The organism is Stenotrophomonas sp. BR163 (genome assembly GCF_047520985.2).
Classification (GTDB): domain Bacteria; phylum Pseudomonadota; class Gammaproteobacteria; order Xanthomonadales; family Xanthomonadaceae; genus Stenotrophomonas; species Stenotrophomonas sepilia.
Map to the genome: position 1 here is coordinate 1 of NZ_JAXBRE020000027.1, position 54,832 is coordinate 54,832.

At 66.2% G+C, this 54,832-nt stretch carries 46 protein-coding genes and 1 pseudogene; 28 read left to right on the forward strand and 19 right to left on the reverse strand.

From position 1 onward, the window contains the following. Window positions 1-102 precede the first annotated feature (102 nt). From ACM0PY_RS17525 to rpmH, 6 genes are all read right to left on the reverse strand, one after another. Window positions 103-1,209, reverse strand: coding sequence for a glycerophosphodiester phosphodiesterase family protein (locus tag ACM0PY_RS17525; protein ID WP_180885167.1), 1,107 nt, complete (start codon window positions 1,207-1,209; stop codon window positions 103-105). A 137-nt stretch (window positions 1,210-1,346) separates the two neighbouring features. After that, window positions 1,347-2,696 (reverse strand): tRNA uridine-5-carboxymethylaminomethyl(34) synthesis GTPase MnmE, encoded by a 1,350-nt coding sequence (mnmE, locus tag ACM0PY_RS17530; protein ID WP_134971194.1) that lies wholly within the window; start codon window positions 2,694-2,696, stop codon window positions 1,347-1,349. 3 nt (window positions 2,697-2,699) lie between these two features. Further along, on the reverse strand, window positions 2,700-5,369 hold the full coding sequence (locus tag ACM0PY_RS17535; RefSeq protein ID WP_180885165.1) for a polysaccharide deacetylase family protein: 2,670 nt from the start codon (window positions 5,367-5,369) through the stop codon (window positions 2,700-2,702). Between the two features lie 115 nt (window positions 5,370-5,484). Then, a complete protein-coding gene (yidC, locus tag ACM0PY_RS17540) occupies window positions 5,485-7,200 on the reverse strand; it encodes a membrane protein insertase YidC (protein WP_095378862.1) in 1,716 nt (571 codons plus the stop codon). Continuing rightward, the gene (rnpA, locus tag ACM0PY_RS17545) at window positions 7,200-7,694 is read right to left on the reverse strand and encodes a ribonuclease P protein component (protein WP_072168770.1); all 495 of its coding nucleotides are present in this window, start codon (window positions 7,692-7,694) and stop codon (window positions 7,200-7,202) included. Before rnpA ends, yidC begins: the two co-directional genes overlap by 1 nt. 5 nt (window positions 7,695-7,699) lie before the next feature. Further along, on the reverse strand, window positions 7,700-7,840 hold the full coding sequence (gene rpmH / locus ACM0PY_RS17550; RefSeq protein WP_005411729.1) for a 50S ribosomal protein L34: 141 nt from the start codon (window positions 7,838-7,840) through the stop codon (window positions 7,700-7,702). Between the two features lie 255 nt (window positions 7,841-8,095). On the opposite strand from rpmH, the gene dnaA reads away from it, so the two are divergent. From dnaA to ACM0PY_RS17625, 15 genes are all read left to right on the forward strand, one after another. Further along, the gene (dnaA, locus tag ACM0PY_RS17555; protein ID WP_061480432.1) at window positions 8,096-9,427 is read left to right on the forward strand and encodes a chromosomal replication initiator protein DnaA; all 1,332 of its coding nucleotides are present in this window, start codon (window positions 8,096-8,098) and stop codon (window positions 9,425-9,427) included. A gap of 275 nt (window positions 9,428-9,702) precedes the next feature. Then, window positions 9,703-10,803, forward strand: coding sequence for a DNA polymerase III subunit beta (gene dnaN / locus ACM0PY_RS17560; protein ID WP_005411731.1), 1,101 nt, complete (start codon window positions 9,703-9,705; stop codon window positions 10,801-10,803). Between the two features lie 987 nt (window positions 10,804-11,790). Beyond that, the gene (recF, locus tag ACM0PY_RS17565) at window positions 11,791-12,885 is read left to right on the forward strand and encodes a DNA replication/repair protein RecF (RefSeq protein WP_005421208.1); all 1,095 of its coding nucleotides are present in this window, start codon (window positions 11,791-11,793) and stop codon (window positions 12,883-12,885) included. A 112-nt stretch (window positions 12,886-12,997) separates the two neighbouring features. Continuing rightward, on the forward strand, window positions 12,998-15,457 hold the full coding sequence (gyrB, locus tag ACM0PY_RS17570) for a DNA topoisomerase (ATP-hydrolyzing) subunit B (RefSeq protein WP_134971198.1): 2,460 nt from the start codon (window positions 12,998-13,000) through the stop codon (window positions 15,455-15,457). Window positions 15,458-15,524: 67 nt separating this feature from the next. Further along, entirely contained in the window at window positions 15,525-16,373 is an 849-nt protein-coding gene (locus ACM0PY_RS17575; protein ID WP_049417132.1) for a CPBP family intramembrane glutamic endopeptidase, read from the forward strand. 71 nt (window positions 16,374-16,444) lie between these two features. Continuing rightward, window positions 16,445-17,251, forward strand: a complete 807-nt coding sequence (locus tag ACM0PY_RS17580) for a M48 family metallopeptidase (protein WP_061480435.1) — start codon at window positions 16,445-16,447, stop codon at window positions 17,249-17,251. A gap of 132 nt (window positions 17,252-17,383) precedes the next feature. After that, entirely contained in the window at window positions 17,384-18,577 is a 1,194-nt protein-coding gene (locus tag ACM0PY_RS17585) for a tetratricopeptide repeat protein (RefSeq protein ID WP_061480436.1), read from the forward strand. A gap of 143 nt (window positions 18,578-18,720) precedes the next feature. Continuing rightward, window positions 18,721-19,386: an energy transducer TonB gene (locus ACM0PY_RS17590; RefSeq protein WP_414609407.1), complete on the forward strand. Its 666-nt coding sequence runs from the start codon at window positions 18,721-18,723 to the stop codon at window positions 19,384-19,386. 94 nt (window positions 19,387-19,480) lie between these two features. After that, complete coding sequence (exbB, locus tag ACM0PY_RS17595) at window positions 19,481-20,242, forward strand: TonB-system energizer ExbB (protein ID WP_005411738.1); 762 nt, start codon at window positions 19,481-19,483, stop codon at window positions 20,240-20,242. Window positions 20,243-20,303: 61 nt separating this feature from the next. Then, on the forward strand, window positions 20,304-20,729 hold the full coding sequence (locus ACM0PY_RS17600; RefSeq protein ID WP_005421196.1) for an ExbD/TolR family protein: 426 nt from the start codon (window positions 20,304-20,306) through the stop codon (window positions 20,727-20,729). Window positions 20,730-20,732: 3 nt separating this feature from the next. Beyond that, window positions 20,733-21,146: an ExbD/TolR family protein gene (locus ACM0PY_RS17605; RefSeq protein WP_005411740.1), complete on the forward strand. Its 414-nt coding sequence runs from the start codon at window positions 20,733-20,735 to the stop codon at window positions 21,144-21,146. Window positions 21,147-21,310: 164 nt separating this feature from the next. Next, window positions 21,311-22,771: a cardiolipin synthase gene (gene cls, locus ACM0PY_RS17610; protein WP_134972778.1), complete on the forward strand. Its 1,461-nt coding sequence runs from the start codon at window positions 21,311-21,313 to the stop codon at window positions 22,769-22,771. 40 nt (window positions 22,772-22,811) lie between these two features. Then, the gene (locus tag ACM0PY_RS17615; protein ID WP_005421192.1) at window positions 22,812-23,081 is read left to right on the forward strand and encodes a hypothetical protein; all 270 of its coding nucleotides are present in this window, start codon (window positions 22,812-22,814) and stop codon (window positions 23,079-23,081) included. 9 nt (window positions 23,082-23,090) lie between these two features. After that, window positions 23,091-23,834 carry a pyridoxine 5'-phosphate synthase gene (locus tag ACM0PY_RS17620; RefSeq protein ID WP_180885162.1) on the forward strand — a complete coding sequence of 248 codons (744 nt, stop codon included), beginning with the start codon at window positions 23,091-23,093 and terminating at the stop codon, window positions 23,832-23,834. Window positions 23,835-23,959: 125 nt separating this feature from the next. Continuing rightward, complete coding sequence (locus ACM0PY_RS17625; protein ID WP_134972765.1) at window positions 23,960-25,051, forward strand: PA0069 family radical SAM protein; 1,092 nt, start codon at window positions 23,960-23,962, stop codon at window positions 25,049-25,051. 55 nt (window positions 25,052-25,106) lie between these two features. Here ACM0PY_RS17625 and ACM0PY_RS17630 read toward each other — a convergent pair whose 3' ends face one another. The 3 genes from ACM0PY_RS17630 to ACM0PY_RS17640 all read right to left on the reverse strand — a co-directional run bounded on the left by ACM0PY_RS17630 (window position 25,107) and on the right by ACM0PY_RS17640 (window position 28,405). After that, the gene (locus ACM0PY_RS17630) at window positions 25,107-25,814 is read right to left on the reverse strand and encodes a 2OG-Fe(II) oxygenase (RefSeq protein WP_032957940.1); all 708 of its coding nucleotides are present in this window, start codon (window positions 25,812-25,814) and stop codon (window positions 25,107-25,109) included. A gap of 108 nt (window positions 25,815-25,922) precedes the next feature. Then, window positions 25,923-26,939 carry a class 1 fructose-bisphosphatase gene (locus tag ACM0PY_RS17635; protein WP_061480468.1) on the reverse strand — a complete coding sequence of 339 codons (1,017 nt, stop codon included), beginning with the start codon at window positions 26,937-26,939 and terminating at the stop codon, window positions 25,923-25,925. 263 nt (window positions 26,940-27,202) lie between these two features. Then, window positions 27,203-28,405 carry an amino acid aminotransferase gene (locus tag ACM0PY_RS17640; RefSeq protein WP_134972764.1) on the reverse strand — a complete coding sequence of 401 codons (1,203 nt, stop codon included), beginning with the start codon at window positions 28,403-28,405 and terminating at the stop codon, window positions 27,203-27,205. Between the two features lie 171 nt (window positions 28,406-28,576). On the opposite strand from ACM0PY_RS17640, the gene ACM0PY_RS17645 reads away from it, so the two are divergent. Continuing rightward, window positions 28,577-30,670, forward strand: coding sequence for a TonB-dependent receptor family protein (locus ACM0PY_RS17645; RefSeq protein ID WP_180885160.1), 2,094 nt, complete (start codon window positions 28,577-28,579; stop codon window positions 30,668-30,670). Window positions 30,671-30,749: 79 nt separating this feature from the next. Here ACM0PY_RS17645 and ACM0PY_RS17650 read toward each other — a convergent pair whose 3' ends face one another. After that, window positions 30,750-31,094, reverse strand: coding sequence for a hypothetical protein (locus ACM0PY_RS17650; protein ID WP_053496719.1), 345 nt, complete (start codon window positions 31,092-31,094; stop codon window positions 30,750-30,752). Window positions 31,095-31,239: 145 nt separating this feature from the next. On the opposite strand from ACM0PY_RS17650, the gene ACM0PY_RS17655 reads away from it, so the two are divergent. From ACM0PY_RS17655 to ligD, 3 genes and pseudogenes are all read left to right on the forward strand, one after another. Beyond that, window positions 31,240-31,638, forward strand: a complete 399-nt coding sequence (locus tag ACM0PY_RS17655) for a hypothetical protein (protein ID WP_049413394.1) — start codon at window positions 31,240-31,242, stop codon at window positions 31,636-31,638. Window positions 31,639-31,801: 163 nt separating this feature from the next. Beyond that, window positions 31,802-32,722: a non-homologous end joining protein Ku gene (gene ku / locus ACM0PY_RS17660; RefSeq protein WP_134972040.1), complete on the forward strand. Its 921-nt coding sequence runs from the start codon at window positions 31,802-31,804 to the stop codon at window positions 32,720-32,722. Window positions 32,723-32,725: 3 nt separating this feature from the next. Beyond that, window positions 32,726-35,203, forward strand: a pseudogene (ligD, locus tag ACM0PY_RS17665) (DNA ligase D); the annotation flags it as partial. An 11-nt stretch (window positions 35,204-35,214) separates the two neighbouring features. On the opposite strand, the gene ACM0PY_RS17670 reads toward ligD, so the two are convergent. From ACM0PY_RS17670 to ACM0PY_RS17685, 4 genes are all read right to left on the reverse strand, one after another. Beyond that, entirely contained in the window at window positions 35,215-35,607 is a 393-nt protein-coding gene (locus ACM0PY_RS17670; protein WP_065179065.1) for a hypothetical protein, read from the reverse strand. A 150-nt stretch (window positions 35,608-35,757) separates the two neighbouring features. Then, window positions 35,758-36,786: an alcohol dehydrogenase AdhP gene (gene adhP / locus ACM0PY_RS17675; protein WP_061480462.1), complete on the reverse strand. Its 1,029-nt coding sequence runs from the start codon at window positions 36,784-36,786 to the stop codon at window positions 35,758-35,760. A gap of 96 nt (window positions 36,787-36,882) precedes the next feature. Continuing rightward, window positions 36,883-37,521, reverse strand: a complete 639-nt coding sequence (gene eda, locus ACM0PY_RS17680; protein ID WP_414609406.1) for a bifunctional 4-hydroxy-2-oxoglutarate aldolase/2-dehydro-3-deoxy-phosphogluconate aldolase — start codon at window positions 37,519-37,521, stop codon at window positions 36,883-36,885. Window positions 37,522-37,632: 111 nt separating this feature from the next. Continuing rightward, entirely contained in the window at window positions 37,633-38,223 is a 591-nt protein-coding gene (locus ACM0PY_RS17685; protein WP_111201593.1) for a cysteine dioxygenase family protein, read from the reverse strand. A gap of 239 nt (window positions 38,224-38,462) precedes the next feature. On the opposite strand from ACM0PY_RS17685, the gene ACM0PY_RS17690 reads away from it, so the two are divergent. Beyond that, window positions 38,463-39,518 (forward strand): LacI family DNA-binding transcriptional regulator, encoded by a 1,056-nt coding sequence (locus tag ACM0PY_RS17690; protein ID WP_111201592.1) that lies wholly within the window; start codon window positions 38,463-38,465, stop codon window positions 39,516-39,518. A 105-nt stretch (window positions 39,519-39,623) separates the two neighbouring features. Here the strand turns inward: ACM0PY_RS17690 and phhA are convergent, their stop codons facing one another. Then, a complete protein-coding gene (phhA, locus tag ACM0PY_RS17695; RefSeq protein WP_111201591.1) occupies window positions 39,624-40,517 on the reverse strand; it encodes a phenylalanine 4-monooxygenase in 894 nt (297 codons plus the stop codon). Between the two features lie 125 nt (window positions 40,518-40,642). On the opposite strand from phhA, the gene ACM0PY_RS17700 reads away from it, so the two are divergent. Beyond that, window positions 40,643-41,128: an Lrp/AsnC family transcriptional regulator gene (locus tag ACM0PY_RS17700; protein ID WP_049468471.1), complete on the forward strand. Its 486-nt coding sequence runs from the start codon at window positions 40,643-40,645 to the stop codon at window positions 41,126-41,128. A gap of 39 nt (window positions 41,129-41,167) precedes the next feature. On the opposite strand, the gene ACM0PY_RS17705 is transcribed toward ACM0PY_RS17700, so the two are convergent. Beyond that, a complete protein-coding gene (locus ACM0PY_RS17705) occupies window positions 41,168-42,160 on the reverse strand; it encodes a patatin-like phospholipase family protein (protein WP_164093443.1) in 993 nt (330 codons plus the stop codon). A 284-nt stretch (window positions 42,161-42,444) separates the two neighbouring features. Continuing rightward, window positions 42,445-43,461, reverse strand: a complete 1,017-nt coding sequence (locus tag ACM0PY_RS17710) for a TIGR00266 family protein (protein WP_134972062.1) — start codon at window positions 43,459-43,461, stop codon at window positions 42,445-42,447. Window positions 43,462-43,621: 160 nt separating this feature from the next. On the opposite strand from ACM0PY_RS17710, the gene ACM0PY_RS17715 reads away from it, so the two are divergent. Then, window positions 43,622-45,892: a TonB-dependent receptor gene (locus tag ACM0PY_RS17715; protein ID WP_164263821.1), complete on the forward strand. Its 2,271-nt coding sequence runs from the start codon at window positions 43,622-43,624 to the stop codon at window positions 45,890-45,892. Between the two features lie 129 nt (window positions 45,893-46,021). Here the strand turns inward: ACM0PY_RS17715 and ACM0PY_RS17720 are convergent, their stop codons facing one another. After that, window positions 46,022-46,861 carry an acid phosphatase gene (locus ACM0PY_RS17720; protein WP_134969335.1) on the reverse strand — a complete coding sequence of 280 codons (840 nt, stop codon included), beginning with the start codon at window positions 46,859-46,861 and terminating at the stop codon, window positions 46,022-46,024. Between the two features lie 261 nt (window positions 46,862-47,122). On the opposite strand from ACM0PY_RS17720, the gene ACM0PY_RS17725 reads away from it, so the two are divergent. Together ACM0PY_RS17725 and ACM0PY_RS17730 are read left to right on the forward strand one after the other, a co-directional pair. Then, the gene (locus tag ACM0PY_RS17725) at window positions 47,123-48,001 is read left to right on the forward strand and encodes a hypothetical protein (RefSeq protein ID WP_134972061.1); all 879 of its coding nucleotides are present in this window, start codon (window positions 47,123-47,125) and stop codon (window positions 47,999-48,001) included. 11 nt (window positions 48,002-48,012) lie between these two features. Next, complete coding sequence (locus ACM0PY_RS17730; protein ID WP_134972060.1) at window positions 48,013-49,215, forward strand: DUF4785 domain-containing protein; 1,203 nt, start codon at window positions 48,013-48,015, stop codon at window positions 49,213-49,215. Window positions 49,216-49,345: 130 nt separating this feature from the next. Here the strand turns inward: ACM0PY_RS17730 and ACM0PY_RS17735 are convergent, their stop codons facing one another. Beyond that, window positions 49,346-50,167, reverse strand: coding sequence for an ABC transporter ATP-binding protein (locus ACM0PY_RS17735; RefSeq protein ID WP_053496707.1), 822 nt, complete (start codon window positions 50,165-50,167; stop codon window positions 49,346-49,348). Between the two features lie 151 nt (window positions 50,168-50,318). Here ACM0PY_RS17735 and ACM0PY_RS17740 point away from each other — a divergent pair, with 151 nt between their 5' ends. The 4 genes from ACM0PY_RS17740 to ACM0PY_RS17755 all read left to right on the forward strand — a co-directional run bounded on the left by ACM0PY_RS17740 (window position 50,319) and on the right by ACM0PY_RS17755 (window position 54,391). Further along, complete coding sequence (locus tag ACM0PY_RS17740; protein ID WP_065179775.1) at window positions 50,319-51,521, forward strand: DesA family fatty acid desaturase; 1,203 nt, start codon at window positions 50,319-50,321, stop codon at window positions 51,519-51,521. Then, entirely contained in the window at window positions 51,518-51,850 is a 333-nt protein-coding gene (locus tag ACM0PY_RS17745; protein WP_061480454.1) for an EF-hand domain-containing protein, read from the forward strand. Before ACM0PY_RS17740 ends, ACM0PY_RS17745 begins: the two co-directional genes overlap by 4 nt. Window positions 51,851-51,869: 19 nt before the next feature. Then, complete coding sequence (mutM, locus tag ACM0PY_RS17750; protein WP_061480453.1) at window positions 51,870-52,682, forward strand: bifunctional DNA-formamidopyrimidine glycosylase/DNA-(apurinic or apyrimidinic site) lyase; 813 nt, start codon at window positions 51,870-51,872, stop codon at window positions 52,680-52,682. A gap of 104 nt (window positions 52,683-52,786) precedes the next feature. Further along, the gene (locus tag ACM0PY_RS17755; RefSeq protein WP_138953376.1) at window positions 52,787-54,391 is read left to right on the forward strand and encodes an OpgD/OpgG family glucan biosynthesis protein; all 1,605 of its coding nucleotides are present in this window, start codon (window positions 52,787-52,789) and stop codon (window positions 54,389-54,391) included. The last annotated feature ends 441 nt before the right edge of the window (window positions 54,392-54,832 follow it).

The following is a 54,832-nucleotide window of genomic DNA, read 5'->3' on the forward strand; positions in this document are numbered from 1 at the left end:
GAGGGATCGATTGCCGAGATGCGGGCTTACCTGGCGACGGGCATCGATGCGTTCTTCACCGATGACCCGGCGCTCGGCCAGCGGCCGGCACTACCAAGAGAATCAGTTCCCCGCCGCGCCCATCCCATCCACCGCCTGCCGGCCGAGCGCCGGGTCATCGGTGAAGAACGCATCGATGCCCGTCGCCAGGTAAGCCCGCATCTCGGCAATCGATCCCTCGGCATTGCGCGCGCTGTCGGCACCCTTGCGCAGGTTGCTGGGCTGGAAGTGGTTTTCCGGGCGGAAGGTGTACGGAATCACCATCAGGCCAGCGGCGTGCGCATCAAGTACCAGCGAGGTCGGCGTGCCCAGCGCACCCTTGGCATCCAGTGGAATGATCGAACGCAGCTCGGGGCCGATACCATCGGCGTAGCCGGCAATGTCCTTCAGGCCGGCCGGGGTCATCATCTGCGCATAGGTCAGCGCGCCGCCGGCCTTGACGATGTCGGCCGGCTGGGTATCGCCCTTCCACAGCAGCTGCAGCAGCCGGATGTTGCTGCCCCGGCCGATCCTGCCGCGCAGGTAGCGCAGGTTGGCGGTCTCGAACGACTGGATCGTGACCGGCCCGACATTGGTGTACGCGTTGCCACGCAGTGCGGCCAGCAGCTTGTCTTCCATCGGCAGGCCGATGGACTGGAAGTAGGTCGGGTGCTTGATCTCCGGCACCAGGCCGATGCCGCGGTTGGCACGCCCGGCCTGCTGCACCAGGAAGGCCAGGATCTCGTCCAGGCTGGCGATGCGGAACTGGCCGTCGTAGGCAGTACTGCGCAGCTCCGGCAGGCGCTCACGCGCGTACAGGGTCTTCAGCTCGGCCAGGGTGAAGTCTTCGGTGAACCAGCCGTCGACCTTCTGACCGTCGATCACCTTGCTCGTGCGGCGGCTGGCGAACTCCGGATGCGAGGCGACGTCGGTGGTGCCGCCGATCTCGTTCTCGTGGCGGGCCACCATCACCCCGTCCCTGGTCATCACCAGGTCCGGTTCGATGTAGTCGGCGCCATCGGCGATCGCCTGCGCGTACGACGCCAGGGTGTGCTCGGGCAGCAGTGCGCTTGCGCCGCGATGACCATAGACCGACACCTTGGGTGCGGCCGGGGTGGAGGATTCAGCACTCATGGCCACCGATGGTGCCACGGCCAGCGACAACAGCAACGCACAACCCCACGACTTCACTGCGACTTCCCCAAGCGGTATGTGATGGCCGTCAGTATGCGGCGGCAATATGACAGGTGGGGGAAGCCTGCACCTGTAGAGCCGAGCCCATGCTCGGCTGACCGGTAGAACAGCCGAGCACGGGCTCGGCTCTACAGTTACTTGCCGATGCAGAAACTGGAGAAGATCCTTCCCAGCAGATCATCGGCACTCATCTGCCCGGTGATCTCACCCAGCGCATCATGCGCCAGCCGCAATTCCTCGGCGGCCAGCTCCAGGTGCTCGTGCGCCAGCTCGCCATCGGCGCGCTGCGCGTGTTCCTGCGCTCGCTCGATGGCATGCACATGGCGCGTGCGCGCGGAGAACTCGCCATCCACCTGCTCCCCTGCCCCGGCCGAGGCAATCGAACGCAGGCGCGCATGCAGGTCGTCCAGCCCGGCGCCGGTGGCGGCCGAAACGAACACGCGGTCCGGGTCGTCCAGCGCCGGCAGCACACCGAGCAGGTCCGACTTGTTGTGGATGTAGATCTTGTGCGGCACCGCTGCCACGGCATCACCCAGCGCCGCCTGCCCGGCCGCCGGATCGCGCGCATCCAGCACGATCAGCGCCAGGTCGGTGCGCTCGATTTCCACGTGGGCGCGGCGCATGCCTTCGCGTTCGATGGCGTCGCCGCCGTCGCGCAGGCCCGCGGTGTCGACCAAGGTCAGCTCCAGGCCATCCAGGCGGATGGTCTCGCGCAACGTGTCGCGGGTGGTGCCGGCGATGTCGGTAACGATGGCGCGTTCGCTGCCGGCCAGTGCGTTCAGCAGTGAGCTCTTGCCGGCATTCGGCGGACCGATCAGCACGGCATGCAGGCCATCGCGCAGGCGGCGGCCACGTTCGGCGTCTCGGCGCAGCAGGGCCAGATCACTGCGCGCCTGTTCCAGGCCACGCCGCACCTGCGCGCCACCGAGGGTATCCAGCGGTTCGTCGGCGAAGTCGATGGCCGCTTCCACGTGGATGCGCAGCAGCACCAGTTGCTCGACCACGGCGTCGATGCGCCGCGAGAACACACCATCCAGCGAACGTCGCGCGGCGCGCGCGGCGCGATTGTCGCCGGCCGCGATCAGGTCGGCGATGGCTTCGGCCTGGGCCAGGTCGAGCTTGCCGTTGAGGAACGCGCGTTCGCTGAACTCGCCCGGCCGCGCCTGGCGCGCACCGAGCGCGATGCAGCGCGCGACCAGTTGCTGCAGCAGGACCGGACTGCCGTGGCCCTGCAGTTCCACCACCTCTTCGCCGGTGAAGCTGTTCGGTGCCGGGAACCACAGCACGATGCCATCGTCGATGACCTCGCCATCGGCGTCGCGCAGGCGTGCGTAGTGCGCATGGCGCGGGCGCAATGCAGGCGCACCCAACGCGTTGGCGATGGCCGCAGCGCGCGGACCGGACAGGCGCAGCAGGCCGACACCGCCAGCGCCCGGAGCGCTGGCGATGGCCACGATGGTGTCGGTGCGGATCGCGTCGTTCATGGTTCAGAGTTTCTCCAGCTGCGCGCGTGCCTGCGCTGCACCACTGCCCTGCGGCTGCAGCGCCAGGTAGGTCGTGTAAGCCTGCTTCGCCTTGGCCTTGTCGCCGGCGTTGAAGTAGGCATCGCCCAGGTTGAGATAGGCCACCGCACGCGACGGATCGATCTTCAGCGTGTTCTCCAGCCAGCGTGCGGCTTCGGCGTAGCGCTGCTGACGGTAGTAGACGAAGCCGAGGTTGTTGGCGGCCTGGGCGAAGTCCGGACGCAGCTTCAGTGCTTCGGTGAACTGCGCGGCTGCCTCGTCGTATTGCTTCTCGCGGTACAGCTGCAGGCCACGGTCGTTGGCCTGCTGCGCGCGCTGGCGGTCGGACGCCGGGCCGGCGGAGGGCACTACCAGCTTGGCCTTGCCGCCCTGCAGGTCAGCCACCGTCACCGGTGCCTGGCTGCCCTTGGCCTCGCTGGCGGCCTCCACCTTGTTGTTCAGCGCGATCGCATCGGCGGTCAGCTGGCGCGTATCGGCATTGAGGAATTCCTGGCTGTCCGGCACCTGGAACACGAACTCGCCGCCCTGCGAACCGGGCAGGCTGCCGAAGGCCGGGGTCTGGTGCGAGACCGCCGATACGGCCGGCGCCACGTAGGCGGCCAGCTCGGTACCGGTGATCAGGCCGTCGCCGTTGAGGTCACCCTTGCCGGCCAGCGCCTGCAGCAGCACCCAGGTGAACACCGAGTGGCCGTTGGGGCCGGCATCGGCCACCTGCTGGTCGGCACCACCGGCGGTCAGCATCTGCCGCGCGCTGCGACGCGCGTTCTCGCGCAGGAACGACGACGACGACGGGCCGCCACGGGTCAGGCCCAGGCCGCTGTAGCAGGCATCCATCACGAACATCGCATGCTTGGCCTGCATGCTTTCGGCGATGTTCTGGATGTCGGTCATCGCAATCGCGTCGGTGGCGAATTCCTTCGGATCCGAATCGACCGGGATGATGTAGCCGAGGTCGCGCCCTGAGGCGAGCTGGCGGGTCGCGCCATGGCCAGCGAAGAATACGAACACGCGGTCGTTCTTCCCGGTGCGATCGTCAGCCAGGCGGTCGTGGAAGGCCGCGAGGATGTTGTTGCGCGTGGCCTGCTCGTTCTTCAGCACGATCACCTGCGAGGACGGGAAGCCGAACTGCCCGGTCAGGGTATCGGCCACCGCCTGCGCATCATGGCTGGCGTATTCCAGCTTCGGCCACTTGGCGTAGTTGTCGATGCCGACCACGATCGCCCACGACTTCTCGTAGCCGGTGGTGACGGTGGCGGCAGCGGCATCACCCTTGCGCGCACGGGCCACGGTGAAGTCGCGGCCGTTCCAGCCGGCAAACTGGTAACCCTCGGCGATCAGCCGGTCGAGGATCTGCGGCAGCGCCTTCACTGCGCGATCGTGGATGTCATGGAACAGGATGATGCCGCGCTGCTCCTTGTTCACCTGGTCGAGTACGCGCTGCACGATCGATTCCGGCACCGGGTCGGCCCAGTCCATCGAGTCGATGTTCCACATGATCGACTTCAGCCCGGCCTCGTTGAGCAGCTGCAGGCCTTCGGCATTGCGCGCACCATACGGGAAGCGGAACAGCGGCGCGCGCTTGCTGTCGACATCCTTCAGCAGCGTGTCGGTGTCCAGCACCTGCTGGCGCAGGGCGTCGCCGGTGGTGCGCGACAGCTGGGCGTGGGTCAGGCTGTGGTTGCCGACCGCATAGCCCTGTTCCATCAGGTTGCGGCTGATCTTCGCCATCGGGCCGAGGCTGACCTTGCCATCGGCCTCGACCTTGCCCAGGTTGCGGCCCACTTCGAAGAACACGCCCGGCACGTCGTAACGCTTGAGGATGGCCACCACTTCATCGGTGTAGGCCTTGTGCGGACCGTCGTCGAAGGTCAGCACCACGGTCTTGGCCGGCAGGTCTCGGCCGAAGATCTCGCGGTCACTGTCCTTCATCGACATCGGATAGGGCTCGATCACCCCGTAGTCGCGCAGGATCGCTTCACGGCTGTAGTCCTTGTGCAGGTGGGCGATGTAGTCGTCCCACTTCTCGCGCTTCAGTTCGATGGCGCGGGTGCGCTCGAAGCGGCTGAAGATGCGGGTCAGTTCCTGGTTGTAGTTGCGCTCGATCTCATCGAGCGCTTCCAGATCCTCACCGATGCGCTGGTGCAGCTTCACCGCCGGCAGCGAGGAATCGGTGCCGACCCGCTCATGCAGGTCACGCAGCACTTCACGGAAGGCCAGGCGATCGGCGTCGAACAGTTCCGGCGCAGACTCGATGTAGTCCAGCACCGTGCCGAGAGTGGCAAAGCGCTGCGGGCTGGAACCGCGCAGCAGGGTGTCGAACTGCGCGGCGATGGTCGTGCGCTGTTCCAGGCCATCGTGGAACAGCTGCTGTCCCACACGCGTGGAGGTGCCGCGGTCGGCGGTCGACTGCTGCTCCTCGTCGGGCAGCAGCACGATGATCCGGCGGTAGCCATCGAGTTGCTTCTGCAGCGCGGCCAGCAACGGCGCGGCGGCCGGATCGGCAGCGGCGGCGGCCTGCGCGCTGGGCTGGGTGACCGTGCTCGCCGGCACCTTCGCGTCCTTGTCGCCACAGCCCGCTACGGCCAGGGTCAACAGCAGCGAGGGCAGGAACAGGCGGAACGACGACGCACGCATGGCGGACTCGAAGATGGGAGGAACGGTGTGCAGGCGATTCTAACGCCGCATGCGAAAAGCCCGCCTTGCGGCGGGCTTCTGCTGGGGTCAGCCGGCCAGCGGCCGGCTCTACCGATTACTTCTTTTTGACCGGGGCCGGAGCGGTGGTGGCCGGGACCGGCTCGCCGCCATGGCGCTTGGTCATCCACCACTGCTGCAGCAGGCCCAGGCCGCCGTTGACCACCCAGTACAGGACCAGGCCGGACGGCATGAAGGCCATCATGACGCCGAACACCAGCGGCATGAACTGCATCATCTTCTGCTGCATCGGGTCCATGCCCGGTGCCGGGGTCAGCTTCTGGGTGAACCACATCACCGCCACGTTGATCACCGGCAGGATGAAGTACGGGTCGCGAGCAGTGAGGTCCTGGATCCAGCCGAACCAGGGCGCCTGGCGCAGTTCGACCGATTCCACCAGCACCCAGTACAGAGCGAAGAAGATCGGCATCTGGATGAGGATCGGCAGGCAGCCGCCCATCGGATTGATCTTTTCCTTCTTGTACAGCTCCATCATTGCGGTCTGGAACTTCTGGCGGTCATCGCCATAGCGTTCCTTCAGCTGCGCGATGCGCGGCTGGAAGCGACGCATCTTGGCACCGCTCTTGTACTGGGTCGCCGACAGCGGGTACAGCACCAGCTTCAGCAGCACCACCAGGCCGACGATCGCCCAGCCCCAGTTACCCACCAGCTTGTGCACCTGGTTCAGCACCCAGAACAGGCCCTGGCCGATCACCGCCATCATCGAGAAGCGGCTGTAGTCGACCACGCGGTCCAGGCCCGGCACGTCTTCCTTGGCAATCAGGTTGACCAGCTTCGGGCCGACCCACAGGCGGGCTTCGGTGCTGGTGGACTGGCCTGGGGCCACGGTGAAGGCCGGGCCACGCGCTTCGATCAGGTCACGACCGGCCACCTGCGACAGTACGTAGTGTGCGGTCTGGTCCTTCTGCGGGATCCAGGCGGTGAAGAAGTGGTGCTGCAGCATCGCCAGCCAGCCGCCGGTGATGTTCTGGTTGAGCGTGCCGTCTTCCAGGTAGTCCTTGAACGCACGACGCTGGTACTTCTTGTCGTTGTCGTACCAGGTGGCACCGTTGAAGCTGAAGGAGTCCGGGTTGGTCATGCTCCGCGACAGGATGGTCGGGGTGCGGTCCAGGGTGCGGTAGACGTAGCCGTTCCACGGCGCGGCGCCGGCATTGCTGACTTCGTCCTTGAAGCGCACGGCGTACTCGTTGCGCGAGACAGTCAGGGTGCGCTTGATGGTCACGCCGTTGTCGGCAGTCCACACGAACGGGATCTGCAGCTCGTTCTGGCCCTTGGCCAGCACGAAGTCCTTGGTGTCACCGACCAGCTTGAAGCCGTCGGCGCCGGGAACCGGGGTGTTCTTGTCTTCGCTGGCCCAGCCACTGATCGCGCTGTACGGATGCGCGGGGTCTTCGGTCAGCAGGCGAACCGGCGGGCTGCCTTCGTCCTTGGTCTGCGGGAACTGCAGCAGCTCGGCGTCGAGCACGCGGCCACCATCAAGCACCAGGCGCAGCACGTCGGTGGTGACGGTCACGCGCTGGCTGGCCGGGGTGGCACTGGCCTGCGCCTGCACAGCGGCCTGGCCCGGGGCGCCCGGGACCTGTGCACTGGGAATGCTGCCCGAGGCAGCGCCCGGAACACTCTGTACGGCAGCCGGGGCCGACGTGGTCGTCGGTGCCGGGGTCGGAGCAGCCTTTTCACGGCTCCACTCCATCCACAGCAGCACGGCCACCATCAGCCAGGCAAAAATGAGGAATACGCGGGTCTGGTTCATCAGCGGACAGGCTCGGCGGGGCCGGGACGCGATGCCGGCTCGGTCAAAGAAGGAGTTGCGATGCCATCAGGCGGCGGCATTGTGCCGTCCACGCCCGGCGCGGGCAATGCACGCAGGCGACGCAGCAGGCGCAGGAAGGCCTGGCGGATCTCGTCGTTGCTGGCGGAACGCGCAGCACTACGGGCCACGACGACGAAGTCGCCTGGCTGGATATCGGTACGTGTCTGACGCAGGATGTCGCGCAGGACGCGCTTGATCCGGTTACGCCCAACGGCGTTCGGATCGACCTTGCGGGAAACCGCCAGACCCAGCCTGGCCGGCCGGTCAGCCGGCAGCCAGTGCAGGGTCATCAGCGGATCGGACACACGGCGGGCGCCGTTGAAGACCGTTGAGTATTCGGCACGCGTGCGAACCCGCGCAGAGCGAGGGAATCGCTTGCGCGGGTCTGCAGTATTCACTGTCGAAGGGATTGCGTCTGCCGCAGGGTGCGGCATGGCAATCAGGCGCTCAGGACTTTGCGGCCCTTGGCGCGGCGACGCGACAGGATCTTGCGGCCGTCAGCGGTCTTCATACGGGCACGGAAGCCGTGGTCGCGCTTACGCTTGAGGTTGCTGGGCTGGTAGGTGCGCTTCGTGGCCATTGGGGGCCTCTCGTATGAATGGGACGGAAAGAACCGGAAATTCTAGAGAGGTCTCCCCCCTCACGTCAACCCCTGGGGACTACGCGAATTCACCGGGCTGTGCAATAGCTGTGGATGTTTTTGTGAATAAGTAGGGGACAAGCATTCCGAAGGCGGGCGCTCGGTGGTAGTCTGAGCCATCCATTTCCCCCCTTTCCGGCCTGTGTTTGGGCGCCTTGTCGCGTCCATGCCCCGGCCACCGGACGATTATTGCTGATGGATGCTTGGTCCCGTAGTCTCGAGCGCCTCGAAGCGGAGTTCCCGCCGGAAGACGTTCATACCTGGTTGAAGCCGCTGCAGGCCGATCTGCGCGTGGACAGCCTGGTGCTGTATGCACCGAATGCCTTCATCGTCGACCAGGTCCGCGAGCTGTACCTGGCCCGGATACGCGAACTGCTGGCTCACTTCGCCGGTTTCAGCGACGTTTTTCTTGAAATCGGCTCGCGCCCGCGCCCCGTGGAGGCGCAGAACGCGCCGGTTTCCACGTCGTCGGCGCCTGTGTCCAGCGAACCGCAGGTGCCGTTTGCCGGCAATCTGGACAATCACTACACCTTCGCCAACTTCGTCGAAGGGCGCAGCAACCAGCTGGGCCTGGCCGCTGCCTTCCAGGCAGCGCAGAAGCCGGGCGACCGGGCCCACAACCCGCTGTTGCTGTACGGAGGCACCGGCCTGGGCAAGACCCACCTGATGTTCGCCGCCGGCAACGCGATGCGCCAGGCCAATCCAGTCGCGAAGGTGCTGTACCTGCGTTCGGAACAGTTCTTCAGCGCCATGATCCGGGCCCTGCAGGAAAAAACCATGGATCAGTTCAAGCGCCAGTTCCAGCAGGTGGACGCGCTGTTGATCGATGACATCCAGTTCTTCGCCGGCAAGGACCGCACGCAGGAAGAGTTCTTCCACACCTTCAACGCGTTGTTCGATGGCAAGCAGCAGATCATCCTGACCTGTGACCGCTATCCGCGCGAGGTCGAAGGCCTGGAAGCGCGCCTGAAGTCGCGGCTTGCCTGGGGCCTGTCGGTCGCGATCGAACCGCCGGACTTCGAGACCCGCGCCGCGATCGTGCTGGCCAAGGCGCGCGAACGCGGTGCCGAGATTCCCGATGATGTTGCGTTCCTGATCGCCAAGAAGATGCGCTCCAACGTGCGCGACCTCGAGGGCGCGCTTAATACCCTGACCGCCCGCGCCAACTTCACCGGCCGCGCGATCACCACCGAATTCGCTCAGGAAACCCTGCGCGACCTGCTGCGCGCCCAGCAGCAGGCGATCAGCATTCCCAACATCCAGAAAACCGTTGCCGACTACTACGGCCTGCAGATCAAGGATCTGCTGTCGAAGCGTCGGACCCGCTCGCTCGCTCGCCCCCGCCAGGTCGCCATGGCCCTGACCAAGGAACTGACCGAGCACAGCCTGCCCGAGATCGGCGACGCCTTTGCCGGTCGCGATCACACCACGGTGCTGCATGCCTGCCGCCAGATCCGGACCCTGATGGAAACCGACGGCAAGCTCCGCGAAGACTGGGACAAGCTGATCCGGAAGCTGAGCGAATGATGCACGGATGCCGATGAGGCGTCATCGCACAAAACGGTGCAGAATCCGGTAGCAAGCGCGGGACACGTTGTGGATAAAAATGGCGTCTGAAATCCCGTCGAATTTATCCACAGCTTTCCCCACCCCTTGGGGGTCGGTAATACAGAGGGTTTCGATGCCTGAAACTCCTTTATTTACAAAGACTTAGCATTGTTTTCCAGCGATTCTGTCTCTACCAGCACCACCAAGCTTTTGATTTATTCCACATTTTTTAAAGCATAGGGGCACGGAACCACATGCGTTTCACACTGCAGCGCGAAGCCTTTCTCAAGCCGTTGGCACAGGTCGTCAACGTGGTCGAACGCCGCCAGACCCTTCCGGTTCTGGCCAATTTCCTGGTCCAGGTGCAGAACGGCCAGCTGTCGCTGACCGGTACCGACCTGGAAGTGGAGATGGTGTCGCGGATCGCGGTTGAAGACGCCCAGGACGGCGAAACCACCATTCCCGCCCGCAAGCTGTTCGAGATCATCCGCGCCCTGCCCGACGGCAGCCGGATTACCGTCTCGCAGACCGGTGACAAGATCACCGTGCAGGCCGGTCGCAGCCGCTTCACCCTGGCCACCCTGCCCTCCAATGACTTCCCGTCGGTTGACGAAGTGGAAGCCACTGAGCGCGTGGCCATCGGCGAAGCGACCCTGAAGGAGCTGATCGAGCGCACTGCGTTCGCGATGGCGCAGCAGGACGTGCGCTATTACCTCAATGGCCTGCTGTTCGATCTGCGCGGTGACGCCCTGCGTACCGTTGCCACCGACGGCCACCGTCTGGCGCTGTGTGAAACCGACCTGGCCAAGCCGAGCGGTTCCAAGCGCCAGATCATCGTGCCGCGCAAGGGCGTGACCGAACTGCAGCGCCTGCTGGAAAGCGGTGATCGCGAGATCGAGCTGGAAGTCGGCCGCAGCCACGTCCGCGTCAAGCGCGACGATGTCACCTTTACCTCCAAGCTGATCGACGGCCGTTTCCCGGATTACGAAGCGGTGATTCCGATCGGTGCCGACCGTGAAGTGAAGGTTGATCGTGAAGCGCTGCGCGCCTCGCTGCAGCGCGCTGCGATCCTGTCCAACGAGAAGTACCGCGGCATCCGCGTGGAAGTGTCGCCGGGCAACCTGAAGATCAGCGCGCACAACCCGGAGCAGGAGGAAGCCCAGGAAGAGATCGAAGCCGATACCACGGTCAGCGATCTCGCCATCGGCTTCAACGTGAACTACTTGCTGGATGCCCTCTCCGCCCTGCGCGATGAGGAAGTCATCATCCAGCTGCGCGACTCCAACTCCTCGGCGCTGGTGCGTGAGTCCAGCAGCGAGAAGTCGCGTCACGTGGTGATGCCGCTGCGTCTCTGACAGCAGCGCTGTTCCACGTGGAACCGAACGACGCCCGGGATTTTCCCGGGCGTTTTTTTTACGTTCCACGTGGATCATCGGGCTGAACCCTTTCCAGCACGGATTTCGAACGGACAGCATCTTCCTTGATGGACCCGGTTGCGTGCGCTTTGCTTCCCAGGCCGAACTGGCGACGGGACTTTGAGTCGATGCCAGGGACTGCCTCCGAATCATGTTTGATCGGGGCCGATACCTGGGGTCTCAACGCAGTTGCTATGGACCTGTCTGGTCGGATGCCGAAGCGCATCCACGCTGCGGCGACCGTGCTCGCTGTTCCTGAAATCCTCTCTGTCCACAGGACCCATTCGGGACAGATCGGGCCAAGCCTAGCTTCTAAATCTGGGTATAAATCTAAAGCATGGTGGTGATGGTAGAGCCAGATTTCGTGGAAAAATGTGTTATCTGCATGATTTAAAAGGAATTTATGAGGGTGAAACCCCCTGTATAGAGGCGCCTCAGGCTGGGGGGGAACCTGTGGATAGTTTCCAGACCCAGGCAGAAGGGCTTTTTTATCCACAAATTGCCCATACCTTGTGTATAAGTCATACAGTCCCGCTGTGGACAGCGTGAAACGAATGGTCCGGATTCTTTGAAATCTGTGGAACCTCCCAGGGCATCGGATCTCAGATTTGGAGGAATCCGGGCGCCCGCCCGCTCACCCGGCCGGGCAAGCGCTCATCAAACACCTGCGGCAGTGGTCCTGAAATCGTTGAAATCTGGCGGGCCACGCCCCGCAACCCTGTGCAGAATTGAAGGAATTTCAGCTGCGTCCGGAGCTGGAAACGGGCATGCCGGTGAACCGGTGCCACGTGGAACCCGCGATCAGTTGGTGCGCGGGAGCTTCTGCTCCGCATCGATGCGGGTGCAGCGCGTCCGGCTTGACCGATGCAGTAAGCTGATGGATTCCCTTCCCCTCTACCGCCTCGAGCGGATGGTCGTTCGCGCCCCATGCTTATCCGCCGCCTCGCCTTGCACCAACTGCGTCGCTTCAGTGCGGTGGATCTCTTGCCCCAGCCGGGGCTGAACCTGCTCACTGGCGACAACGGTGCCGGCAAGACCAGCGTGCTGGAGGCCCTGCATCTGATGGCCTATGGCCGGAGCTTCCGCGGCAGGGTTCGCGATGGACTGGTGCGCCAGGGCCAGGAGGCGCTGGAGATCTTCGTGGAATGGGACGAACAGCGTGCCGACCACGCGCCGCATCGCCGAAAGGCCGGCCTGCGCCACAGTGGGCAGGACTGGAAGGGACGATTGGACGGTGAAGATGTGGCTCAGCTCGGCAACCTCTGCGCAGCGCTGGCGGTAGTGACGTTTGAGCCCGGCAGCCATGCGCTGGTCAGCGGCGGTGGCGAGCCCCGCCGTCGCTTTCTGGATTGGGGTTTGTTCCACGTGGAACCTGATTTCCTGTCCTTGTGGCGCCGCTATTCAAGGGCGCTGAAGCAGCGCAATGCCCTGCTCAAGCAGGGCGGCCCGTCGCGGATGCTGGACACCTGGGATCACGAGTTGGCTGAGGCCGGAGAGCCCCTTACCAGCCGGCGTCAGCACTACCTGGAGCGGCTGCAGCAGCGTGCCGTGGCGCTGGCTGCCAGTTTGGCGCCGCAACTCGGCATCCAGGCCCTGGAACTCAGTCCGGGCTGGCGTCGGCATGAGCTTCCCCTGGCAGATGCTCTGCTTCTGGCCCGGGATCGTGACCGCCAGGCCGGGTACACCTCGGTTGGGCCGCACCGGGCGGACTGGAGCGTGGATTTCCACAGCATTCCTGGTCGCGATGCATTGTCACGCGGTCAGGCCAAGCTGACCGCATTGGCGTGCCTGCTGGCGCAGGCCGAGGACTATGCAGAACAGCGCGGCGAATGGCCGGTGATCGCACTGGACGATCTGGCCTCCGAACTGGATCGGACCCACCAGGCGCGGGTATTGGAGCGCCTGCTCACCGGCCCGGCGCAGATCTTCGTCACCGCTACTGAGCCTCCGGCGGCCCTGCAGGAATTGACCCAGATCGCCCGGTTCCACGTGGAACATGCACAGATCGTGGCTGTGCCATAGTGGGCACATCAGGGCCACTCGACCCCGGCTGGTATAATTCGGGTTGGAATCCTTTCATTCTCGGCACATCGCCCCAAGCGGTGCCCGACCTGCGGAGCCTACGGCAAGCGCAATGAGCGACGAACAGAACACCCCGGCAAACAACGGCAATTACGACGCCAACAGCATTACCGCCCTGGAAGGCCTGGAGGCTGTCCGCAAGCGACCCGGCATGTACATCGGTGACGTGCATGACGGCACCGGTCTGCACCACATGGTGTTCGAGGTTGTCGACAACTCGATTGACGAAGCGCTGGCCGGCCACGCCGACCATGTCGCGGTGACGATCCACGCTGACGGCTCGGTCTCGGTGTCCGACAACGGCCGCGGCATTCCGACCGGCAAGCACGAGCAGATGAGCGCCAAGCTCGGTCGCGAGGTCTCCGCCGCCGAGGTGGTGATGACCGTCCTGCACGCAGGCGGCAAGTTCGACGACAACAGCTACAAGGTTTCCGGCGGCCTGCACGGCGTCGGCGTCAGCGTGGTCAACGCGCTGTCGCAGAAGCTGCTGGTGGACGTGTTCCAGAACGGCTCCCACTACCAGCAGGAATTCAGCAACGGCGCGGCCGTGACCCCGCTCGCCAAGCTGGAAGCCACCACCAAGCGTGGCACCACCGTGCGCTTCTGGCCGTCCACCGTCGCCTTCCACGACAACGTGGAATTCCACTACGACATCCTGGCCCGCCGTCTGCGCGAGTTGTCGTTCCTGAACTCCGGCGTCAAGATCGTTCTTGCCGACGAGCGCGGCGACGGCCGTCGCGATGACTTCCACTACGAAGGCGGCATCCGCAGCTTCGTGGAGCATCTGGCCCAGCTGAAGACCCCGCTGCACCCGAATGTCATCTCCGTCACCGGCGAGCACAACGGCATCGTCGTGGAGGTGGCGCTGCAGTGGACCGACTCCTACCAGGAGACGATGTACTGCTTCACCAACAACATCCCGCAGAAGGACGGCGGTACTCACCTCGCCGGTTTCCGCGGTGCGTTGACCCGCGTGCTCAGTAACTACATCGAGCAGAACGGCATCGCCAAGCAGGCCAAGATCAACCTGACCGGCGACGACATGCGCGAAGGCATGATCGCGGTGCTGTCGGTGAAGGTGCCGGACCCGAGCTTCTCCAGCCAGACCAAGGAGAAGCTGGTCAGCTCCGACGTGCGTCCGGCGGTGGAAAACGCCTTCGGTGCGCGCCTGGAAGAGTTCCTGCAGGAAAACCCGAACGAAGCCAAGGCGATCGCCGGCAAGATCGTCGATGCCGCGCGTGCGCGTGAAGCTGCGCGCAAGGCCCGCGACCTGACCCGCCGCAAGGGCGCGCTGGACATCGCCGGCCTGCCGGGCAAGCTGGCCGACTGCCAGGAAAAGGACCCGGCGCTGTCCGAACTGTTCATCGTCGAGGGTGACTCGGCAGGTGGCTCGGCCAAGCAGGGCCGCAACCGCAAGAACCAGGCGGTGCTGCCGCTGCGCGGCAAGATTCTCAACGTGGAACGCGCGCGCTTCGACCGCATGCTGTCCTCCGACCAGGTCGGTACGCTGATCACCGCACTGGGTACCGGCATCGGCCGCGACGAGTACAACCCGGACAAGCTGCGCTACCACAAGATCATCATCATGACCGACGCCGACGTCGACGGCGCCCACATCCGCACCCTGCTGCTGACGTTCTTCTACCGTCAGATGCCGGAGCTGATCGAGCGCGGTTACGTCTACATCGGCCTGCCGCCGCTGTACAAGATCAAGCAGGGCAAGCAGGAGCTGTACTTGAAGGATGACCCGGCGCTGGACAGCTACCTGGCCAGCAGCGCAGTGGAAAACGCTTCACTGGTGCCGGCCACCGGCGAGCCCGGCATCGAAGGCCTGGCGCTGGAGAAGCTGCTGCTGGCCTACGCCGCCGCGCTCGATTCCATCGAACGCAACGCGCACCGTTATGACCGCAACCTGCTCGAAGCGCTGGTCGATTTCGTGCCGATGGACATGGACAGCCTGCGCAATGCGGGCGAAGGCGAAGGCCTGGATGCGCTGGCCAAGCGCCTCAACCAGGGCAGCCTGGGCAGCCCGCGTTTCAGCCTGGAACTGCAGGAAGCCAACGACGAGCGCCCGGCCGCCGTGCTGGTGACCCGTCGCCACATGGGCGAGGAGCACATCCAGGTGCTGCCGATGTCGGCGTTCGAGAGTGGCGAACTGCGTGCGATCCACCAGGCCTCCAAGCTGCTGCACGGCCTGGTGCGCGAAGGTGCAACGATTTCCCGCGGCGCCAAGTCGATCGAAGTCGACAGCTTCGCGAAGGCGCAGAACTGGCTGCTCGAGGAGGCCAAGCGCGGCCGCCAGATCCAGCGATTCAAGGGTCTGGGTGAAATGAATCCGGAGCAGTTGTGGGATACCACGGTGAACCCGGAGACCCGTCGCCTGCTGCAGGTGCGCATCGAGGATGCGGTCGCTGCCGACCAGATCTTCAGCACCCTGATGGGCGATGTCGTCGAGCCGCGTCGCGACTTCATCGAAGACAATGCGCTGAAGGTCGCCAACCTGGATATCTGACACAATCGGGACCTGGCCGGTGCGCGGGGAGCTGCACCGGCCTTCGTCCCTTGAACACAGGTACCTGATGTCCGCATCCACCCCGGTCTCCGCCGCCCCGCCTCCGGTTCCGCCGGTGTCTGCCCCACCGCGCGCCGTGGCACCGTTGGCAGGCTTCTTCATCGACCTGGGCATCGCCGCCGTTACCCTGGTCGGCCTGAGCATGGTCACCGGCCTGTTCTGGGGCTTCTACCGTGCAATCGTGGTCAGCCGCGCCAACGCCGAGGCCAATGGCGGTGGACTGACACCTGACGCCGTCGGCGCGGCAGTGGGCCAGCCCGGTGCCCTGGCGCAGATCCTGATGGCCCTGATCGCCACCGGTGGCGCCGCGCTGCTGCTGTACTTCTGGCGACGCCCGGCAAACGCCGGCGAACGCATGGCGTCGCGACAGGCGTTGCTGCGGCCGTCCACCTGGGGCTGGACCCTGCTGGTGGCCACGCTGATCGTGCTCGGCAGCAACGGCATCGCCTTCCTTTCCAAGCAGTTCGGCATCGAGCCGGTGCCCACCAACGTGGAACTGATGCAGAGCGCAATCGCTCGCTTCCCGCTGTTCCTGGTGCTGTTTGCGGTCGTCCTCGCCCCCGCCTACGAAGAGCTGCTGTTCCGCCGCGTCCTGTTCGGGCGCCTGTGGCAGGCCGGCCGCCCCTGGCTGGGCCTGATCCTCAGCAGCCTGGCGTTCGCCCTGGTCCATGAAGTGCCCGGTGTCAGCAAGAACTCGCTGCTGGGCATGGCGCAGCTGTGGCTGGTGTACGGTGGCATGGGCGCCGCCTTCTGCTGGCTGTACCGCCGCACCGGCACTCTGTGGGCGGCGATTGCCGCGCATGCGCTGAACAACGCGGTCGCGCTCGCCGCAATGGTGTTCCTGGGGTCAACGTAACGCCGTGCCCGCTTGACGAAAGATTAAGCAGGTACGCTACACACTGCGCACATGAACACGGGGGCGGACCCATGAAACAACTGCTGCTGGCTCTAGTCATCACCACCGTGGTCAGTGCCTGTGCGACCACCACCTCGCCAACCGGACGACGGCAGATGGTGGGCGGCGTGTCGCAGGCACAGCTTGACCAGCTCGGTGCGCAGGCGTTTGCCGAGACCAAGCAGAAAGAGAAGATCAGCACCGATGGCCGCCAGAACGGCTACGTGCAGTGCGTGGTCAACGCGCTGGTGGCGCAGTTGCCACCCCAGTACCGTGGGGTACGGTGGGAGACTGCCGTATTCGTCGACAAGGAACCCAACGCATTTGCCCTGCCCGGCGGCAAAGTGGGCGTGAACACCGGCATCTTCACCGTTGCCAGGAACCAGGACCAGTTGGCTGCCGTGATCGGTCATGAGATCGGCCACGTGATCGCCCGTCACCACGAGGAACGCATTACCCGGCAGATGGGCGCGCAGACCGGCCTGGCCGTGCTGGGCGCGCTGGCCGGTGCCGCCTATGGCGATGGTGCCGCCAGTACGGTCAACCAGTTGGGCGGCATGGGTGCGCAGGCGGCCTTTCTGCTGCCAGGCTCGCGGACCCAGGAAAGCGAGGCCGATGTCATCGGCCAGCGGCTGATGGCCCAGGCCGGTTTCAACCCGGCGCAGGCGGTCGATCTGTGGCAGAACATGATGGCCGCCAGTGGTGGTCGCAGCCCGCAATGGCTGTCCACCCACCCCGATCCGGCCAACCGGATCCAGGAGCTGCGACGTGACGCACCGGGCCTGGCGCCGGTCTATCAGCAGGCGCAGGCGGCCGGGCTGCGGCCAAAGTGCGGATGAGTGCGCAGTTCTATGCTGTATTGCAGCACATAAAACGATTTCTCACGCCATCTGTTTCTGATACGTTTGGCGGCTCAGATTTTTCTGACAGTCCGACTTTGCCGCTATCCGGCGGTTCGATCGAGGTGAACGATGATTTTCCGTAACCACAAAGCTGTGCTTTCCGTCCTCGTCGCGACCGCCCTGACCGGCGCCGTGGTCACCGATGCCTTCGCGCAGTCCTCGCGTTCCTCCGACCGTGGCAGCCGCGGCGGCAGCAGCAAGCAGGCCAAGGCCGAACCGCTGTACCCGAATGCGACCCGCCAGGAGCCGACCGTCAAGGCCTCGGCCAAGATGGGCAGCAAGCTGCAGAAAATGATCGACAGCTACAACAAGGAAAAGTTCCCGGAGACGCGCACGCAGGCTGACGCGATCCTGGCTGACAGCGCCTCCAACGAGTACGACAAGTCGCTGGCCGCGCAGCTGGCCTCACAGGCCGCCTACCAGACCGACGATACCCCGGCCGCCATCGCCTACCTGAAGCAGGTCATCCAGTTCAACGGCCTGGACAACAACGGCCACTTCCAGTCGATGCTGATGCTGGGCCAGCTGCAGCTGCAGGAAGACCAGACTGCCGAAGGCCTGGCCACCCTGGACAAGTACTTCGCCGAGAGCAAGTCGACCAAGCCGGAAGAGCTGATTGCCAAGGGCCAGGCACTGTACCAGCTGGAGCGCTACCAGGAAGCGATCCCGGTGCTGAAGCAGGCCATCGCGGGCGCTGCCGAGCCGAAGGACAACTGGAACCAGCTGCTGATGGCGGCCCTTTCCGAAGCCGGCCAGACCGGTGAGGCCGTGCAGGCCGCAGAAGCGCTGGCGGCCAAGAACCCGTCGGACAAGAAGGCCCAGCTGAATCTGGCCAACATGTACATGCAGGCTGACCAGATGCCGAAGGCCGCCGCGGTGATGGACAAGCTGCGCAGCAGCGGCCAGCTCACCGAAGAGCGCGAGTACAAGCAGCTGTACTCGATCTATGCCAACACCGAGAACAAGGAAAAGGACGTCATTGCGGTCATCAACGAAGGGTTGCAGAAGGGCATCCTGAAGCCGGATTACCAGGTCTACCTGGCGCTGGCCCAGTCCTACTACTACTCCGACCAGGTGCCGCAGGCGATCGATGCGTGGCAGAAGGCCGCCCCGCTCTCCAAGGACGGTGAGACCTACCTGAACCTGGCACGCGTCCTGCATGCCGAAGGTCGCGTCCCCGAGGCCAAGCAGGCCGCCCAGCAGGCGCTGGCGAAGGGCGTGAAGAACCAGGCTGATGCCAAAAAAATCATCAACCTGAAGTAAGTAGGAATAACGCCTGAATGCCTGCTCAGTTGATGCGCAGGCGCTCAGGATTGGTATAAGCTTGGAGGTTCCTGCGGTGTCATGCACCGCTGATCAGGGATCCCGCCCCCGGGATTCCGGCCCCACTATTGAGCTCTTGGCGCATGACGGAACAACTAGTCGTTCACCGGTACGAACAACCCGATGACAAGGGGCTGAGCTGGCCTCGCATCGTCGGCATCGCGTTTGTAATTGCCCTGCATCTGGCCGCCTTCATGATGCTCCTGATTCCCGCCGTGGCTCCCAAGGCCGTCGCGGAGAAGGAGCGCAACGTCATGGTGACCATCGTCGACGCGCCGCCGCCGCCCCCGCCGCCGCCGCCGCCGCCGCCGCAGGATACTCCGCCACCGCCGGTGAAGAATCTGTCGCCGCCGAAGCCGTCGCCCGTACCGCCGCCGCCGCAGGCGCCGGTTGTCGACGTACCGGAGCCGCGCCCGAACGATATCGTCACCCCGCCGTCGCCTCCGGCGCCGCCGGCACCGCCGACCTCGATCGAGGCCAGCGTGGACATCTCGTCGAAGGCCATGAATCCGCCGCGCTACCCGCCGGCAGCCTTCCGCGCAGGTATCCAGGGCGAAGTGATCCTGATCATTGATGTCGATGCCAGCGGCAACGTCACCAATGTCACGGTGGAAAAGTCCAGCCGTAACCGCGACCTGGACCGTGCTGCGATGGAAGCGGCTCGCAAGTGGCGCTTCAACGCCGCTGAAGCAGGCGGTAAGAAGACGGCAGGTCGCGTTCGCGTCCCGGTCAACTTTGCGCTGAACTGATGCGCCCGGGTGGCCGCCTGGCCACCCCCGCTCCCGGTTCGATTGTTTAGCTTAGCTACACCCTTTATCACCACACACAACAAAGGTAAGCGTCATGCTGCAGGAAATTTTCATCGCCGCTGCTGCCGGGGGCAATCCGTCCAACGCCCTGTCGCAGATGGGCTTCGAGCACCTGATCCACGAAATGACCACCAAGCCGGGTGATTTCGCGGTTTCCTGGGTCGTGCTGCTGACCCTGATCGCCATGTCGGCCATGTCCTGGTACTGGACCGTCATCAACATCTTCCGTGCCACCCGCCTGAAGAGTGCCGCTGATCGCGTCGTCAGCCTGTTCTGGGACACCCCGAACGCGCAGGACGCCATCCGTGCGATGGAAGAGCAGCCGGCTTCGGAGCCGTTCTCGAAGATCGCCCTGGACGCTGCCCAGGCAGCCGCCCACCACCAGCGCGCTGAAGGCGGTGCTACCGGCGGCGTCGGTGAGAACCTGAGCCGTTCGGAGTTCGTCGACCGCGCTCTGCGTCAGGCCGTCACCCGCGAAAGCAACAAGCTGCAGTCGGGCATGACCCTGCTGGCCACCGTCGGCGCGACCGCTCCGTTCGTCGGTCTGCTGGGTACCGTGTGGGGCATCTACGGCGCGCTGATCAAGATCGGTGCCACCGGCTCCGCTTCGATCGACGCCGTTGCCGGCCCGGTGGGTGAAGCGCTGATCATGACCGCGATCGGTCTGTTCGTCGCAATCCCGGCCGTGTTCGCCTTCAACTTCTTCAGCAAGATCAACAGCGCGACCATCAGCAAGTTCGATACCTTCGCGCACGACCTGCACGACTTCTTCGCCACCGGTTCGCGCGTCCGCTGATTGCGGCGCGCGTCACCCAGCGACGAAGTAAGTAGTCACCAAGATCTAGACGGAGCCCGTTATGGCTTTCAGTAGTGGTAACAGCGGCGGCCCCATGGCCGACATCAACGTTACGCCCCTCGTGGACGTGATGCTGGTGCTGCTGATCATCTTCATCATCACGGCGCCCCTGATGTCCCACAAGGTCAAGGTGGATCTGCCGGAAGCCAACCTGATCCAGAAGCCGGAAGATGCTGAAAAGCGTCCGAACCCGATCACGCTGGCAGTCAAGGAAGACGGCTCGATCTACTGGAACGACGAAGAAATCAACAAGCAGACTCTCGAGTCCCGCTTGGCGACCGCCGCACAGCAGACCCCGCAGCCGCCGCTGAACCTGCGTGGTGACCGCACCACCAAGATGCGCGTCATCAACGACCTGACCAAGGTCGCGCAGGAACAGGGCATGCTGGACGTCGGCTTCGTTGCGACCAAAGAAAAGGGGCAATAAGCCATGGCATTCAGTAGTGGTGGTGGCAAGGGCCCCATGGCAGACATCAACGTCACGCCCCTCGTGGACGTGATGCTGGTTCTGCTGATCATCTTCATCGTGACCGCGCCGATCATGACGTACCCGATCGCCGTGGACCTGCCGCAGCGCGTGCTCAACCCACCGCCGCAGCTGGTCGAACCGCCGCCGCCGATCGAACTGAAGATCGACGCCAGCAACCAGGTCTCGTGGAACAACAGCCCGATCAATACCAGCGAGCTGCAGCAGCGGATGGAGCAGGAGGTCCAGCGTGACCCGACCAACCAGCCGGAACTGCGCATCGACGCCAGCCCGGATTCCGAGTACGACGTGATGGCCAAGGTTCTGGCCGCCGCGAAGAATGCTCAGATGAAGAAGATCGGTTTTGTGCAGCAGTAAACGCGACACCGCAACACAACAGTCATGACGCGACTGCAGACGCCCCTGGAGACAGGGGCGTTTTTTTTTGTTCTCGTCCTGGCACATGGGATGGGGTCAGATCGCCTTTCCTTCGGAAAAGGGATCTGACCCCATCCGGCAGCATGCGCCGCTATGATCGGCGCATGCTTGCCCTCTTCGATTCCCTGCGCCATTGGCTCGACGGTATCGCCCACCTCGGCACGATCCTGGCGGTGGCTTACCTGCTGTACCTGTTCGCGCTGGCGGGCTGGATCATGTTGCAGAAGCGCGAGCCGGTGGCCACGCTGAGCTGGATCCTTTCGTTGGCACTGCTCCCCTATCTCGGGCTCTTCATCTACTACCTGCTGGGCCCGCAGAAGGTGAAGCGGCAACGGCTGCGTCGTGGCCGTGCACGCTCGGGCATGGAGCACTACAGCGATGTCTGCCCGCCCGATTCGGACTGCACCGAACTGGCCAAGGTGGCCCAGGCCACGACCGGACTGGCCCCAAGCAGTGCCACCGAAGTGACCTGGATGGTGGACGGTGCGGCGACCTACGCGGCCTTGCTGGAAGCCGTTGCACAGGCGCACGATCACATCCATCTGGAGTACTACATCTTCAATCCGGATCACGCAGGCACCGCCCTGCGCGATGCCCTGGTCGAGCGCGCACGTGCCGGTGTGCAGGTGCGCCTGCTGCTGGATGCGGTGGGCTCATCCGCCCTGCCCCGCCGTTTCCTGCAGCCCCTGCTCGAGGCTGGCGGTGAAGCGATCTGGTTCCACCCACGGCAGCTGCTGAAACCGTTCAAGCGCCCGTGGCTGAACCTGCGCACGCACCGCAAGCTGGTGATTGTCGATGGCCGCCTGGCCTTCACTGGCGGCATCAACATCACCGACGAGGAAGACGAAAGCCGCAGGCCCGACGCCTATCGCGACCTGCACATGCGCATCCGCGGTCATGTGGTGCGCAGTCTGCAGCTGGTGTTCGCCGAGGACTGGCTCTACGCCAGTGGCCAGGAACCCTCGCGGATGGATATCGCCCGCTTGTGGCCGGCCGATATGCCGCTGCGCGGGGATGGCGCGATCAACGCGCAGGTACTGGTCTCCGGCCCGGATTCGGGCTGGGAGACGATCCACCGGCTGCACGTCGCCGCCATCCAGGAAGCGCACGAGCGGGTGTGGCTGGTGACGCCCTATTTCGTGCCGGGTGAAGCGGCGCGGATGGCGCTGACTTCGGCCGCGCTGGGCGGCCTGGACGTGCGCCTGCTGGTACCGAAAATGAGCGATTCCTGGTTCGTCACCCAGGCCGCGCGCTCGTACTTCGACGAACTGTTGCATGCCGGCGTGAAGATCTACGAGTACGGCCCGCGCATGCTGCACACCAAGGCGTTCATCGCCGACGACGACGTCTGCATTGTCGGCAGTGCCAACTTCGACCACCGCAGCTTCCGCCTGAACTTCGAGCTGTCGATGATGATCAGCGACCGGGACCGCGTGGCGGCCCTGGCCGAGCTGCTGCAGGGTGAATTCGATCGCGCCACCCGGGTGCATGACCAGGCCGGGCGCTCGCTGTGGCTGCACCGCCTGCCCGAGGCCTTCGCCCGGCTGGCCTCGCCGCTGCTGTGATGCAGCGCTACACTGCGGCGATCATCCGGGGAGCCCGACTATGTACTGGTTGTACCTGCTGCTGGCGCTGGGCTGCTTTGCCTTCGCGCTGAAGACCCCAAGCGCGGGGTTGATGACCCTGTGCCTGCTGGCTGCGCTCGGCTTCCTGCTGGCCTGGGTACGCGGTCGTTACGTGGCCCGTTTCGGCGACCTGCAGCGCGACCCGGCCACCCTGATCGATGCCGAGGAACTGCGCCGCCTGCGCGAGCAGGCCCAGGCGCGCCGCAACGATGACGCCAACGACAACGATCCGTCCCCTCTTTCCAAGTAGTTCCGTTCCATGACCCAGCTCAGCGTCAACGTCAACAAGATCGCCGTCCTGCGCAATTCGCGCGGCGGTGCCGAACCGGACGTGGTGCGCGCCGCCCAGGCCTGCCTGGATGCCGGCGCGCATGGCATCACCGTGCATCCGCGGCCGGACCGCCGCCACATCACCGCCGAGGACGTGCTGGCCCTGTCCACGTTGACCCGCGCCCGTGGCGTTGAATTCAACATCGAGGGCAATCCATTTGCGCCCCCGCGCGAGGGGTACCCGGGGCTGCTGCCGCTGTGCGAACAGACCCGTCCGGCGCAGGCCACCCTGGTGCCCGACGGCGATGGCCAGATCACCTCCGACCACGGTTTTGACTTCGAACGCGACGCCGAGCGCTTGCGCCCGTTGATTGCCCAACTGAAGGCGATGGGCTGCCGGGTCAGCCTGTTCGTTGATGCGGGCAACCCGTTGCTGGAGCAGGCCGCCGAGGTTGGTGCCGACCGCATCGAGCTGTACACCGGCCCCTACGCAGAGGCGCATGCGGCGGGCGACGCTGCGGCAATGCTCGAACTGTTCGCCACTGCGGCGCGGCGGGGGCAGGCAGTGGGGCTGGGAGTGAATGCCGGCCATGACCTGTCACAGGACAACCTGCGCGACTTCCTGGCCCAGGTGCCGGATGTGCTGGAAGTGTCGATCGGCCACGCGCTGATCGGCGAGGCACTGTATGACGGGCTGGATGCCACCGTGCGGGGCTATCTGGCCCTGCTCTGACCGATGGATGCAGCCGAGCATGGGCTCGGCTCTACAGCGCCGAGCCCACGCTCGGCTCAGACTTGCCCTGAACCCTTCAGACAGCCGTCGCAGCCATTGAGACGGTGGCGACGTACCCTGCCGCAATGGGTATTGCGATCAAGGGCCGAGGTTCCACGTCCCACCTCGCCGGACGCTTCGAAAGCACCGTCAGCGAGGCGGTGGACGACGGCTGGGCGACCGATGAGAGCGAGGAGTTCCTCGCGCCGCGCCTGCGCACCGAGGTGCGCGCCGAGACCGCGCGCAGCATCATCACCCGCAACACTTCGCCAGACGTCGGCTTCAGCCAGTCGGTGAATCCGTATCGCGGTTGTGAGCATGGGTGTTCCTACTGCTTCGCGCGCCCTTCCCATGCCTATCTGAACCTGTCACCTGGCCTGGACTTCGAGACCAAGCTGTTCGCCAAGACCAATGCGCCTCAGCTGCTGCGCAAGGAACTGTCGAAACCCGGTTACGTGCCGCAGCCGATCGCGCTGGGCATCAACACCGATGCGTACCAGCCGATCGAACGCAAGTTCAAGCTCACCCGCCAGCTGATTGAAGTGATGCTGGAGACCAGGCATCCGTTCTCGCTGATCACCAAGAACGCACTGGTCGAGCGCGACATCGATCTGCTCGCGCCGCTGGCGGCGGAGAACCTGGTCAGCGTGCATTTCTCGGTGACCTCGCTGGACCCGCATCTCTCCGCGAAGCTGGAGCCGCGTGCATCAGCGCCCCATGCGCGGCTGCGCGCGATGAAGCGCCTGCATGACGCGGGTATCCCGGTGGGAGTCATGGTGGCGCCGGTGATTCCGTGGATCAACGACAGCGAACTTGAAGCGGTGCTGGAGGCTGCGCACGATGCCGGCGCCAGTACCGCGGGCTACGTGCTGCTGCGCCTGCCGCTGGAAGTGGCGCCGCTGTTCCGCGACTGGCTCGATACCCATCATCCCGATCGCGCCGCGCACGTGATGAGTACCATCCAGCAGCTGCGTGGTGGCAAGGACTACGACAGCCAGTTCGGCACCCGCATGCGCGGCCAGGGTGTGTATGCCGATCTGCTGAACAACCGCTTCAAGCTGGCGCGCAAGCGGTTGGGATTCAATGCTCAGAACAGCCATTGGCCGAAGCTGGATTGCAGCCGGTTCCAGAAGCCGCTGCCGCCGAAGAAGGATTCGCCGCAAGGGTCGTTGTTCTGAGGCCATCAGTCGAGCATGGCTCGACTGTACATCAAGGCCGACGAGCAGTTCGGCGTCACCCCCCAAACAACTTCTGCGCACTCTGGAACAGGATCCAGCTGGTGGCGATGAACTTGTCGCCACCCTGTGGCCGATTGCCGCGATGGGTGTGGGTGAACGCCGTCGGCGCAATCAGCAAACTGCCGGTGCGCGGCGCGATCTTCCGCCCCTGGAACAGGAACTCGGTTTCGCCCTCGTCGAAGTCGTCATTGAGGTACAGCGTCCACAGTACATGCCGGTGCAGGGTCTCGGCCTGCGCATCCTTCGGGTACAGCTCGCAGTGCCAGTACGGGTAGCCACCCTCGCCCGCGGCGTACCACTGCAGGTTGATCGCACCCGGACGCAGGCAGGTGCGGGCCAGGTCGGCCAGCTGCTGTTGCGGCATGTCGGGGAAGTCCTCGGCAGACAGGCGTCGCGGTTGGCCATTGCTGTCCTGGATCTGCAACATCAGCGGGGCAATCAACGCCTGTGGATAACGGCGTAGATAAGTCAGCAGGCCGTTGAACACCGCAATCTGCAGCTGCTGATCAACATCCTGCCAGCCGTCCAGGCCACTGATGCGCAGATCCTTGCTGTGCTTGAGTTCCGGGAACACGCCACTGCCCACCGCACCGGGCAGCAGGCCACGCGTGGCACGCATGCGCTCGACGATGGCCGCGCAGACCTCACTGGGGACGGCGTTGTGGATGACCTCGATGAAATCGACCGGGCCCTGCTCGTGCATGCGTGCATTCCTTCGGCGGCAACGGCTTGATGGTGCCGTTTGCCGCCCGCGGTGTCACCCTGGGGTCATGTCATCGAACTGCCATGACCGCCGTCAGGCGTTGAGCCGTCAGCCCTTCGCTTCGTCGTGCGCGTGGTGGTAACGCACCGCTTCGGCCACTTCCTCGCGCGAACCCAGGAACACCGGCACGCGCTGGTGTAGCTGATCAGGCTGGATGTCGAGGATGCGCTCGCGGCCGGTCCAGGCGGCGCCGCCGGCCTGTTCGACCAGCAGGCCCATCGGGTTGGCTTCGTACATCAGGCGCAGCTTGCCGGCCTTGGACGGATCCTTCTTGTCCCACGGGTAGATGAAGATGCCGCCGCGGGTCAGGATGCGATGCACGTCGGCCACCATGCTGGCGATCCAGCGCATGTTGAAGTTCTTGCCGCGCGCGCCTTCCTTGCCGGCCAGCAGATCACTGACGTAGGCCTGCATCGGCGCTTCCCAGTGACGCTGGTTGGACATGTTGATGGCGAATTCCTGGGTGGCCGCCGGAATCTGCATGTTCTCGGTGGTCAGCACGAACTCGCCCTTCTCGCGGTCCAGAGTGAAGGCGTGCGTGCCGTGGCCGACGGTCAGCACCAGCTGGGTGCTGGGCCCGTAGATGCAGTAGCCAGCGGCGATCTGCTTGCTGCCCGGCTGCAGGAAGGCGTCATCGCCCGGCAGCTCGACGTTGGTCGGGCAGCGCAGCACCGAGAAGATGGTGCCGACGGAGACGTTGACGTCGATGTTGGAGCTGCCATCGAGGGGGTCGAACAGCAGCAGGAAATCACCGCGCGGATAGATGTCCGGCACCGGCTGGCTGTGGTCCATTTCCTCCGAGGCGCAGGCGGCAAGGTGGCCACCCCAGGCATTGGCTTCGAGCAGGATCTCGTTGCTGATGACGTCCAGCTTCTTCTGCGCTTCGCCCTGCACGTTGCCGGTGCCGGCGTCGCCGAGCACGCCACCGAGGGCGCCCTTGCTGACGGCGATGGAGATGCTGGTGCAGGCGCGGGCGACGACCGCGATCAGCTGGCGCAGGTCGGCATTGATGCGGCCGGCGTGCTGTTCCTGGATCAGGAAGCGGGTCAACGAAGTACGGGACATGGGCGGGCAGGTCTCGGCAGCGGGAAAACGCCTATTGTCGCCCGTCTGGCGGGGGCGTGCGTGAGCGCGGGAAGGCGTAATCGTTTCCAGATGCGTTGCGCTCGTGGCGCCTTCCTTCATGGAGGCACAGGGCACGGTGTACCTCGCCCTGCGCTTCAGGGTTCGCCGCGAGCGCGGAGGGTGTGGCAAAGGCAGAGGCAAAGCAGAAGCAAAAACAAAGGCGCCTTTCGGCGCCTTTGTTCTCAAACCCGTGCAGCCTTGCTTCAGCCCTTGGCGACGGTGGCCACGGCCTTGGCGACGTATTCCAGGTTGTTCCGGTTCAGCGCGGCCACGCAGATGCGGCCGGTGCCGACGGCGTAGATGCCGAACTCGTCGCGCAGGCGTTCGACCTGCTCACGGCTCAGGCCCGAGTAGGAGAACATGCCGGCCTGTTCGTTGATGAAGCCGAACTGCGGCGCACCGGCAGCGGCCAGCTTTTCGACCAGGCCCTGGCGCAGGGCGTGGATGCGCTCGCGCATCTCGGTCAGCTCCTGCTCCCACATCGCGCGCAGTTCCGGGTTGGTCAGCACGCCGGCCACCAGCGCGGCACCGTGGGTGGACGGACTGGAGTAGATGGTGCGGATCACACGCTTGACCTGCGACTGCACGGCCTTGGCGTCAGCAGCGGTCGGCGCCACCATCGACAGCGCACCCACGCGCTCGCCATACAGCGAGAACGACTTGGAGTACGAGTTGGCGACGATGAAGCTGTCGATGCCGGCTTCGGCGATGATGCGCACGGCGGCGCCATCCTGCTCGATGCCCTTGTCGAAGCCCTGGTAGGCCATGTCGATGAAGGGGAACAGCTGCTTGTCCTTCAGCAGTTGCGCGACCTGCTTCCACTGGGTGACCGTGAGGTCGGCACCGGTGGGGTTGTGGCAGCAGGCGTGCAGCAGCACTACGGTGCCGGCTTCCAGCTTGCCGAGGTCGGCCAGCATGCCGTTGAAGTCGACGCCATGGCTGGCCGGGTCGAAATAGGTGTAATCCAGCACCTCGAAACCGGCCGCGCTGAACACCGCACGGTGGTTCTCCCAGCTCGGGTTGCTCAGCGCCACGGTGGCGTGCGGCAGCAGCTTCTTCAGCACGTCGGCGCCGACGCGCAGCGCACCGCTGCCACCGACGGTCTGTGCGGTGGTGACGCGGCCGGCGGCCAGCAGCGGCGAGTCCTTGCCGAACACCAGCTCTCGCGTGGCCTGCGTGTATGCCGGCAGGCCATCGATCGGCAGGTAGCCGCGCGGTTTGGCGTCAGCGGCAAGCTGCTGCTCGATCTGCTTGACGGCGCGCAGCAGCGGGATGCGGCCGCTCTCGTCGTAGTAGATGCCCACACCCAGGTTGACCTTGGTCGGGCGGCTGTCGGCGTTGTACGCCTCGGTCAGGCCCAGGATCGGGTCGCCTGGGACCAGTTCCACGTTTGCAAAGAAGGACACGGCGGTACTCGTTCGGTAGACGGAAAGGGGGAGGAAGTGCGCTACGCGGTCTGCGGCCTTGCAGCCGGAAACAACCCATCGTAACAAAGCCTGCCGGGGCTGGCCGCCGCCATCGTCATCTGTGGCCCCGTACCATGGCGTGCGTTGCCGCCTGATCCATCAACCTGAATCATGAATCCTGCTGCACGACGCCATTGCCTGCTGCTCGCTGCCCTGCTGTTGTCGCCTTGGGCGGCGCTGGCCGAGCCCGCGCCGACCGCCCTGCCCAGCGTGCAGGTGCAGGCCGCACGCGTGCCCGGCATCGACCCGTTCGCGCTGCCGGCCAGCCAGGACACGGTCTGGATCGACGCCGCGCGTCCCGGCGCCGGCGCACAGCTGTCCGAGGCGCTGGCCGGGGTCCCGGGCCTGGTCGCCCGTGACCGCCAGAACTTCGCGCAGGACACCCAACTGTCGATCCGTGGCTTTGGTGCGCGCTCGACCTTCGGTGTGCGTGGGGTGCGGGTGTTGATCGACGGGGTGCCGGCGACCATGCCCGACGGACAGGGCCAGCTGTCGCATGCCAGCCTGCTCGGTGCCGAACGGATCGACGTGCTGCGCGGGCCGTTCTCGGCGCTGTACGGCAATTCCTCCGGCGGCGTGCTGCAGGTCTGGAGCGCACAGGGCCAGGCCGGCGACCCGTGGCGGCTGCGCGTCAACGCGGGTGCCGACAACACGCTCAGCGTCGGCGCGCAACTGAAGGGTGCCGGCCGTGTTCTGGATTACAACATCGCCGCCAATCACTTCCGCACCGATGGCTGGCGCGACCACAGCCGTGCCCGCCGCGAATCGCTTGCTGCGCGTATCGGTGGCGATCTCGGCGGGGGGCGGCTGGAGCTGCTGCTCAATGCCTTCGATGCCCCCGATGCGCAGGACCCGCTGGGCCTGAGCCGTGCCCAGGTGGCGGCCGATCCGCGCCAGGCCACCGCCGTGGCGCACCAGTACAACACCCGTAAATCGGTGCGCCAGCAGCAGGCTGGCCTGCGCTGGACCCGTGAAACCGGGGCGCAGCGTTGGCAGCTGGTGGGCTATGCCGGCCAGCGCGCGGTACGCCAGTACCTGCCGATCCCGCCGGCAGCTCAGACCAACAGCCCGTTGCATGCCGGCGGGGTGATCGACCTGGAGGGCGGCTATGGCGGGCTGGACGCGCGCTGGGGCTGGCGCGGCGACCTCGCCGGCCGACCGCTGGATCTGGTGGCCGGGCTCAGCGCCGACCGCCAGCGCCAGCATCGCACCGGCTACGAGAACTTCATCGGCAGCACTCTCGGCGTGCGTGGGCGGCTGCGCAGAGACCAGATCGACACCGTGCAGAACGTCGATCAGTTCGCCCAGGCGTGGTGGCAGTGGAGTCCACGCTGGTCATTGCTGGCTGGCGTGCGTCACAGCGCCGTGCGCTTCGAATCCGACGATCGCTACATCACCGCCCGCAACCCGGACGACAGCGGCCACCGCCGCTACCAGGCCACCACGCCGGTGGCCGGAATCAGCTTCGCGGCCAGCCCGCAGTGGCGACTGCACGCGGCGGTGGGCCGTGGCTTCGAGACGCCCACCTTCAACGAACTGGGGTATCGCGCCGACGGGCAGGCGGGACTGGCGCTGGATCTGGCGGCGGCGCGCAGCCGCAGCCTGGAGGTGGGCAGCAAATGGCATGCACAGGACGGAACCCAGCTCGATATCAGCCTGTTCCGCGCAGATACCAACGATGAGTTGGCAGTTGCCAGCAACATCGGCGGACGCAGCACCTATCGCAACATCGGCCGCACCCGCCGCCAGGGCGTGGAACTGCGCTACCGGCAGCCGTTGGCAGAACAGCTGGAACTGCAGGTGGCCTGGACCTGGCTGCAGGCGCAGGTGCGTGCGCCGTACCTGACCTCGAACACCTGGGTTTCCGCCGGCAGCCGCTTGCCCGGCGTACCGCGCCAGCAGGCGTTTGCCCGGCTGCAGTGGATCCCGGCCGACTGGCAGTGGGCGCTGGAGGCCGCCGCCAGCACCGACACCTTGGTCAACGACGTGGCCACCGAACGTGCGCCGGGCTACGCGTTGCTGAACCTGGAAGCCGGTCGTCTCTGGACGCTGCCAGGTGGCGAGCTGCGCGCCTTCGCCCGGCTGGAGAACGTGCTGGACCAGGCCTACATCGGCTCGGTGATCGTCAACGACGGCAACGGGCGCTTCTACGAACCGGGACCCGGGCGCCGGGCCAGCGTGGGCCTGCAATGGTCCTGGCGTTGACTGGGTAGTGCCGGCCGCTGGCCAGCATCGCGCCGCGCAGGGCGTCAGGGGGTTGCCGGCCAGCGGCCGGCACTACCCGTCAGTCGGGCGCCTTGGCCGGTACGAACGGCGAGGTCGGGTCGCTGGCCGGGAAGGTCTCCTCCAGCGCCTCGTCCTGGTTGTCGCTGGCGCGCTGCTTGCGTTCGCGACGCTTGAGCGGGCTTTCCTGGCCGCCGCGATGGCGGTCGCCGCCATCCTTGCGGTCCTGGGCGGCCTGTTCAGCCTCGTGCTTCACCGGCAGATGGTCGCCACCGTGCTCGGCGTCGTAGAAGGGTGCACCGGTGCCGCGGTAGTCGGCATTGTCGGCATCGCGCTTGCCGCGCTGTTCACCGGGAATGGGCGGGTGGTTTTCCCGCAACGGGTCTCGGGAATTCTCTCGGCTCATGGTCTGGCTACCTGCGCTCGGGGCTCCCACTACACCGCGCCACAGGTAAAGCCGCCGCGAACCCGGCGTCATGAACATCTCGCTCACCCCCCGGTAACAGCACCGCGCGTATTCCTGCCCACCCGTCCCCCTGCAGGAGCCGGCCATGCCCCGTCTTGAACGACCCGCACCGTCCGTGTTCAACGCCCTGCTCGATCCGCTCGGCCAGCGCACCGCACAACGCCGCACGCGCCGCCATGAAGATCCGCAGGCGGTGGCGCAGGACTACCTGCAGTACATGCTCAGCGACTACGAAGAGCGTCGCGGGCAGAACCACCGCAACTGGCGCGATCTATGCCCGGTCTATGCCTTCGCGCTGACCACCCACGCTGCCGACTGGCCGCGCGGTGACGCCGCGGATACGTGCGAGGAACTGGCCGAACACTGGGAACAGATGCGCGGGCAGTCGCGGTTGAGCTGGTCGCAGGCACGGCCGGTGGTGGAAGACGCCTGGCGCGCGCTGGATCATATTCCGGCGGTGGCGGTGAGGCCGTTGCTGCAGTAGTGCCGGCCGCTGGCCGGCAACCTCAGGAAACTTCAGGCCGCGAGCTCTGCCGGCCAGCGGCCGGCGCTACCGTTCTCCGTAGAACCCACGTGCACGGTATCGACACGGGTGGTTTACACCGCCCATCCGAAGCTGGATGCCCTGCCCCGCCAAAGGTACGCTCATGGCCCGCCCGATCTGGACCGGCACGCTGTCGTTTGGCCTGCTCAACGTGCCGGTGTCGCTGATGTCAGGCGAACGCAAGGTCGATCTGCAGTTCCGCATGCTCGACTCCCGCGACCGCAAGCCGATCCGCTTCGAGCGGGTCAACGCCGATACCGGCGAGGAAGTGCCATGGAAGGACATTGTCAAAGCCTACGAGTACGACAAGGGCAGCTATGTCGTGCTGGAGGAAGGCGATATCCGGTCTGCGGCACCGGAAAGCCACGAAGCGGTGGAGGTGGAATCGTTCGTGGATGCCGCGCAGATCGACCCGCGCTACTACGAGAAACCCTACCTGCTGGTGCCCGGCAAGAAGGCCGAAAAGGGCTACGTGCTGCTGCGCGAGACATTGCGCAGTACCGGCAAGGTGGGCATCGCCCGGGTGGTGGTGCGTACCCGCGAATACCTGTGCGCGGTGATGCCGCATGCGGACGCGCTGGTGCTGATGATCCTGCGCTATCCGCAGGAACTGGTGGATCCCGAAGATTACAAGCTGCCCACCGGAAAGCTCGCCGATTACCGCATCAGCAGCAAGGAAACGGCGATGGCCGAGCAGTTGATCGAGTCGATGTCCGGTGATTGGGATCCGTCGCAGTACCACGACGAATTCCGCGAGCGCCTGCAGCAGGTGCTGAACAAGCGCATCAAGTCCAAGGGCGGTACCACCCGGGTGGAGGATGAACCTGCACCGCGTGAGGACGCCAGCACCAACGTGGTCGATTTCATGGCACTGCTGCAGAAGAGCCTGGATGCGAACAAGCGGACGCCGGCGAAGAAGATGGCAACGCGGAAAGCAGCCACCAAGCCGACGGTAAAGAAGGCCGCAAAGAAGGCAACGAAGAAGGCCGCGAAGAAAACCGCTGCACGTCGCAAGGCAGGTTGAGCCATGTCGTTGCACCAGTACCGGCGAAAGCGCCGACTTGGCGGTGGCTTCGGGCAGACACCGGAACCTGACGACACGCCCGCACACGGCAATCCGAAGCGGCGGCCGATCTTTGTCATACAGCTGCACCATGCCACTTCGCGGCACTATGACTTCCGCCTTGAGATGGACGGTGTGCTGAAAAGCTGGGCGGTGCCGAAGGGTCCTTCGCTTCGCGTTGGTGACAAGCGGCTGGCCGTGGAAGTGGAAGACCATCCGCTGTCCTACGCCGGTTTCGAAGGCGATATTCCCGAAGGCCACTACGGCGCTGGCCACGTCGAGGTCTTCGATCACGGCACATGGGCCTGCGAAGGCGATCCACTGCAGGCACTGGCAGCGGGAAAGATCGACTTCGTGCTGCATGGGCAACGCCTGGCTGGCGGCTGGAAGCTGGTGCGCACAGCGATGAAGGGACGCCAGGTACAGTGGTTGTTGATCAAACGCGACGACGGGGAAGCGCGTGATGCCGAAGCAGATGATCTACTCCAATCCCCCATGCCGAAACGCACATCCGCAGTGAGCAAGCGCACGGTGGGCAAGTCGACGCGCGCCGCACCGGCTGCACGATCGGCGACCCGCAAGGCCGATGCGCGTTGGCATGCGCGAGCGCTGAACCTGGACGGCGCGCGTGACACGCCCTACCCGCGCGCCTTCAAGCCACAGTTGACCGATCATCGCGACAGTGCACCGGACGGCGCGCGCTGGTTGCATGAGATCAAGTGGGATGGCTATCGCCTGCTGGCCGATCTGCACGAAGGCAAGGTGACGCTGCGCTCCCGCAACGGCCTGGATTGGACCGGTGATTTCCCCGAGGTGGTACAGGCCGTGCAGGCACTGCCGGTGCGGGATGCGCGCCTGGACGGCGAGCTGGTGGTGCTGGACAAGCAGGGGCGCAGCGACTTCGCCGCGCTGCAGCGTGTGATCGACGGGAGTTCGAAGCAACCGTTGCGCTACATCGTGTTCGATCTGCCGGGTGTGGCCGGCGTGGACATCAGTCGTTCACCGCTGCTGGAGCGCAAGGCGCTGCTGAAGGATCTCATCGGACCCACGCCCGGAACCCTGGCCTTCAGCGAGCACGTGATCGACCATGGCCCGCAGGTATTCGATGCCAGCGGCAAGGCGGGATTCGAAGGTATCGTCAGCAAGCAGGTGGATGCGCCCTACGTGAACACCCGTGCACGCAGCTGGGTGAAGGTGAAGCATGAAGACACCGACGAGTTCGCGATTGTCGGCTACACGGCACCGAAGGGCTCCCGGGTAGGGTTCGGCTCGCTGCTTCTCGCCACGCCGGACAACGGCGGATTGCGCTATGTGGGGCGGGTCGGCACCGGCTTCGACGACGAGAGCCTGCGCGCGCTGCACAAGGCGCTGCAGCCGTTGGCGGTGAAGACGCCTGTGCTGCAGCTGCCGGCGCATGTGCCGTTCCGCGCCGCCAGCGTTCGCTGGGTGAAGCCGGTGACGGTGGCGGAAGTGGCCTTCCGTGGCTGGGGCAAGGAAGGCCTGCTGCGCCAGTCCAGTTTCAAGCGGCTGCGCATCGACAAGCAGAAGGAGGACCTGGGAGTGGCCGTATCGAGTGCTGAAGCCGGGGGCGAGGTCCAGATAACCCATCCGGAGCGGGTGGTGTTCCCAAGGCAGAAGCTCAGCAAGGGCGACGTGGCGGACTACTACCAGCGCATGGCGCGCTGGATCCTGCCCGAAATTGCCGGGCGGCCCTTGTCACTGCTGCGCTGCCCGGATGGCGTGGGCAAGGACTGCTTCTTCCAGAAGCACCATGGCCCCGGCCTGGGGGATGCCGTGCACGCGGTGCCCCTGCAGCAGAAGAGCGGCCGCGAGGACTACGTCTACATCGACGATGTGCGGGGCCTGCTGCAACTGGTGCAGATGAACACACTGGAGCTGCATCCGTGGGGCGCGACCGTGGCCGATCCCGAGCACCCGGATCGCTTGGTGTTCGATCTCGATCCCGGTGAAGGGGTGGGCTGGGCGGAGGTGAAAGCCGCTGCGCGTGATGTCCGTGACCGCCTGCAGGAAGTCGGCCTGAAGAGTTTCGTGCGGCTGTCCGGTGGCAAGGGCGTGCACGTGGTGGTGCCGCTGCGGCCCAAGGCCGACTGGGAACAGGCCAAGGCGTTCTGTGAGGCGTTCGCCCGGGCGATGGCGGAGCGGGCGCCGGACCGCTACGTGGCCACAATGAGCAAGGCCAAGCGTGGCGGCGTCATTTTCATCGACTGGCTGCGCAATACGCGGGGTGCCACCAGTGTGTGTTCGTGGTCGTTGCGTGCGCGCGATTCCGCCGGTGTGGCAGTACCGCTGCGCTGGGATGAACTGGCTCGTATCAGTGCCGCCGACGCATTTTCCATGGGCAAGGCGCTGGCGCGCGCGAAGCGGCTGAAGGCGGACCCTTGGCACGGCATCGCGCGGCTGAAGCAGACGTTGCCGGCACTACCTGTATACGCTCAGCGCGGATCGCGCGAGGGACGACGGCCGAACCACCAGCCGGCCAGCAGTTGCAACGGCAGTGACGCCAGCAGTGAAATGACGAACCAGAACGGGAAATCCGCACCCGCCGTCCACATGGCGTAGCCACAGCCCAGCGCAACCAGCGACCAGATCGAGAAGCCGTGCGATCGCGGCCAGCAGGGCGCGTAATAGGTGGCAAAGGAAACCCCGGCGATGCCACCGAGCACGCTGAAGGTGAGATCCCAGCCCAGCTGCACGCTGTTGTTGTCCGGCGACAGGCCCAGCAACGGTGGCAGCCAGCTGGCGACGCTGCTGACCAGCGCAAGCGACAGCACACCGCCGATCAGGGCAACGAGGGACAGGAACAGGGTCTTGAGCACGCCAGGCATGCGCGCATTGTACGGCTGCGGCGGAGAACCCGGCATGCCGGCCAGCGGCCGGCACTACCGAAATGTGGAGGGGATCCGATCCGATGAATCGGCATGGCCGCCGCGTCCGTGGGAGAGGGGGACGGAGCGACGGCGGCCATGCACAGGCGGTCAGGCAGCGAAGTCGAGCACCACGCGGCCTTCGATGGTGCCCGCATGCATGCGCGCGAACACGTCGTTGATGTTTTCCAGACGGTCGGTGCTGACCGTGGCCGCGACCTTGCCCTCGGCGGCGAACTGCAGCGATTCCTGCAGGTCCAGGCGGGTACCGACGATCGAGCCGCGCACGGTGATGCCGTTGAGCACCATGCCGAAGATGTCCAGCGGGAAGTTGCCGGGCGGCAGGCCATTGAGCGAGACAGTGCCGCCACGGCGCACCATGCCCAGTGCCTGCTCGAACGCCTTCGGCGACACTGCGGTGACCAGTGCACCGTGGGCGCCGCCGATTTCCTTCCTGAGGAACGCGGCCGGGTCGGTGGTGCGCGCGTTGACGGTGACCTGCGCGCCCAGCTGGCGGGCCAGTGCCAGCTTGGTGTCGTCCACGTCCACCGCGGCCACGTTCAGGCCCATCGCGCGGGCGTACTGCACGGCCATGTGGCCCAGGCCACCGATGCCAGAAATCGCCACCCAGTCACCGGGCTTGGTGTCGGTGACCTTCAGTCCCTTGTAGACGGTCACGCCGGCGCACAGCACTGGCGCGATCTCGACGAAGCCCACGTCCTTCGGAAGCAGGCCGACATAGTTGGCATCGGCCAGTGCGTACTCGGCGAAGCCGCCGTTGACCGAGTAGCCGGTGTTGCGCTGCGTCTCGCACAGCGTTTCCCAGCCACCCAGGCAGTGTTCGCAATGACCACACGCCGAGTACAACCAGGGGATGCCGACCCTGTCGCCTTCCTTGACGTGCCCTACCCCGCCTCCCACGGCCACGACGTGCCCCACGCCCTCGTGGCCGGGGATGAACGGCGGGTTCGGTTTCACCGGCCAGTCGCCCTCGGCGGCGTGCAGGTCGGTGTGGCAGACACCACAAGCCTCGATCTTGACCAGTACCTCGCCCGCCCCCGGGCGCGGTACCGAGACTTCCTCGATCACCAGTGGCTTGCCGAACTCACGCACGACAGCGGCCTTCATGGTGGAATTCATGTTCGGATCTCCGTAGTGCGCTTGCCCACAGAATGACGCCGGCGCGAGGCCGGCGCTTTGATCACGATCAAACCTTTGAAGATCCGCGAAGCAGGTTCAGCTGGCCAGCACCGAGGCCTCGCGGGCCAGGCGCTCGATGGCGTCCCAGTCGCGGGTCTGCAGCAGCGCCGGGGTGGTCAGCCACGAACCGCCCACGCACAGCACGTTGGGCAGGTGCAGGAACTGCGGCGCGGTCTGCGCGCTGATGCCGCCGGTCGGGCAGAAGCGCACATCGGCGAACGGGCCGTGCCAGGCGGCCAGCAGCGCGGCGCCGCCGGCCTGCCCGGCCGGGAAGAACTTGAAGGTGTCCGCGCCGTGCTCCAGGCCCTGAATCAGGTCCGAAGCGGTGGCAGCACCGGGCAGGTACGGCAGGTCGGCATCACGCGCGGCCGCATACAGTGCCGGCGTGGCACCGGGGGAAACGGCAAACCGCGCACCGGCCTGCTTCGCCGCCTGCATCTGCGCGGCATTGAGTACGGTGCCGGCACCGATCACCGCGTCCGGCACGGCCTCGACCATGGCCTTGATCGCATCCAGCGCCTGCGGCGTGCGCAGGGTCACCTCGATCACCGGCAGCCCGCCACGGAACAGCGCCTGGGCCACTTCGACCGCTTCATTCACATCTTCGGGGGTGTACACCGGGATCACCGGTGCCAGCTTCAACAGCGCGCGCAGGCGCGGATCAGCGCTGGACATCGTCTTGCTCCTTGCCCGCCAGGGCATCGCGGATGCTGCCGGTGCCGGCAGCGCAGCGGCGCATGATGCCATGCGGACCGCGACGGTGCCCTGCTCCGCACCGCGCCGGATTCAGGCCGGGTCGGCCTGCAGCGCCTGGATGCGGCGCTGGTACCAGTCGCCACCGAGCGGATCGAACACCGCCGAGCGCTCCATCTGTGCCTCGTACACGTGTACCGAGATCGCCAGTGCCTCATCGCTGGCATTGCGCAGGGTGTGGTACTCATGCGGGGGGATCAGGCTGCCGGCACTGCCGCAGCCCCCGCGCAGCGCGGCGTGGCGGCGGAAGCGCCAGCGCTCGCCGGCGCACTCCAGCAGCTCGTAGCGGGTGATCTCCAGCTCGCCCAACCACACGCCCTCCACACACCACATGGCATCGTGGTCGTGCAGCGGCGTGCCCTGCCCTGGGCCCCAGCTCATGGCAATCACGCTGTAGCCGTGTTCGCGGCTGTGGTACAGCGGACGTCGCGCGTAATGATCGCTGACCGGCCGATGCACGCATTCGGGCAACTCGATGCGGCTGTCGGTTATGGCTTCCTGCAGCGCCAGCTGCAGGTCGGTCGTGATGCGCTCGGGATCACCGGAGCTCATCGCCGCGTCGACTGCGGCGATCAACCGGTCGCGGCCGCGGAATGACGGAAACGGAGAAGTCTGCAGGTCCATGCCTCGAATGTAGCGGAGCATGGTTAAGGGAATGTTGGCGTTCGCGCGCGTCGCGTCCACATCCAGGGTGAATACGCGCGGAAGAACGGTTCAGATGTAGAAGCAGTAGAGCGATCACAATGGAACCTTGCGCAGCAGAACCTGTCGAACACGACACGATTCAGATCCGCTGCGACATTCCGCAACTTCGCGCCCGACGGGCGCAAGGCTAGAATTCTCCGACTTACCTGGTTCTATACATGTCAGTGCGAACTATTAGCGATGCCGCGTTGCCGGCATCGAAGGGCAAGGCTGCCACGATCAACGACATCGCACGACTGTCGGGAGTTTCCAAGAAAACGGTTTCAAGAATCATCAACAACTCGCCGCTGGTGCGCAAGGACACCCGCGACAAGGTCGAGGCGTTGATGCGCGAGGTCGGTTACGTGCCCGATCCTCTCGCGCGCGGGCTGGCATTCCGCCGCTCCTTCCTGATCGGCCTGGTGTATGACGACCCGGGTGCCCAATGCATTGTCGACCTGCAGCACGGCGCGCTGGACGCGCTGCGCGGCACTGGCTATGAGCTGGTGGTGCACCCCTGCGACAGCCAGGATCCGGAATGCCCGCAGGGCGTGCGCCGTTTCGTGCAGCAGCAGAAGCTGCACGGCGTGATCCTGGGGCCGCGTGCGTCCGAATCGGCTGCGCTGGCGCAGATGCTCGATGACATCGACTGCCGCTACGTGCGCATCAACGCGCATGCCTCGGAGGATGAGAACCATGCCGTGGTCACCCATGACCGCGATGGTGCTGCCGCTGCGGCGGGCTACCTGCTTTCGCTTGGCCACCGCGACATTGCGGTGATCGCCGGACCGGGTGACCGGCGTGCCGCGCGCGAACGGACGCATGGTTTCCTTGATCGGCTGGCGCAGGTCGGCCTGACCCTGCCCGGCGAGCGCGTGCTGGAAGCGGGCGACACCTTCGAGTCCGGCGTGCATGCCGCCGAACGGCTGCTGATGGGCGAGCAACGCCCCAGCGCGATTTTCGCCGGCAACGACGAAATCGCCGCAGGCGTGTACCAGGTGGCATTGCGTGCAGGCATCGCGGTGCCGCAGCAGTTGTCGATCGTCAGCTACGACGACAGCCCGTTGGCATCGCGGCTGTGGCCGCCGCTGACGTCGGTGCGGCGCCACGTTTCCGACATCGGCCGCACCGCCGCCGCCATGCTGGTCCAGGCCGACGTGCCCGACGCACCGACCGCCGCCAGCGTGCATCCGCAGTTGATGGTGCGCGGGTCCTGCCGGGCCGTGGACGCCTGAGTGCCCTGCCCTCGCCTGCGTCGCTGCAGTGGCGCAGGCAGGCAACAACGAAAACGGCGCACCCATGTGCGCCGTTTTCAGTGCAAAGCCGTGCGCGTTGTGCGCTTACACGTCGCCGCCGTCGGCCCAGCCTTCGCCGGTGCCCTTCTGGAACACGCGGTCGTCGCCCTGCACTTCACCGGCCGGCAGATGCGCCTGGTTGGCCAGTGCCGCGTAGATCGGGGTGAAGTCCGGCGAGGTCGCCTGCATCAGCTGTTCGAAGCTGTCGATGACGAAGTAGGTCTTCTGGAAGGTGTCGATGCGGTACTTCGTGCGCATGATCCGCTGCAGGTCGAAGCCGATGCGGTTGGGCGCGGCCGATTCCAGCGAGTACAGCGACTCGCCCTTCGACGACACGATGCCGGCACCGTAGATGCGCAGGCCCTCGGGCGTGTCGATCAGGCCGAACTCCACGGTGTACCAGTACAGGCGGGTCAGGTTCTGCAGCGCATCCGGACCGATCGCATGCGCTTTGACGCCGCCGCGGCCGTACGCCTCCATGTAGTCGGCGAACACCGGGTTCATCAGCAGCGGCACGTGGCCGAACAGATCGTGGAACAGGTCCGGTTCGGCGATGTAGTCGATCTGGTCCGGGCGGCGGATCCACCAGGTCACCGGAAAACGGCGGTTGGCCAGATGGTCGAAGAAATCCAGTTCCGGCAGCAGGCCTTCAACCCCGACCAGGGTCCAGCCGGTGGCGGCGCCGAGCACCTCGTTGAGCTGGTCGAAGCGCGGAATCATGTGTGCGCTCATGCCCATTTCGTCCTGCGCATCCAGGAACTCCTGGCAGGCACGGCCGACCAGCATCTCACGCTGGCGCTGGTACAGCGTGCTCCAAGTCGCGTGGTCGTCGGCGCTGTAGGTGTCCCATGGCTGCTCGACGAGCGCGGTGGTATACACCGGCACGTAGCCCTTGTCGGTCTGCTGGTGTTCGACGCGGCGGGGCTGGGCGAGGTCCATGCGGCACTCCTGGATGGGATACCCACGATGCTAGGGCAGGGGACGCGCAACAGGGTTGCAAAAGTTGCGCCGATTGGCCTTGTTGGCGCAATATCCTTGCGTACTCACCATGTTGCGGGGCAACAATGGCCGGAGAAGTCCAGTTCGATCGCACGGATATACGCCTGCTGGCCGAAATCCAGCGGGATGGGCGCGCCACCAACGCCGAACTGGCGGCGCGGGTGAATCTCTCGCCTTCGGCCTGCCTGCGGCGGTTGCAGCGGCTGGAAAGCGAGGGCGTGATCGTCGGCTATGGCGCGCGGCTGGAGCCACGGCAGCTGCGGCTGGGCCTGCAGGCCTTCGTGCGCGTGCAGCTGGAAAAACACGACCAGGCCGCCATCGGCCACTTCGTGGACAGCGTGCAGGGCTGGGATGAAGTGGTGGCCTGCCATGCGCTGACCGGCGACATGGACTACCTGCTGCACGTCTACGTGCGCGACCTGGAGCATTTCTCGCACTTCCTGCTGGACCGGCTGCTCAACGCCGGCGGCGTGGCCGATGCCAATTCCAGCTTCGTGCTGCGCACGGTGAAGGGCTTCCAGGCGTTGCCGCTGTCGCAGCTGGAGTCCTGAGCGACCAACGGGCGGGCCCGGTGGCCTGGCTTCAATGGATCAGCACTTGTCCTTGCGGCCCATCAGCTTGCCCAGGCGCGAGGCTTCCTCGCACTTCGGCGCGGCCACCGGTGCCGGTGCGGCTGCTGCGGCGCGCGCGCGCTGCAGCTGCTGGATCTTCGCGCGGATCTGCGGCATCGCTGCCATCGCGGCCTTTTCGCCTTCCAGGATCGCGGTGCCACGCTGGCTGAAATCGGCGGCACCGATGTCCAGTACCTTCGGGCGGATGACGATGTCGGCGCGCGCCAGTTCCTGCTCGCCCAGGCGCTGGCCCATGATCGAGATGGACTGGTTGACGATACCCAGCATGTCGGTCGGCGCCTTGCCGCTGGCCTTGCTGGAGATGTCGACGGCGATCACGAAGTCGGCGCCGAGCTGGCGGGCAGCGTCCACCGGTACCGGGCTGACCACGCCACCGTCGATGTAGTTGCGGCCGCCGATCTTCACCGGCTCGAACACACCGGGGATGCTGCTCGACGCGCGCACGGCCTGGCCGACATTGCCGCGCACGAAGATTGCGCGCTCGCCGGTTTCCAGCTGGGTGGCGACGGCGGCGAACGGCCTTTTCAGGCGCTCGGCAGGACGGTTGGCAACCTGTTCGTTGACGTAGTCCTGCAGCTTCTGGCCCTGCACCAGGCCACCGGAGAACAGGCGCACATCGCGGATGCTGGCTTCATCAAGCGCCACGGCCCTGCTCTGCATCTGGAAGGCATCCATGCCGCTGGCATACAGCGCGCCGACCACGCTGCCGGCACTGGTGCCGGACACCACCGCGGGCTCGAAGCCATTGGCTTCCAGCATCTTGATCACGCCGATGTGGGCGAAGCCCTTGGCCGCGCCACCGCCGAGCGCGATACCGATCTTCACCGGCTTGGCCTGCGGGACCACGGTCGGCGCCGGCGGCGGCGTGGGGCGGACCGGGTCGCCACCGCAGCCGGCCAGCAGGCCGATCAGGGCGACAGACAGCAGCATGCGGGGGCGGAACAGGCTCATCGGCAGTGCGCGCACGGCGCCGGATTCAGGAAAGGGCGCCAGCATACCGAAGCTGCGGCGGGGCGGGCAGGGTGGGAAATATCGCCCATTCATAAAGGTAGTGCCGGCCGCTGGCCGGCAACCATAGGGAAACTGGCAACGGTCCATGGGGCTGCCGGCCAGCGGCCGGCACTACCGGGATGCGCGCCAAGGTCCATGAGGCTGCCGGCCAGCGGCCGGCACTACCGGGATGCGCGCCAAGGTCCAGGAGGTTGCCGGCCAGCGGCCGGCACGACCGGAGGCGGTCAGAAGCGGTTATCGCCATCCAGCATCCGGCCCAGGCCGCCCAGCACCGAGCCTTCGCCGCGGCTTTGGCCGCCGCCCTGCGGTGCGGCCATCCACATGCGGCCGGCCAGGCGTGAGAACGGCAGCGACTGCAGCCAGACCTTGCCGGGGCCGGTCAACGTGGCCAGGAACACCCCTTCGCCGCCGAACAGCATGCTCTTGATGCCGGCCACCCGACGCACGTCCATGTCCACCGTCGGGTGGTAGGCGACCACGCAGCCGGTATCCACATCCAGGCGCTCGCCGGCGGCCAGCTCGCGCTCCACCACGCAGCCGCCGGCGTGGATGAACACCCAGCCGTCGCCCTCCAGTTTCTGCATGATGAAACCCTCGCCCCCGAACAGGCCGGTCATGATCTTGCGCTGGAACTGCACGCCGATCTGCACGCCGCGCGCGCCGGCCAGGAAACTGTCCTTCTGGCAGATCAGGCGGCCGCCGTGCTGGTCCAGTTTCATCGCCAGCACCGTCCCAGGGTAGGGCGCAGCGAAGGCGACCTTGCCCTTGCCATGGCCGCTCTGGGTGTAGACGGTGGCGAACAGGCTTTCGCCGGTCAGTACGCGCTTGCCGGCAGCCATCACCTTGCCCATGAAGCCGCCGCCCTGGTCGCCATTGGCGGCGCCGAACACGGTATCCATCTGCACCGTGGCGTCCTTGAACATCAACGCGCCGGCCTCGGCAATGGCGCTCTCACCGGGATCAAGCTCGATTTCCACGAACTGCATCTCATGGCCGACGATGCGGAATTCGATGTCGTCGGCGCGGCCGCTGGCGGTGGCGGGGACCGGGGGTGGGGTGTGGGGCATGCCCGGGGCCGCGGATTGCAGTTCGGGCACTTCGGCAATCGAGGTCCATCCGCTCATGCCCTGGCACCAGGCCAGCGCGCGCGGGTTGGCCTGCGCGTAGCGGCGCGCGGCCGGGTCATCGAGCGGTCCGATTCGGTCGGCCTGGGCCGAGGCATGGAAGTACCACTGGGTCATTGCGGCGGCTCCGCGGCGCTGGAAAACCCCGAGTCTAGCGAGCGCCCCGGGGGGCAGGGCGACGGGGCCATGAACGGCCGGCATTTGCGGGGCAGGTGCTGTATTGCAACAATTATCTGGTAGCGCCGTTTTACCACCCCTCCAAACACAGCCTACCGCCATGTCCCCGACCCGCACTTCCCGTGGCCGCCTTCCGGTCGCGCGCCCTCTCGTTGCCGCTCTTTCCGCCCTGCTGCCGTTGGTAGCAGCCGCCCAGGAAACCCCTGCCGCCAAGGATCCGGTTGCCCTCGACACCCTGCAGGTCACCGCGCAGCGCCGTGTCGAGAACGCCAAGGACGTACCGGTTGCAGTCAGCGCGATCCAGGGCGAGAAGCTGGATGTGCTCGGTTCGGCCGGCGATGACATCCGCTTCCTGGCCGCACGCGTGCCGAGCCTCAACATCGAGTCGTCCTACGGTCGTGCCTTCCCGCGCTTCTACATCCGCGGCCTGGGCAACACCGATTTCGATCTCAATGCCTCGCAGCCGGTGTCGCTGGTATACGACGACGTCGTGCAGGAAAGCCCGCTGCTGAAGGGCTTCCCGCTGTTCGACCTGGCCAACGTGGAAGTGCTGCGTGGCCCGCAGGGCACCCTGTTCGGCCGCAACACGCCGGCCGGCGTGGTCAAGTTCGACTCGGCGCGCCCGTCGCAGGATGCCGATGGCTACCTCCGCGTCGGCTATGGCAGCTACAACAGCTGGAACGTGCAGGGCGCCTACGGCGGCCCGCTGACCGACCGCTGGTCGGCGCGCGTCTCGGCGATCTACCAGCGTCGTGACGACTGGGTCGACAACACCCGTGTGGGCGCGCCCAACAGCGGCTTCGAAGGCTATGACGAAGCGGCAGGCCGCGTGCAGTTCCTGTACGAAGGCGATGACTTCGAAGCGCTGTTCAACCTCCACAAGCGCAAGCTCAACGGCACCGCCCGCCTGTTCCGCGCCAACATCATCCAGAAGGGTGGCAATTCGCTGGTCGAGAACTTCGACCGCGACAAGGTGGCCAACGACGGCGTCAACTTCTCCGACCTGGAGACCTGGGGGGGCAGCGCGCGCCTGCAGTGGAACCTCGGCTCGGTGACCCTGCACTCGATCACCGGCTACGAGACCGCTGAATCGCTCAACCGCGGTGACATCGACGGTGGCTACGGTGCGGCCTTCCTCGGTGCCGGCAACTACGGCCCGGGCCTGATTCCGTTCTCCTCGGAGTCGGCTGATGGCCTGCCGCACCATCGCCAGTGGACGCAGGAATTCCGCGTCGAGTCCAACGAGTGGGGCCGCTTCGACTGGCAGGCCGGCGTCTTCTACTTCGATGAAGACGTGACCATCAACAACTTCAACTACGACTCGCTGGCCCCGGGCAATCCGCAGACCGGCCACGTGGTGCAGAACCAGCGCAACAAGGCCTGGGCGGTGTTTGCCTCGGGTGACTTCGACGTCACCGACCGCTTCAAGCTGCGTGCCGGCGTGCGCTACACGCAGGACAAGAAGGACTTCAGCGCCAGCGTGCTGCAGGCGGTTCCGTTCGGCACCCCGGTCAGTGGCCCGTACCTGGCCAACACCGACGTCAACGACGTCAGCTGGGACCTGAGCGGCGTCTACAAGCTGACCGACGACATCAACGCCTACGCCCGTGTGGCCAAGGGCTTCCGCGCGCCGTCGATCCAGGGCCGCCTGGCCTTTGCGCCGGGTCTGTCGCAGGCCGATTCGGAGAAGGTCATCTCGTACGAGGCCGGCATCAAGGCCGATCTGTTCGAGCGCCGCGCGCGCCTGGGCCTGAGCGTGTTCCGCTACGACGTCGATGGCCAGCAGCTGATCGCCGTGGGCGGTTCCAACAACACCGCCACCCTGCTCAACGCCGACAAGACCATCGGCCAGGGCGTCGAGCTGGACCTGGAGGCCTACCTGGCCGACAACGTCCTGCTGACCTTTGGCAGCAGCTACAACGACACCGAGATCAAGGACAAGAACCTGGCGGTGGCGATCTGTGGCGGCGGCTGCACCATCACCGACCCGACCACGGTGATCAACGGCCAGACCTACGCGCTGGTGAACGGCAACCCGCTGCCGCAGGCGCCGAAGTGGATCCACAACGCGACCCTGCGCGTGGGCTTCCCGCTCAGCGATGGCAGCGAGCTGTACGCCTACACCGACTGGGCCTACCGCAGCGCGGTGAACTTCTTCATCTACGAGTCGCCGGAATTCCGCGGCCGTAGTTCGCTGGAAGGCGGCCTGCGCCTGGGCTACAACTGGGGTTATGGCCAGTACGACGTGGCGGTGTTCGGCCGCAACCTGACCAACCAGACCCGCGTGGTCGGTGCGATCGACTTCAACAACCTGACCGGCTTCCTCAACGAGCCGCGCACCTGGGGTGTGGAGTTCACCGCGAAGTTCTGATGCGGTGGCTGCGGTAGTGCAATGAAGAAGGGCCGGCGCAATGCCGGCCCTTCTGTTTCCTGCGTTCTGTAGAGTCGAGCCATGCTCGACTGCCATGAGCCGAGCATGGCTCGGCTACAGAGGCATGGCTTACAGCGCGCTCTGCGGGCGCACCTTCAGCACCGCATTCTCGGTGGCGCAGTCGCGGCTGGAGTGCCGACCGGCCTTGCGCGCCGCCTCGATCTCCTTGCGTGCGGCCAGCAGGTCCTTGTTGAACGCCGCGTTGTCGTGCAGGCGGGCCACGGCGGCGGCGCCCATGAAGCGGCCTTCGAGGATGTCGCTCTGCCAGTGCACGTTGCACACCAGGCGGCTCTCGCCGTAGTTGCGGCCGCGGGCCTGGATGGCATCGGCGCGGTCCGGCGCGATCTCCGACAGGATCAGTGCCCAGGCCCAGCCGATTGAGGTGTGGCCTGATGGATAGGAACCATTCCTGCGCAGGCCATCCTCGTCCTTCGGCGAGCAGGTCGGCTCACCGTTGACCATGAACGGGCGCGGGCGCTGGTAGTGGTTCTTGGCCGCCTTGGTGGCGGCGCTGGCGTCGATCCGGCTGCGCTCCAGCAGTCGATACAGCGCCGGAGTCTTCACCGCATCGACGTCGATGTCGGCGGCGCAGGAGAAGTGGTTTGCACCCTCGGGGAAGCCGAGTTCCGCATCGACGCCGGCCTGGGCGAAGCGCGGGCTGCCTCGCAGCGCGCGGGCTTCACGGCTGACCTGTTCGTCCAGGGCGAGGGCGGCCGAACCGGCCACCGGCGGTGCCGGCACCAGATCGAGGCTGGCCGGAACAGCGCTCTTGTCCAGATAGCCCACGGCCTTGGTGGTGATGTTGGCTTCGACGGCGGTCGGCTTGGTGGCCGTGGCAGCACAGCCGGCCAGGGCCACGGCAACGGCGAGGCCGAGCAGCGGGCGGGCGGGGTGGGAAATCAACGACATGGACGGGCTCCGGAGGAAAAACATCGCGTCATGATCGCAGCCCGTATGCGGCACTGCAGTGGCCATCGGTCATACGGCCAGACCCGGCATGGTCATCACAGGAGATGAAGAACGTCATCGAAGGGTGCCAGTCTGCTGAATCCGGGCGCAGCGCACGGACTTTCACGCGGCCGCACCGTGAGCATCGGCACATCGGCAGGCACCAGGGGCCGTCCAGTTCCAGCCGGGTCGGGGGGATCCGAAGACAGAGGGAGAGAAGCGATGCGCAGCACCGCAACAGGAAGTACCGTCCTGGCCCTGCTTCTGGGGCTGGCAGCAGCACCGACGCAGGCCGCCGACGTGGTCGGCGTGGCCTTCGTGCATGGCACCGGCGCGCAGACCAATGCCACCCAGGACTACTGGCAGCCGGCGATCATCGACACCGTGCGCCAGGGCCTGCCGAACAGCAGCAACTATGTGGTCATCAACTGTGACTTCACCCAGTACATGTGGAAACCGGAGGCCGCCGGCTGCCTGGCCAACCAGCTGACCGGCTTCATCGACAGCCGTGGCATCACCCAGCTGGTGGTGATCACCCATTCCAACGGCGGCAACGTGATGCGCTGGATCCTGTCCAACCCGACCTACGACAGCCGCTATCCGAAGATCATCCGCACGGTGCGCAAGGTCACCGCACTGGCGCCGTCCTCGGCGGGCACGCCGCTGGCCGATGCGGTGCTCAACGGCAATACCTTCGAAACGTCACTGGGCTGGCTGCTGGGCTACAAGAACGACGCGGTACGCCAGCAGCAGGTGGCCAGCATGGCCACCTACAACGCGCAGAACCTGTACGGCACGGCCGGTCGCCCGGCGCTGCCCAAGCCGTTCCGCGCGGTGGTCGGCAGTGACGTGGAATCGGCGGTGTGGGACAGCAACAGCTACTGCGGTGGCTATGCCGCCAACGTTGGCCTGGAATTCACCCAGAACTGGTTGTCGTCCTGCTCCGATGGCTTCCTGGAGTGCAGCAGCCAGAAGGCGGCCGGCACCACCTGGTTCACCGACACAGCGCGCACCCAGGGCGCAGAACCGCTCAGCCACAACCAGAGCCGGCGCGAGTGCTTCGGCCTCGGCACCCTGCTGCGCAACGACCTGACCCAGTGAGGGAGATGACCATGACGACCCATTCCACCCTGCTGGCCAGTGCGGTGCTGGCAGTACTGTCCCTTTCCGCCGCGCAGGCCGCGCAGCCTCTGCTGGCGGCCCGCGCGGGCGATCAGGTGCCTGCCGCATTGGTGGCCGCGCCGCTGCCTGCCGATGAAAGCGAACACGCGCCGTTGTCGTTTGCCTGGGCGCTGGACCCGGCACAGCCGCTGCAGGCGGCCACGCCATATGCCTCGGTCAGCCGCAGTTACTGGCAGCAGGTCGATGGCACGCAGCTGCAGCGCGGCCTGGACCTGCCGCTGACGGCGCCCGATGCGGTGATCCAGCTGAGTCCGGCCGCAGGAGCCCGCGCGCTGCCGGCCAACACCCTGCAGGTGCGCGACCCGGCTGGCCGCAGCAGCGTGGCCCGCAGTGTCGATGCGCGCGCGCTGCAGGATGCCGGCATGCCGGTGAGTGATGGCAGCAGCATGCTGCGCACCGGCGCGACCAGTGCCGCCGGTGCGTACACCCTGCAGAGCACGCAGGCGCAGGGCCGCTATGTGGTGCAGGTGCTGGAGCCCAACAGCCCGCTGCGGTTGGAAGTGCAGGCCAACCAGGCGCAGGTGCTGGCCGGTGGCAACGTGCAGCTGCAGGCACGCCTGCTGGAAGACGGCGCCACCACCGCGCAGCTGGCATCGCGTCGTGGCGGCCTGGGGGGGGAAGCCCTGCTTGTCGCACCGGATGGCCGCAGCTGGCCGCAGCGCCTGCTGCGCACCACCGACGGCAGCCTGCGCGCGCAGGTGCGGATCCCGACCGACATCGGCACCGTGCAGGGGCTGTGGGAGCTGCAGGTGTTCGCCCAGGCCGATGGCGTGCTGCGCGATGGCAAGGTGGCCTTCGCGGTGGCACGGCCGACCGCGCGTTTCAGTGGCCAGGCAGCACCGGACCCTTCCAGCCGCCAGGTGGCGCTGCCGCTGCAGGTGGCTGCGGCAGGCCGCTACGAGGCACGTGGCACGCTGTATGCCACGGCCCGCGATGGCCGGATGAAGCCGGTCGCGCAGGCACATGCAGCCGCGTGGTTCGATGGCCCAGGCGCCGGCCAGCTGGTGCTGCCGTTCGACGAGGCCGCGTTGCCGGCCGGTTTTGGCGCACCGTACGAGCTGCGCGACCTGCAGCTGCAGGACCAGAGCCGGATGGCACCGATCGAGTCGCGCGCGCTGGCGTTGCGGTTCTGAGCACGACGGTGGCGGGCCGGGATATCCGGCCCGCTGCATTGCATCCTGTAGAGCCGAGCCGATGCTCGGCTGCTGTTTGTCGTGATCAGGAGCAGCCGAGCATCGGCTCGGCTCTACAACGGCATGCCGATCACCCCGCGTATGCGGTCAGCCGGCCTTCCTGCTCGCAGACGGTGATCGCGCCGCCGAACACCGCCGACAGCGGTTCGTTGCGCAGCAGCTCGGCGCGGGTGCCGTCGGCCAGCACGCGGCCATCGCGCAGCAGTACCACGCGCTCGATCTCGGGAATGATCTCTTCGATGTGGTGGGTCACCAGCACCAGGGTGATGCCCTGCTGCGCCAGCACCCGCATGGTCGCCACCAGCTGCTCGCGGGCGACCAGGTCCAGCCCGGTGGAGGGTTCATCCAGCAGCAGTGCCTGCGGCCGGTTGACCAGCGCGCGGGCGATCAGCACGCGGCGGGTCTCGCCAGCGGACAACTCGGCGTAGGCGCGGTCGCGCAGGGACAGGGCGCCGGTCATCGCCAGTGTCTCGCCCACGCGTGCGCGCATATCGGCGGTCACTTCGCGGAAGGCCGGCACCACGTAGCTGGCGAAGAAGCCGGACAGCACTGCCTGTTCCACGGTCAGGCCCGGCATGTCGGCCAGGTTGCTGCTGAGATCGCCGGTGACGATACCCAGCTGCGATCGCAGCCGGTCCACCTGCCAGCGGTTCTGCCCCAGCACCCTTACCGCCACGGAGCCGTCGACCTGCGCCAGCGGGTACAGCTCGCGGGTGATCAGCTTGATGAAGGTCGACTTGCCGCAGCCGTTGGGGCCGAGCAGGGCGGTGTGCTGGCCCTGTGCGATGCGCAGGCTGAGCCCGTGCAGCACCTTCACCTGGCCGCGCACCACGGTGGCGCGGTCCAGTTCGATCAAGGGGGGCAGCTCCGCAACGGGCGGGGCGGCAGTCATGGTGCTGGCGCGTGGATCAAGGCTCGACAACTCAGGTCCCCAACTGTGAACGGTGCCACGGATGGCGATGCGATACATCGCCGCAGGGATGCAGTTTGCAACGCAAGCGCCCATCATGTCTGCCATCCCCGCGTCGATCCGGAGAGCTGCCATGTCTGATGCCCTGATGTCCCTGTTGACCGGTGGTGTGCTCGGCCTCGGCTGGTGGGCCATGTTGGGCGTGCTGCTGGTCTTCACCCAGATCACCATCTTCTCGGTAACCCTGTACCTGCACCGCAGCCAGGCCCATCGCGGGGTCGATTTCCATCCGGCGCTGGCGCACCTGTTCCGCTTCTGGCTGTGGCTGACCACGTCGATGATCACCCGCGAGTGGGTGGCCATCCATCGCAAGCACCACGCCAAGGTGGAGACTGAGGACGATCCGCACAGCCCGGTCACCCGCGGCATCGGCAAGGTGTTCTGGCATGGCGTGGAGCTGTACCGCGAAGCGCGCGGCATGCGCGCGGACATCGAGCAGTACGGGCGCGGCACGCCGGACGACGCGATCGAGCGCCATCTGTATACCCCGCACGCCACGCTGGGGCCGGTAGTGCTGCTGGCGATCAACAGCGTGCTGTTCGGCCTGCCCGGCGTGGCGCTGTGGGCGATCCAGATGGCGTGGATCCCGTTCTGGGCGGCGGGCGTGGTCAATGGCCTGGGCCACTGGTGGGGGTACCGCAACTACGAGTCGGCCGATACCTCCACCAATCTCACGCCGTGGGGGTTCTGGATCGGTGGCGAGGAGCTGCACAACAACCACCATGCCTTCCCCAGTTCGGCGCGCTTCGCGATGCGGCGCTGGGAGTTCGACATCGGCTGGAGTGCGATCCGCCTGCTGCAGGCGCTGCGACTGGCCAGGGTGCTGCGGGTGGCACCGGCCATGGACGTGCGCCCGAACATCGCCGTGCCCGATGCCGAAACGCTGAAGGCGCTGCTGTCGCACCGCTTCCAGGCGATGACCGATTACCAGCGCAACGTGTTCATGCCGGCCCTGCGCGAGGAGGCCGCGCAGGCCGGGGCCAAGCTGCGCCGCCTGCTGCCACGCCGGTTGCGCCGTGGCCTGGTCAACGATGGCCGCTGGCTGAAGCCGGACAGCCGCGCCCAGCTCAGCGCATGGGTGGCGCAGCGGCCGCGCATCCGCACCCTGGTCGAGTACCGCGGGCGATTGGCTGCGCTGCTGGAAGCCCGTGGCCACGACGCCGCCGAGCGCCTGCATCAGCTGCAGGCGTGGTGCCGCGAGGCCGAGGAAAGCGGTATCGCGGCGTTGCAGGCCTACGCCGCACGCTTGAAGGGCTACAGTCTGGTGGGCGCGTGAGGGCAGGGTACGGGCTTCTGCTGGCGGCGCTGCTGCCGGGTGCGGCGCTGGCCCAGGTCACCGACACCGCCAGCTATCTGCAGCGGATGGACAGCGATGGCGACGGCAAGGTCAGCGAGGCCGAGTACGTGCAGTGGATGCTGTATGCCTTCGATCGCATGGACCGCAACGGTGATGGCGTACTGAGCGCCGACGAGCTGCCCGGCGGCAAGGGCAGGGCAATCCGCCGCGAGCAGCAGCGGCAGGTGATCGTGCAGCGCTTCCACAAGCAGGATGCCAACGGTGATGGCTTCCTGGATGCCCGCGAGCTGTCCGCGCCGCCGCGTTGAGCGGGCGTAGAATCGCCCCATGCCTGAACTGCCCGAAGTCGAAACCACCCGCCGCGGCCTGGCGCCGCACCTGCAGGGCCGGCGCGTGCATGGCGTGATCCTGCGCCGCGCCGACCTGCGCTGGCCGATTCCACCGGAAGTGGCCGAGCTGCTGCCGGGGCAGCGCATCGAGGACATCCGCCGGCGCGCCAAGTACCTGCTGCTGGATACCGCCATCGGCAGCGCCGTGCTGCACCTGGGCATGTCCGGCAGCCTGCGCGTGCTGCCCGGTGATACCCCGCTGCGGGCGCATGACCACGTCGACATCAGCCTGGACAACGGCCGCCTGCTGCGCTTCAACGACCCGCGCCGCTTCGGCAGCCTGCTCTGGCAGCCGGCTGGGGAGATCCACCCGCTGCTGCAGGGGCTGGGCCCGGAGCCACTGGACGACGCGTTCGACGGCGACTACCTGTTCGACCGCAGCCGGGGCCGCAGCGCGCCGGTGAAGACCTTCCTGATGGACCAGGCGGTGGTGGTGGGCGTGGGCAACATCTACGCCGCCGAGAGCCTGTTCAAGGCCGGCATCAGTCCGTTGCGCGAGGCAGGAAAGATCTCGCGAGAACGCTACCAGCGGCTGGCCGACGCGGTGAAGGAGATCCTGGGCTACGCCATCACCCGCGGCGGCACCACCCTGCGCGATTTCATCAGCCCCGATGGTGCGCCGGGCTACTTCGAGCAGGAGCTGCTGGTGTACGGCCGCGACGGGCTGCCGTGCCCGAACTGCGGGCGCGCGCTGAAGCACGCCACCATCGGCCAGCGCGCCAGCGTCTGGTGCAGCCACTGCCAGCGCTGAGCCGGCGACCAGCGGCAGCTGAACGGGCAGGGCGCGTCTCCGCTGCCCGTTAACGTTTGTCTGCCTATCATGGCCGATCTTCCCTCTGTGCCTGACGCGCCTGCATGCAACGACGCGACTTCATCCGCAATGCCTCCCTCGCCCTGGCTGCATTCGGCCTGCCGTCCCTGCCCGCGTGCGCGGCCAGCAGGAGCGGCCAGATGGGCCTGCGCCGCCTCGGCCAACCGCAGCCGTTCGACTTCGCCACCCTGAAGGGCCAGGCGCGCGCGCTTGCACAGGCACCCTACAAGAGCCACAAGCGGGTGCTGCCGGGCCGCCTGGAAGGCCTGGACTGGGACCAGTACCAGTCGATCGGCTACCGCCAGGACCATGCGCTGTGGGCCGACCAGCCGGGCAAGTTCCAGGCGAAGTTCTTCCACCTGGGCCTGTACTTCCATTCGCCGGTGCGCATGTTCGACGTGGTCGACGGCAAGGCGCAGGAACTGGCGTATGACGGCGCGGCGTTCAACTACGGCAAGAGCGGCATCAAGGATGGCGAGCTGCCGGCCGATCTGGGTTTCGCCGGGTTCCGCCTGAACACCCGCAAGGACACCGACCGCGACTTCGCCGCCTTCCTTGGCGCCAGCTACTTCCGCGCCGTCGGCAAGGAAGGCCAGTACGGCCAATCCGCGCGTGGCCTGGCGATCGACACCGGCATGGGCAAGCCGGAGGAATTCCCGGACTTCATCGCTTACTACCTGGAGCAGCCGTCGGCCGATTCGGAGACGATCGTGGTCTATGGCCTGCTGGATTCGCCCAGCGTGACCGGTGCCTATCGCTTCGCGATCACCAATGGCGACGTGCTGCTGATGGACATCGACAGCGCGCTGTACCCGCGCAAGGCGATCGAGCGGTTGGGCATCGCCCCGTGCACCAGCATGTACCAGGTGGGCGAGAACGACCGCCGGATGGGCTGGGACTGGCGCCCGGAGATCCACGATACCGATGGCCTGTCGCTGTGGACCGGTGCCGGCGAGTGGATCTGGCGGCCGCTGCTGAACCCGCGCAACCTGCGTTTCAACATGTTCGTGGACCGCAACCCGCGCGGCTTCGGCCTGCTGCAGCGCGACCGCAATTTCGACCATTACCAGGACGACGGCGTGTTCTACGAGAAGCGCCCGTGCCTGTGGGTGGAGCCGAAGGGCGAATGGGGCGAAGGCTCGGTGCAGCTGGTGGAGATTCCCACCGTGGACGAGACCTTCGACAACATCGTGGCGTTCTGGAACCCGAAGGAAAAGCCGCAGCCGGGCCAGGAGCTGCTGGTCGGTTACCGCTTGTACTGGGGCGCCGAACCGCCGGCACGCCCGCCGCTGGCGCACTGCGTGGCCAGCCGCACCGGCCTGGGCGGTGTGGTCGGCAAGAAGCGCGAGTACTTCAGCTGGCGCTTCGCGGTGGACTTCGAAGGTGGCGAACTGGCCAGGCTGATCGACAAGGCCGAGGTCGAAGCGGTGGTGGAAGCCAGCCGTGGCCGGGTCGAGATCGTTTCGGCGCGCCCGCTGCGCGAGATCAACGGCTATCGCGCGATGTTCGACCTGGTGCCGCCGGAAGGCAGTACCGAGCAGATCGACATCCGCCTGTTCCTGCGCAGTGGTGGCAAGACCCTCACCGAGACCTGGCTGTACCAGTACACCCCGCCGCCGGCCGGTGCGCCGGAGCGCACGCTGTACTAAGTGGGGATTGGGTTTGCAGGGCTTGCAGCCCTGCACCTGCAGAGGCCAGAGCCGAAGCAACGGCAGAAGCTGGTTTCCTGTAGGGAGGCGGGGTGGGTCCGGTTGAGGGGGACGGCGTAAATACGTCCATGTAGCCTCGGTCGCGCCATCCATGGCGCTCACGCCCCCGCAACCGGACCCACCCCGCCTTCGACAGATTTCCGCGATCTGTGGGAATTGCTCTTGGGGTCAGATCCGTTTTCCGAAGGAAAACGGATCTGACCCCGGAATTTCATTCGATATCTGACAGATGTGTCGACCAAGGTCGACACCCACCAACAGCTGCGGGATTGTGTCAGAGGTGGGGCGGTGTCGGAGTGCGGGGTGTCAGCCGCATGGATGCGGCTGCCAAGCTTAGCCACGGTTGGCCAGTTCGACCAGCGGGTCCATCCGGCTGAGACG

Coding starts and splice junctions, on each gene's coding strand:
- mnmE (WP_134971194.1), bottom strand. CDS start 2,696: ATGAACGACGCGATCCGCACCGACACCATCGTGGCCATCGCCAGCGCT.
- ACM0PY_RS17535 (WP_180885165.1), bottom strand. CDS start 5,369: ATGCGTGCGTCGTCGTTCCGCCTGTTCCTGCCCTCGCTGCTGTTGACC.
- yidC (WP_095378862.1), bottom strand. CDS start 7,200: ATGAACCAGACCCGCGTATTCCTCATTTTTGCCTGGCTGATGGTGGCC.
- rnpA (WP_072168770.1), bottom strand. CDS start 7,694: ATGCCGCACCCTGCGGCAGACGCAATCCCTTCGACAGTGAATACTGCA.
- rpmH (WP_005411729.1), bottom strand. CDS start 7,840: ATGGCCACGAAGCGCACCTACCAGCCCAGCAACCTCAAGCGTAAGCGC.
- dnaA (WP_061480432.1), top strand. CDS start 8,096: ATGGATGCTTGGTCCCGTAGTCTCGAGCGCCTCGAAGCGGAGTTCCCG.
- dnaN (WP_005411731.1), top strand. CDS start 9,703: ATGCGTTTCACACTGCAGCGCGAAGCCTTTCTCAAGCCGTTGGCACAG.
- recF (WP_005421208.1), top strand. CDS start 11,791: ATGCTTATCCGCCGCCTCGCCTTGCACCAACTGCGTCGCTTCAGTGCG.
- gyrB (WP_134971198.1), top strand. CDS start 12,998: ATGAGCGACGAACAGAACACCCCGGCAAACAACGGCAATTACGACGCC.
- ACM0PY_RS17575 (WP_049417132.1), top strand. CDS start 15,525: ATGTCCGCATCCACCCCGGTCTCCGCCGCCCCGCCTCCGGTTCCGCCG.
- ACM0PY_RS17580 (WP_061480435.1), top strand. CDS start 16,445: ATGAAACAACTGCTGCTGGCTCTAGTCATCACCACCGTGGTCAGTGCC.
- ACM0PY_RS17585 (WP_061480436.1), top strand. CDS start 17,384: ATGATTTTCCGTAACCACAAAGCTGTGCTTTCCGTCCTCGTCGCGACC.
- ACM0PY_RS17590 (WP_414609407.1), top strand. CDS start 18,721: ATGACGGAACAACTAGTCGTTCACCGGTACGAACAACCCGATGACAAG.
- exbB (WP_005411738.1), top strand. CDS start 19,481: ATGCTGCAGGAAATTTTCATCGCCGCTGCTGCCGGGGGCAATCCGTCC.
- ACM0PY_RS17600 (WP_005421196.1), top strand. CDS start 20,304: ATGGCTTTCAGTAGTGGTAACAGCGGCGGCCCCATGGCCGACATCAAC.
- ACM0PY_RS17605 (WP_005411740.1), top strand. CDS start 20,733: ATGGCATTCAGTAGTGGTGGTGGCAAGGGCCCCATGGCAGACATCAAC.
- cls (WP_134972778.1), top strand. CDS start 21,311: ATGCTTGCCCTCTTCGATTCCCTGCGCCATTGGCTCGACGGTATCGCC.
- ACM0PY_RS17615 (WP_005421192.1), top strand. CDS start 22,812: ATGTACTGGTTGTACCTGCTGCTGGCGCTGGGCTGCTTTGCCTTCGCG.
- ACM0PY_RS17620 (WP_180885162.1), top strand. CDS start 23,091: ATGACCCAGCTCAGCGTCAACGTCAACAAGATCGCCGTCCTGCGCAAT.
- ACM0PY_RS17625 (WP_134972765.1), top strand. CDS start 23,960: ATGGGTATTGCGATCAAGGGCCGAGGTTCCACGTCCCACCTCGCCGGA.
- ACM0PY_RS17630 (WP_032957940.1), bottom strand. CDS start 25,814: ATGCACGAGCAGGGCCCGGTCGATTTCATCGAGGTCATCCACAACGCC.
- ACM0PY_RS17635 (WP_061480468.1), bottom strand. CDS start 26,939: ATGTCCCGTACTTCGTTGACCCGCTTCCTGATCCAGGAACAGCACGCC.
- ACM0PY_RS17645 (WP_180885160.1), top strand. CDS start 28,577: ATGAATCCTGCTGCACGACGCCATTGCCTGCTGCTCGCTGCCCTGCTG.
- ACM0PY_RS17650 (WP_053496719.1), bottom strand. CDS start 31,094: ATGAGCCGAGAGAATTCCCGAGACCCGTTGCGGGAAAACCACCCGCCC.
- ACM0PY_RS17655 (WP_049413394.1), top strand. CDS start 31,240: ATGCCCCGTCTTGAACGACCCGCACCGTCCGTGTTCAACGCCCTGCTC.
- ku (WP_134972040.1), top strand. CDS start 31,802: ATGGCCCGCCCGATCTGGACCGGCACGCTGTCGTTTGGCCTGCTCAAC.
- ACM0PY_RS17670 (WP_065179065.1), bottom strand. CDS start 35,607: ATGCCTGGCGTGCTCAAGACCCTGTTCCTGTCCCTCGTTGCCCTGATC.
- adhP (WP_061480462.1), bottom strand. CDS start 36,786: ATGAATTCCACCATGAAGGCCGCTGTCGTGCGTGAGTTCGGCAAGCCA.
- eda (WP_414609406.1), bottom strand. CDS start 37,521: ATGTCCAGCGCTGATCCGCGCCTGCGCGCGCTGTTGAAGCTGGCACCG.
- ACM0PY_RS17685 (WP_111201593.1), bottom strand. CDS start 38,223: ATGGACCTGCAGACTTCTCCGTTTCCGTCATTCCGCGGCCGCGACCGG.
- ACM0PY_RS17690 (WP_111201592.1), top strand. CDS start 38,463: ATGTCAGTGCGAACTATTAGCGATGCCGCGTTGCCGGCATCGAAGGGC.
- phhA (WP_111201591.1), bottom strand. CDS start 40,517: ATGGACCTCGCCCAGCCCCGCCGCGTCGAACACCAGCAGACCGACAAG.
- ACM0PY_RS17700 (WP_049468471.1), top strand. CDS start 40,643: ATGGCCGGAGAAGTCCAGTTCGATCGCACGGATATACGCCTGCTGGCC.
- ACM0PY_RS17705 (WP_164093443.1), bottom strand. CDS start 42,160: ATGAGCCTGTTCCGCCCCCGCATGCTGCTGTCTGTCGCCCTGATCGGC.
- ACM0PY_RS17710 (WP_134972062.1), bottom strand. CDS start 43,461: ATGACCCAGTGGTACTTCCATGCCTCGGCCCAGGCCGACCGAATCGGA.
- ACM0PY_RS17715 (WP_164263821.1), top strand. CDS start 43,622: ATGTCCCCGACCCGCACTTCCCGTGGCCGCCTTCCGGTCGCGCGCCCT.
- ACM0PY_RS17720 (WP_134969335.1), bottom strand. CDS start 46,861: ATGTCGTTGATTTCCCACCCCGCCCGCCCGCTGCTCGGCCTCGCCGTT.
- ACM0PY_RS17725 (WP_134972061.1), top strand. CDS start 47,123: ATGCGCAGCACCGCAACAGGAAGTACCGTCCTGGCCCTGCTTCTGGGG.
- ACM0PY_RS17730 (WP_134972060.1), top strand. CDS start 48,013: ATGACGACCCATTCCACCCTGCTGGCCAGTGCGGTGCTGGCAGTACTG.
- ACM0PY_RS17735 (WP_053496707.1), bottom strand. CDS start 50,167: ATGACTGCCGCCCCGCCCGTTGCGGAGCTGCCCCCCTTGATCGAACTG.
- ACM0PY_RS17740 (WP_065179775.1), top strand. CDS start 50,319: ATGTCTGATGCCCTGATGTCCCTGTTGACCGGTGGTGTGCTCGGCCTC.
- mutM (WP_061480453.1), top strand. CDS start 51,870: ATGCCTGAACTGCCCGAAGTCGAAACCACCCGCCGCGGCCTGGCGCCG.
- ACM0PY_RS17755 (WP_138953376.1), top strand. CDS start 52,787: ATGCAACGACGCGACTTCATCCGCAATGCCTCCCTCGCCCTGGCTGCA.